54 protein-coding genes and 1 pseudogene (2 of these 55 cut by a window edge) are annotated in these 55,551 nt (G+C 60.2%); 35 read left to right on the forward strand and 20 right to left on the reverse strand.

The features are described from left to right. From AOA62_RS27875 to AOA62_RS27885, 3 genes are all read right to left on the reverse strand, one after another. On the reverse strand, positions 1–270 hold the 5' portion of the coding sequence (locus AOA62_RS27875) for an SPFH domain-containing protein (RefSeq protein ID WP_017135280.1). 651 nt of this gene lie to the left of the window's left edge; the window shows 270 of its 921 coding nt (coding positions 1–270); the start codon lies at positions 268–270; its stop codon lies beyond the left edge, outside the window. A 77-nt stretch (positions 271–347) separates the two neighbouring features. Beyond that, the gene (locus AOA62_RS27880; protein WP_099550299.1) at positions 348–2,042 is read right to left on the reverse strand and encodes a GspE/PulE family protein; all 1,695 of its coding nucleotides are present in this window, start codon (positions 2,040–2,042) and stop codon (positions 348–350) included. A gap of 82 nt (positions 2,043–2,124) precedes the next feature. After that, on the reverse strand, positions 2,125–2,463 hold the full coding sequence (locus AOA62_RS27885) for a hypothetical protein (protein WP_017135282.1): 339 nt from the start codon (positions 2,461–2,463) through the stop codon (positions 2,125–2,127). Positions 2,464–2,590: 127 nt separating this feature from the next. On the opposite strand from AOA62_RS27885, the gene AOA62_RS27890 reads away from it, so the two are divergent. Then, positions 2,591–3,061, forward strand: a complete 471-nt coding sequence (locus AOA62_RS27890) for an Lrp/AsnC family transcriptional regulator (protein WP_003195279.1) — start codon at positions 2,591–2,593, stop codon at positions 3,059–3,061. Between the two features lie 310 nt (positions 3,062–3,371). Here the strand turns inward: AOA62_RS27890 and AOA62_RS27895 are convergent, their stop codons facing one another. Continuing rightward, positions 3,372–4,739, reverse strand: a complete 1,368-nt coding sequence (locus AOA62_RS27895) for an inorganic triphosphatase (protein WP_099550300.1) — start codon at positions 4,737–4,739, stop codon at positions 3,372–3,374. A 158-nt stretch (positions 4,740–4,897) separates the two neighbouring features. Between AOA62_RS27895 and argE the strand changes: the two genes are divergently transcribed. Together argE and argA are read left to right on the forward strand one after the other, a co-directional pair. Further along, positions 4,898–6,046: an acetylornithine deacetylase gene (argE, locus tag AOA62_RS27900; protein ID WP_065931829.1), complete on the forward strand. Its 1,149-nt coding sequence runs from the start codon at positions 4,898–4,900 to the stop codon at positions 6,044–6,046. A 135-nt stretch (positions 6,047–6,181) separates the two neighbouring features. Further along, positions 6,182–7,480: an amino-acid N-acetyltransferase gene (gene argA, locus AOA62_RS27905; protein ID WP_017139545.1), complete on the forward strand. Its 1,299-nt coding sequence runs from the start codon at positions 6,182–6,184 to the stop codon at positions 7,478–7,480. 119 nt (positions 7,481–7,599) lie between these two features. On the opposite strand, the gene tauA is transcribed toward argA, so the two are convergent. Next, positions 7,600–8,586 (reverse strand): taurine ABC transporter substrate-binding protein, encoded by a 987-nt coding sequence (gene tauA / locus AOA62_RS27910; RefSeq protein ID WP_099550301.1) that lies wholly within the window; start codon positions 8,584–8,586, stop codon positions 7,600–7,602. 370 nt (positions 8,587–8,956) lie between these two features. Between tauA and AOA62_RS27915 the strand changes: the two genes are divergently transcribed. The 8 genes from AOA62_RS27915 to AOA62_RS27950 all read left to right on the forward strand — a co-directional run bounded on the left by AOA62_RS27915 (position 8,957) and on the right by AOA62_RS27950 (position 16,226). Continuing rightward, complete coding sequence (locus AOA62_RS27915) at positions 8,957–10,312, forward strand: OprD family porin (protein ID WP_017139543.1); 1,356 nt, start codon at positions 8,957–8,959, stop codon at positions 10,310–10,312. A 292-nt stretch (positions 10,313–10,604) separates the two neighbouring features. After that, positions 10,605–11,243 carry a peroxiredoxin gene (locus tag AOA62_RS27920; RefSeq protein WP_099550302.1) on the forward strand — a complete coding sequence of 213 codons (639 nt, stop codon included), beginning with the start codon at positions 10,605–10,607 and terminating at the stop codon, positions 11,241–11,243. A gap of 316 nt (positions 11,244–11,559) precedes the next feature. Next, entirely contained in the window at positions 11,560–12,153 is a 594-nt protein-coding gene (gene ssuE / locus AOA62_RS27925) for an NADPH-dependent FMN reductase (RefSeq protein WP_056860738.1), read from the forward strand. 94 nt (positions 12,154–12,247) lie between these two features. Then, a complete protein-coding gene (locus AOA62_RS27930; protein WP_017139540.1) occupies positions 12,248–13,216 on the forward strand; it encodes a sulfonate ABC transporter substrate-binding protein in 969 nt (322 codons plus the stop codon). A 25-nt stretch (positions 13,217–13,241) separates the two neighbouring features. After that, positions 13,242–14,390: an FMNH2-dependent alkanesulfonate monooxygenase gene (ssuD, locus tag AOA62_RS27935; RefSeq protein ID WP_099550303.1), complete on the forward strand. Its 1,149-nt coding sequence runs from the start codon at positions 13,242–13,244 to the stop codon at positions 14,388–14,390. Positions 14,391–14,399: 9 nt separating this feature from the next. Continuing rightward, positions 14,400–15,188, forward strand: coding sequence for an aliphatic sulfonate ABC transporter permease SsuC (ssuC, locus tag AOA62_RS27940; RefSeq protein ID WP_017139538.1), 789 nt, complete (start codon positions 14,400–14,402; stop codon positions 15,186–15,188). Next, positions 15,185–15,991, forward strand: coding sequence for an aliphatic sulfonates ABC transporter ATP-binding protein (gene ssuB / locus AOA62_RS27945; RefSeq protein ID WP_017139537.1), 807 nt, complete (start codon positions 15,185–15,187; stop codon positions 15,989–15,991). Before ssuC ends, ssuB begins: the two co-directional genes overlap by 4 nt. Before the next feature lie 19 nt (positions 15,992–16,010). Next, positions 16,011–16,226 (forward strand): molybdopterin-binding protein, encoded by a 216-nt coding sequence (locus AOA62_RS27950; protein ID WP_003213899.1) that lies wholly within the window; start codon positions 16,011–16,013, stop codon positions 16,224–16,226. A 122-nt stretch (positions 16,227–16,348) separates the two neighbouring features. Here the strand turns inward: AOA62_RS27950 and AOA62_RS27955 are convergent, their stop codons facing one another. Continuing rightward, complete coding sequence (locus AOA62_RS27955) at positions 16,349–16,978, reverse strand: TetR/AcrR family transcriptional regulator (protein WP_017139536.1); 630 nt, start codon at positions 16,976–16,978, stop codon at positions 16,349–16,351. Positions 16,979–17,198: 220 nt separating this feature from the next. Beyond that, positions 17,199–18,575 (reverse strand): glutamine synthetase family protein, encoded by a 1,377-nt coding sequence (locus AOA62_RS27960; protein WP_003213894.1) that lies wholly within the window; start codon positions 18,573–18,575, stop codon positions 17,199–17,201. A gap of 278 nt (positions 18,576–18,853) precedes the next feature. Here AOA62_RS27960 and AOA62_RS27965 point away from each other — a divergent pair, with 278 nt between their 5' ends. From AOA62_RS27965 to AOA62_RS28000, 8 genes are all read left to right on the forward strand, one after another. Next, positions 18,854–19,633, forward strand: coding sequence for a gamma-glutamyl-gamma-aminobutyrate hydrolase family protein (locus AOA62_RS27965; protein ID WP_017139535.1), 780 nt, complete (start codon positions 18,854–18,856; stop codon positions 19,631–19,633). Positions 19,634–19,672: 39 nt separating this feature from the next. Next, positions 19,673–21,031, forward strand: a complete 1,359-nt coding sequence (locus tag AOA62_RS27970; protein WP_017139534.1) for a glutamine synthetase family protein — start codon at positions 19,673–19,675, stop codon at positions 21,029–21,031. Between the two features lie 59 nt (positions 21,032–21,090). Next, on the forward strand, positions 21,091–22,455 hold the full coding sequence (locus tag AOA62_RS27975; protein WP_099550304.1) for an aspartate aminotransferase family protein: 1,365 nt from the start codon (positions 21,091–21,093) through the stop codon (positions 22,453–22,455). Positions 22,456–22,650: 195 nt separating this feature from the next. After that, entirely contained in the window at positions 22,651–23,745 is a 1,095-nt protein-coding gene (locus AOA62_RS27980; RefSeq protein ID WP_026013874.1) for a polyamine ABC transporter substrate-binding protein, read from the forward strand. Between the two features lie 164 nt (positions 23,746–23,909). After that, a complete protein-coding gene (locus tag AOA62_RS27985; protein ID WP_099550305.1) occupies positions 23,910–25,004 on the forward strand; it encodes a polyamine ABC transporter substrate-binding protein in 1,095 nt (364 codons plus the stop codon). A 65-nt stretch (positions 25,005–25,069) separates the two neighbouring features. Then, positions 25,070–26,212 carry an ABC transporter ATP-binding protein gene (locus AOA62_RS27990; protein WP_003195240.1) on the forward strand — a complete coding sequence of 381 codons (1,143 nt, stop codon included), beginning with the start codon at positions 25,070–25,072 and terminating at the stop codon, positions 26,210–26,212. Continuing rightward, positions 26,209–27,129, forward strand: a complete 921-nt coding sequence (locus AOA62_RS27995; RefSeq protein WP_017139530.1) for an ABC transporter permease subunit — start codon at positions 26,209–26,211, stop codon at positions 27,127–27,129. The genes AOA62_RS27990 and AOA62_RS27995 overlap by 4 nt, the downstream gene beginning before the upstream one ends. Beyond that, a complete protein-coding gene (locus AOA62_RS28000) occupies positions 27,126–28,010 on the forward strand; it encodes an ABC transporter permease subunit (RefSeq protein WP_056860728.1) in 885 nt (294 codons plus the stop codon). The genes AOA62_RS27995 and AOA62_RS28000 overlap by 4 nt, the downstream gene beginning before the upstream one ends. Positions 28,011–28,141: 131 nt before the next feature. Here the strand turns inward: AOA62_RS28000 and AOA62_RS28005 are convergent, their stop codons facing one another. Further along, entirely contained in the window at positions 28,142–28,783 is a 642-nt protein-coding gene (locus AOA62_RS28005) for an HD domain-containing protein (protein ID WP_099550306.1), read from the reverse strand. A 256-nt stretch (positions 28,784–29,039) separates the two neighbouring features. Between AOA62_RS28005 and AOA62_RS28015 the strand changes: the two genes are divergently transcribed. Beyond that, positions 29,040–30,005 carry a GlxA family transcriptional regulator gene (locus tag AOA62_RS28015; protein ID WP_017139527.1) on the forward strand — a complete coding sequence of 322 codons (966 nt, stop codon included), beginning with the start codon at positions 29,040–29,042 and terminating at the stop codon, positions 30,003–30,005. On the opposite strand, the gene AOA62_RS28020 is transcribed toward AOA62_RS28015, so the two are convergent. Next, positions 29,983–30,336, reverse strand: coding sequence for a carboxymuconolactone decarboxylase family protein (locus AOA62_RS28020; RefSeq protein ID WP_017139526.1), 354 nt, complete (start codon positions 30,334–30,336; stop codon positions 29,983–29,985). The genes AOA62_RS28015 and AOA62_RS28020 overlap by 23 nt on opposite strands. Before the next feature lie 99 nt (positions 30,337–30,435). Here AOA62_RS28020 and AOA62_RS28025 point away from each other — a divergent pair, with 99 nt between their 5' ends. Then, positions 30,436–31,344, forward strand: a complete 909-nt coding sequence (locus AOA62_RS28025) for an AraC family transcriptional regulator (protein WP_017139525.1) — start codon at positions 30,436–30,438, stop codon at positions 31,342–31,344. 106 nt (positions 31,345–31,450) lie between these two features. Here the strand turns inward: AOA62_RS28025 and AOA62_RS28030 are convergent, their stop codons facing one another. Beyond that, positions 31,451–33,805, reverse strand: coding sequence for a penicillin acylase family protein (locus AOA62_RS28030; RefSeq protein WP_099550307.1), 2,355 nt, complete (start codon positions 33,803–33,805; stop codon positions 31,451–31,453). Positions 33,806–33,963: 158 nt separating this feature from the next. Here AOA62_RS28030 and AOA62_RS28035 point away from each other — a divergent pair, with 158 nt between their 5' ends. Next, positions 33,964–35,070, forward strand: coding sequence for a GNAT family N-acetyltransferase (locus AOA62_RS28035; RefSeq protein ID WP_099550308.1), 1,107 nt, complete (start codon positions 33,964–33,966; stop codon positions 35,068–35,070). A 4-nt stretch (positions 35,071–35,074) separates the two neighbouring features. Here AOA62_RS28035 and AOA62_RS32700 read toward each other — a convergent pair. Further along, a pseudogene (locus tag AOA62_RS32700) lies at positions 35,075–35,146 on the reverse strand (hypothetical protein); the annotation flags it as partial. Here AOA62_RS32700 and AOA62_RS28040 point away from each other — a divergent pair. Further along, positions 35,112–35,945 (forward strand): hypothetical protein, encoded by an 834-nt coding sequence (locus AOA62_RS28040; protein WP_368665716.1) that lies wholly within the window; start codon positions 35,112–35,114, stop codon positions 35,943–35,945. The pseudogene AOA62_RS32700 and the gene AOA62_RS28040 overlap by 35 nt on opposite strands. On the opposite strand, the gene AOA62_RS28045 is transcribed toward AOA62_RS28040, so the two are convergent. The 4 genes from AOA62_RS28045 to AOA62_RS28060 all read right to left on the reverse strand — a co-directional run bounded on the left by AOA62_RS28045 (position 35,923) and on the right by AOA62_RS28060 (position 38,579). Beyond that, a complete protein-coding gene (locus AOA62_RS28045) occupies positions 35,923–37,140 on the reverse strand; it encodes a DegT/DnrJ/EryC1/StrS family aminotransferase (RefSeq protein WP_099550309.1) in 1,218 nt (405 codons plus the stop codon). The genes AOA62_RS28040 and AOA62_RS28045 overlap by 23 nt on opposite strands. Further along, the gene (locus AOA62_RS28050) at positions 37,137–37,550 is read right to left on the reverse strand and encodes a multidrug efflux SMR transporter (protein WP_017139520.1); all 414 of its coding nucleotides are present in this window, start codon (positions 37,548–37,550) and stop codon (positions 37,137–37,139) included. Before AOA62_RS28050 ends, AOA62_RS28045 begins: the two co-directional genes overlap by 4 nt. After that, positions 37,550–37,906, reverse strand: a complete 357-nt coding sequence (locus tag AOA62_RS28055; RefSeq protein ID WP_026013873.1) for an EamA family transporter — start codon at positions 37,904–37,906, stop codon at positions 37,550–37,552. The genes AOA62_RS28050 and AOA62_RS28055 overlap by 1 nt, the downstream gene beginning before the upstream one ends. A gap of 94 nt (positions 37,907–38,000) precedes the next feature. Continuing rightward, positions 38,001–38,579: a DUF6436 domain-containing protein gene (locus tag AOA62_RS28060; protein ID WP_017139518.1), complete on the reverse strand. Its 579-nt coding sequence runs from the start codon at positions 38,577–38,579 to the stop codon at positions 38,001–38,003. Positions 38,580–38,678: 99 nt separating this feature from the next. Between AOA62_RS28060 and AOA62_RS28065 the strand changes: the two genes are divergently transcribed. After that, the gene (locus tag AOA62_RS28065) at positions 38,679–39,620 is read left to right on the forward strand and encodes an alpha/beta hydrolase (protein WP_099550437.1); all 942 of its coding nucleotides are present in this window, start codon (positions 38,679–38,681) and stop codon (positions 39,618–39,620) included. Between the two features lie 133 nt (positions 39,621–39,753). On the opposite strand, the gene AOA62_RS28070 is transcribed toward AOA62_RS28065, so the two are convergent. After that, positions 39,754–40,506 (reverse strand): DUF2059 domain-containing protein, encoded by a 753-nt coding sequence (locus AOA62_RS28070; RefSeq protein WP_099550310.1) that lies wholly within the window; start codon positions 40,504–40,506, stop codon positions 39,754–39,756. 131 nt (positions 40,507–40,637) lie between these two features. Here AOA62_RS28070 and AOA62_RS28075 point away from each other — a divergent pair, with 131 nt between their 5' ends. After that, on the forward strand, positions 40,638–41,270 hold the full coding sequence (locus tag AOA62_RS28075) for a 2OG-Fe(II) oxygenase (protein ID WP_099550311.1): 633 nt from the start codon (positions 40,638–40,640) through the stop codon (positions 41,268–41,270). Between the two features lie 2 nt (positions 41,271–41,272). Next, a complete protein-coding gene (locus AOA62_RS28080) occupies positions 41,273–41,755 on the forward strand; it encodes a DUF523 domain-containing protein (RefSeq protein WP_017139514.1) in 483 nt (160 codons plus the stop codon). 117 nt (positions 41,756–41,872) lie between these two features. Here the strand turns inward: AOA62_RS28080 and AOA62_RS28085 are convergent, their stop codons facing one another. After that, positions 41,873–42,346: a transporter substrate-binding domain-containing protein gene (locus AOA62_RS28085; RefSeq protein WP_017139513.1), complete on the reverse strand. Its 474-nt coding sequence runs from the start codon at positions 42,344–42,346 to the stop codon at positions 41,873–41,875. A 133-nt stretch (positions 42,347–42,479) separates the two neighbouring features. On the opposite strand from AOA62_RS28085, the gene AOA62_RS28090 reads away from it, so the two are divergent. Continuing rightward, positions 42,480–42,920, forward strand: a complete 441-nt coding sequence (locus tag AOA62_RS28090; RefSeq protein WP_017139512.1) for a DUF4399 domain-containing protein — start codon at positions 42,480–42,482, stop codon at positions 42,918–42,920. 63 nt (positions 42,921–42,983) lie between these two features. On the opposite strand, the gene serA is transcribed toward AOA62_RS28090, so the two are convergent. Continuing rightward, positions 42,984–44,213, reverse strand: a complete 1,230-nt coding sequence (gene serA, locus AOA62_RS28095) for a phosphoglycerate dehydrogenase (RefSeq protein ID WP_017139511.1) — start codon at positions 44,211–44,213, stop codon at positions 42,984–42,986. A 365-nt stretch (positions 44,214–44,578) separates the two neighbouring features. Here serA and AOA62_RS28110 point away from each other — a divergent pair, with 365 nt between their 5' ends. From AOA62_RS28110 to AOA62_RS28125, 4 genes are all read left to right on the forward strand, one after another. Further along, positions 44,579–45,973 (forward strand): FAD-binding oxidoreductase, encoded by a 1,395-nt coding sequence (locus tag AOA62_RS28110; protein WP_065912281.1) that lies wholly within the window; start codon positions 44,579–44,581, stop codon positions 45,971–45,973. 21 nt (positions 45,974–45,994) lie between these two features. Continuing rightward, positions 45,995–46,660 (forward strand): fumarylacetoacetate hydrolase family protein, encoded by a 666-nt coding sequence (locus AOA62_RS28115; protein WP_017139509.1) that lies wholly within the window; start codon positions 45,995–45,997, stop codon positions 46,658–46,660. 266 nt (positions 46,661–46,926) lie between these two features. After that, positions 46,927–47,850 carry an SdiA-regulated domain-containing protein gene (locus AOA62_RS28120; protein ID WP_017139508.1) on the forward strand — a complete coding sequence of 308 codons (924 nt, stop codon included), beginning with the start codon at positions 46,927–46,929 and terminating at the stop codon, positions 47,848–47,850. Positions 47,851–47,970: 120 nt separating this feature from the next. Further along, entirely contained in the window at positions 47,971–48,879 is a 909-nt protein-coding gene (locus AOA62_RS28125) for an SdiA-regulated domain-containing protein (RefSeq protein ID WP_017139507.1), read from the forward strand. Here AOA62_RS28125 and AOA62_RS28130 read toward each other — a convergent pair whose 3' ends face one another. Further along, on the reverse strand, positions 48,880–50,826 hold the full coding sequence (locus AOA62_RS28130) for an autotransporter domain-containing protein (protein WP_099550438.1): 1,947 nt from the start codon (positions 50,824–50,826) through the stop codon (positions 48,880–48,882). A 364-nt stretch (positions 50,827–51,190) separates the two neighbouring features. Beyond that, a complete protein-coding gene (rpiA, locus tag AOA62_RS28135; RefSeq protein WP_005792336.1) occupies positions 51,191–51,862 on the reverse strand; it encodes a ribose-5-phosphate isomerase RpiA in 672 nt (223 codons plus the stop codon). 137 nt (positions 51,863–51,999) lie between these two features. Between rpiA and ilvA the strand changes: the two genes are divergently transcribed. The 4 genes in view from ilvA to AOA62_RS28155 are tightly spaced (at most 41 nt apart) and all read left to right on the forward strand, a layout consistent with a single transcriptional unit that may run on beyond the window. Then, positions 52,000–53,514: a threonine ammonia-lyase, biosynthetic gene (gene ilvA / locus AOA62_RS28140; RefSeq protein WP_017139505.1), complete on the forward strand. Its 1,515-nt coding sequence runs from the start codon at positions 52,000–52,002 to the stop codon at positions 53,512–53,514. 41 nt (positions 53,515–53,555) lie between these two features. Continuing rightward, positions 53,556–53,969: a DUF2269 family protein gene (locus AOA62_RS28145; protein WP_017139504.1), complete on the forward strand. Its 414-nt coding sequence runs from the start codon at positions 53,556–53,558 to the stop codon at positions 53,967–53,969. A gap of 4 nt (positions 53,970–53,973) precedes the next feature. Continuing rightward, positions 53,974–55,227, forward strand: a complete 1,254-nt coding sequence (locus tag AOA62_RS28150; protein WP_099550312.1) for an SDR family oxidoreductase — start codon at positions 53,974–53,976, stop codon at positions 55,225–55,227. A gap of 24 nt (positions 55,228–55,251) precedes the next feature. Beyond that, positions 55,252–55,551: the 5' portion of a DUF2269 domain-containing protein gene (locus tag AOA62_RS28155; protein ID WP_099550313.1), read on the forward strand. Its footprint extends 168 nt past the window's final position; only the first 300 of its 468 coding nucleotides appear in the window; the start codon lies at positions 55,252–55,254; its stop codon lies off the right edge, out of view.

A 55,551-nucleotide genomic window follows, 5' to 3' on the forward strand; every position in this document is an offset into this window, starting at 1 on the left:
GAAGCACACGGCGTCGATCTGCACGGTGGCGTTGTCGGCGGTGATCACTTCCTGCGGTGGAATATCCAGCACGCTTTCCATCACGTTTATCTTGCGACCGATGCGGTCCATGATCGGAATAATGATGTTGAGGCCGGGCTTGAGTGTGTTGGTGTAGCGGCCGAAACGCTCGACAGTCCACTGGTAGCCCTGGGGCACCACTTTAAAGCCCATGAACAGGATGGCAACGGCCAAACCCACGAAAAGAAGCAGTACGGTTCCGATCTGCATAGCGATTCCCTATCTGATGGTGTCAGTGATGCGACGTGTGGCCGATTGTAACGGCCCAGTCACGGATAAGGACGGTTTCACGGGCCAACAATCAAATCATTTGTTTCTGAATCCCCAGGCGTTACCCGTAATACCTCTGCCAGGGTGGTCAGCCCGGCGTTCACTTTGTCGATACCAGCCATGCGCAGTCTGCGCATGCCTTGCTCCACTGAGGCCCGGCGTAGAGCCTGCACGTCGGCACCTGGGGTGATCAGCGCCTTGAGCGCCTCGCTCATCGGCATGATTTCGTAGAGCCCGGCGCGGCCTCGATAACCACTTTCGCGGCATTCTGCACAGCCGACAGCTTCATGCGCGGTGCCCGGCGCGCCCACCGCGCGTTTGCAGTGAGGGCATAAAAGCCGCACCAAACGCTGCGCCATCACCCCTATAAGGGTAGCCTTGATCAAATAATGAGCAATGCCAAGCTCCTGCAACCGGCTGATGGCGCTGGGCGCATCATTGGTGTGCAGCGTCGACAGCACCAGATGCCCGGTCAATGCGGCCTGAATCGCCATTTCTGCGGTTTCCCGGTCACGGATCTCACCGATCATGATGATGTCCGGGTCCTGGCGCAGCAGGGCGCGGACGCCGCTGGCGAAGGTCAGGTCGATGTTGTGTTGCACCTGCATCTGGTTGAAGGCCGGTTCAATCATTTCAATCGGGTCCTCTACCGTGCACAGGTTGACCTCGCGGGTTGCCAGTTGCTTGAGCGTGGCGTAGAGGGTGCTGGTCTTGCCGGAGCCGGTTGGCCCGGTGACGAGGATGATGCCGTTGGCCTGGCCGGTCATGGCGTGCCAGCGTTGTTGGTCGTCATCTGACAAACCAAGCTGGTCAAAATTTTTCAGCAGCACCTGTGGGTCGAAAATCCGCATCACCAGTTTTTCACCAAACGCTGTTGGCAAAGTCGAAAGGCGCAGTTCCACCTCTATGCCCGCCGGGCTTTTGGTCTTGACCCGGCCGTCCTGGGGTTTGCGTTTTTCCGCGACGTTCATCCGACCCAGGCTCTTGAGGCGGCTGACCACCGCCATCGTGACCTGAGGCGGAAACTGATACACATCGTGCAGCAGCCCGTCGATGCGAAAACGCACGCGGCCTTGGTCGCGACAGGGTTCGACATGGATATCACTGGCCCGCTGCCCAAAGGCGTACTGCAACAGCCAGTCGACGATAGTGACGATATGCGCGTCATTGGCATCCGGCTCCTGATCGCTGGCGCCGAGGCTGAGCAGTTCGACATTGCCGGCCACCGTCGCCTTTTGATCGGCGCCGCTGACGGATTTGGCCAAGCGGTAGAACTCGCCGATGCAGCGCTCAATAGCCTTGGGGTTGGCGACCACGCGCTTGATCGAGCGCTTGAGCACCTGTGCCAACCCGGCTTCCCAGTCGCGGACATGGGGCTGGGCGCTGGCGACGGTGACGGTCTGCGCATCCACGGCCACCGCCAGGATCCCGTGGCGCTGCGCAAAGGCGTGGGACATCAATGGCACTACCGTTGCCACGTCTATCTTGAGCGGGTCGATACGCAGATAAGGCTGCCCGACCTGCGTGGCCAGCCATTGCGTCAAGGTTTCCAGGCACAGCCCGTGGGCTGCGATGGATGCCAGAGGGTGTTGCTGGGTAGCGGGCGCCGCCGCCAGTGAATGTGCCACCTCTGCGGTTATCAGCCCTTGCTCGACCAGCGTCGGCAGCAACTGATGCAGTTCCAGGCGGTGAGTGTGCAAGGCGGTAGGCATGGGCATTTCCTGGCAGGCGTCGGGTGTAAACCCAGGCTAGCCTGCCCCCGAACATCCACCTTCCCATGAGTATTGCCGGCTTTTACAGGCTGGCCGCCGTCATCGCTGCAGGCCGCAGAGAGTCAGCTCGCCACACTTCCAGCGAGCAGACGCTGATCAGGTTTCTAATCTTTTCACCGATCACCTGGGCGCGGTGCCAGCTCAAACCGTCCATGACGATATCAATGTTCAACAGGTCGTCTTCACGGCTCACATTGACCTGTTGCGGGGTCAGGAACTGCAAAGCGAAATAGTTGAGCACCCGGCACAGCACGTCCGGCTCGGCCTCGGCGACGATCTGATAATGCGCCTGGCAATGGGCGCTGTTGACAGCCCAGGCGTCGACGCGTGCGGGAGTGTGGGTGGTTTCGACGGCGTGCATGCTGACTCTCCAAATTCGACTGGAGAAATTTTTACATTCGCGGGCGGAGATTTCTTATCTAAGATGGGTTCTATCTGCGATTTATTGAATAGATCAATTCAGGATAAGCACATTCAAAGGTATTTTTATGCACAGTGAGTTGGACGCCTACGACCGCCGTATCCTGGCGCTGCTGCAAGAGGATGCTTCGCTGTCCAGTGCTCAGATCGCCGAACAGGTGGGCCTGTCCCAGTCGCCGTGCTGGCGGCGTATCCAGCGGCTCAAGGAGGAAGGGGTGATTCGCGGCCAGGTCACATTGCTGGACCGCAAGAAGATCGGCCTTAACACGCAGATTTTTGCCGAGGTCAAACTCAACGCCCACGGCCGTTCCAACTTCACCGAGTTCACCGAAGCGATTCGCGGGTTTCCGGAAGTGCTGGAGTGTTATGTGCTGATGGGTGCGGTGGATTTTCTGCTGCGCATCGTCACCTCGGACATCGAGGCGTATGAGCGGTTTTTCTTCGAGAAGCTGTCGATGGTGCCGGGGATTCAGGAGGTGAACTCGATCGTGGCTTTATCGGAGATCAAGTCCACCACCAGCCTGCCAGTCTTGCGTTGATAAGGCCTGCCTCATCGCGGCATAGGTATCTACACAACCGGTTAGTGGCCAGTGGGCTGTTGTGGCGAGCAGGCTTGTCCTGCGTTGGGCCGCGAAGCAGCCCCAAACCCAGACACTGAGTTCTTTCAGGAAAATTGCAGTGCCTTTACAGGGGCCGCTTCGCGGCCCAACGCAGGACAAGTCTGCTCGCCACAGGAGAAATCGGCTGCCTTCAGAAGTTGTGTAGATACCTATGCTCATCGCGGGCAAGCCCGGCTCCCACATTGGAATGCATTCCCCTGTGGGAGCGGGCTTGCCCGCGATAGCGATCTTACAGGCGCAGCAGGGTCTTCCAGGCCCGGTTCTGATACACCGCAATCGCCTGATGCATGCGCGCATCCAGCGATTCATCGGTGATCGGCTGGTTGGCCAGCAACGCCAGCTTGTTCAGCTCGCCGTACAAGCGGTCCAGCTCCGGGATGTCCACCACCTGGCGTGCGTGGTGCAGCCAGGCCTGGATGCGCTCGATGCGCGGCAGTTGCTCGGCCAGGTCTTCCGGTTGCTGCTGGTAGCGCGGCAGTTGCAGGGCGACGGCGTCGTCAGCCAGCAGGCGTGGCAGCCAGTTGGTGATTTGCGCGGCGCCCTGGCGGTTGCCACGCACATTGCGGTCGGTGGTCCAGGCGCGGGCCAGCAGCCAGCGCGAGGTGTTCAGCGAGAACAGGCCCCAGCGCACGTCTTCGAGTTCTTCGGCGAACTGTTCCGGCGCGGCTTTGCGGATGTCTTCATCGTCATCGCCAGCCTGTACCAGTGGGCGCCAGTCTTCCAGCAGTGCGTCCAGTGCACTGCGCAGTTCGCTGGTGGATTGACGCGGCGCGGCCTGGCCGAGGCTGCCGACCAGGGCGCGCAGTTCGCCGAGGTTGTCGACCCAGTCCTGCAGCAGACGCCAATGACCGTTGAAACGGTATTGCTCAGCCAGACGCTGGCTGCTGCCCAACAGGTGCCACATGATTGCGGCGAAGGCGTCGTCCAACGGCATTTCGGCGTGGATCTGCGGGGCTGGCAGGCTCAGCGAGTAGCTGCTGGCGTCGTACAGGCGGTAGCCGCGCTCGGCCTTGCTGATATCGCACGGCATCAGCGCCAGGGTCGCGGCCAGTTCGGCGGCCAGTTCCAGCAGGGCAGCCGGTTCGCCTTCGCGCAGTTCCAGTTCCAGCTCGCAGATTTCTTCTTTCTGCTTGCCGACCACCACATGGCCCAGGTCCAGGGCGGCTTCGATCACCACCTTGGCCTTGCCACGGCCCCAAGCGATTTCGGCGCGCTCACGCACGAAATCGGTGGTGAAGATTGGCTTGAGGGTCTTTTTGTCCAGCTCGGCCAATTGCTCGGGCCAGCACTCGCCGTCGAGTTTCTTCACATCGAGCTTGGCTTTGGGCAGGTCCCAGTTGTATTCATTGCGTTCCGACAAGCCGGCGACGCTTTGGCCGCGGGTCTTGAGGGTCTGGATGATGTCGTCACCGTCCTTGCGCAGGCGCAGGGCGACTTTGGCCTGGGCCAGGTCGCGTTCAGGGGTGTCGAAGTACTGGTTCATCAACTCACGGCGTTCCCAGCCACTTTTGTTGCGTTTTTTCAGTAGCGGGTGCTCACGTAGCGCGGCGAGGGTTTCGCGGCTGACGCGGAGCTTGATTTCGGTTTCTTTCTGCATGGCCGGAAAATCCAGGATCGGGAGCGCAGCCGGGGAAATGTGTGGCTGCCAAGGTCGTGCAGTGTACAGGACTGAGCCCGGCAACGTGCCGCAACGGTTTATTGTGTCGTGCAGATGGTTCTATAGTGGGGCTCATCCGGGAAGTTGAGAGGCCGCGCATGCCGTTACCGTCCATGAAAGAGCAATTCGCCGCGCTGATTGCCGCGCCGTCGGTCAGTTGCACCCAAGCGTCTCTCGACCAGACCAACCGCCCGGTCATCGACCTGCTCGCCAGTTGGCTGGGCGACCTGGGTTTTGCCATCGATATCCAGCAAGTCAGCCCCGGCAAGTTCAACTTGCTCGCCAGTTTCGGCAGTGGCCCCGGCGGGCTGGTGCTGGCCGGGCATAGCGATACCGTGCCGTATGACGCCGCGCTGTGGAAGACCGATCCGCTTAAGCTGACGGAAGTCGACGGCCGCTGGGTAGGCTTGGGCAGCTGCGACATGAAGGGTTTTTTTGCCCTGGCCATCGAAGCCGTGCTGCCCTTGCTGGATCAGCCGTTCAAGCAACCTTTGCTGATCCTCGCCACCTGCGATGAAGAAAGCTCGATGTCCGGTGCTCGTGCACTGGCCGAGGCCGGGCGCCCGTTGGGCCGTGCGGCGGTGATTGGTGAGCCGACGGGGCTCAAGCCGATCCGCCTGCACAAAGGCGTGATGATGGAGCGCATCGATATTCTGGGCCAAAGCGGCCATTCGTCGGACCCAAGCCTGGGTCATAGCGCCCTTGAAGCCATGCACGACGCTATTGGCGAACTGCGTGGCCTGCGCCTGGCCTGGCAGCGTGAGTACCGCAACCCGCAATTCAGCGTGCCGCAACCGACCATGAACTTTGGTTGCATCCACGGCGGCGACAACCCCAACCGCATCTGCGGCCAATGCTCGCTGGAATTTGACCTGCGGCCGTTGCCGGGCATGGACCCGCAGGTACTGCGCGCCGCCATTCGTCAGAAGCTCGAACCCTTGGCGGAGCGTCATAAAGTCAAGATCGACTACGCACCGTTGTTCCCCGAAGTGCCGCCGTTCGAGCAGGCCGAAGATGCCGAGCTGGTGCGGGTGGCGGAACGATTGACCGGTCATCGTGCGCAAGCAGTAGCGTTCGGCACCGAAGCGCCTTATCTTCAGCGCCTTGGTTGTGAAACCCTGGTGCTCGGCCCTGGCGATATCGCCTGTGCTCATCAACCGGGCGAGTACCTCGAAATGTCACGCTTGACGCCTACAGTGCGTCTATTGCGGGAACTGATCGAGCATTACTGCCTGAAACCTGCATAAATTAACCCCTGCCTATTCGTACATAGAAGGAGAGCGAGCGTGTCGCCAAGCCTGTTCCGACGATAACCATCAGCCCGCTGTGCGCTTTCACGATTCATCCTTTTTTGGCTGCTTTTTATTACAGGCCCAGGTTTTATGCCCGAATACGTCAATTGGCTTCGTCACGCTTCGCCTTACATCAACGCCCACCGCGACTGCACCTTTGTGGTCATGCTGCCCGGCGATGGCGTGGATCACCCTAACTTCGGCAATATCGTCCACGACCTTGTGCTGCTCCACAGCCTGGGTGTGCGGCTGGTGCTGGTGCACGGTTCGCGCCCGCAGATTGAAACCCGCCTTGAAGCACGCGGCCTCACCCCGGCTTACCACGAAGGTTTGCGCATCACTGATGCGGCGACCCTGGAATGTGTGATCGACGCGGTCGGGCATCTGCGCATTGCTATCGAGGCGCGGCTGTCCATGGACATGGCCTCGTCGCCGATGCAGGGCTCGCGCTTGCGCGTGGCCAGCGGCAATCTGGTAACAGCACGCCCGATCGGTGTACTCGAAGGCGTGGACTACCACCACACCGGCGAAGTGCGCCGGGTCGACCGCAAAGGCATCAATCGCCTGCTGGACGAGCGGTCCATCGTGCTGCTGTCGCCATTGGGTTATTCGCCCACCGGCGAGATCTTCAACCTGGCCTGCGAAGACGTCGCCACCCGCGCCGCCATCGACCTGGGCGCCGACAAGCTGCTGCTGTTTGGTGCCGACCTCGGTTTGCTCGATGAGCATGGTCGCCTGGTGCGTGAGTTGCGCCCGCAACAAGTGCCGGCGCACCTGCAGCGGCTGGGTAACAACTATCAGGCTGAGTTGCTGGATGCCGCCGCCGAGGCTTGCCGTGGCGGAGTAGGGCGCAGCCATATCGTCAGTTATGCCGAAGACGGCGCGTTGCTCACCGAGCTGTTCACCCGCGACGGTGGCGGCACGTTGGTGGCCCAGGAGCAATTCGAACTGGTGCGTGAAGCGGCGATTGAAGACGTCGGTGGCTTGCTCGACCTGATCAGCCCGCTGGAAGAGCAGGGCATTCTGGTGCGGCGTTCGCGTGAGGTGTTGGAGCGTGAGATCGAGCAGTTCAGCGTGGTCGAGCGCGAAGGCATGATCATCGCTTGTGCGGCGTTGTATCAGATCGCCGATTCGGATGCCGGTGAGCTGGCGTGCCTGGCGGTCAACCCGGAGTACCGTCACGGCGCACGCGGTGATGTATTGCTGGAGCGCATCGAGACCCGCGCGCGGGCGCAGGGTTTGAAGACTTTGTTTGTCCTCACCACGCGCACCGCCCACTGGTTCCGCGAGCGCGGGTTTGTGCCGAGCAGCGTGGACCGCCTGCCGTCGGCACGGGCGTCGCTTTACAACTACCAGCGTAACTCGAAGATTTTCGAAAAGGCCCTCTAGCTAAGAGCAAGGGCTGGCTTATGTGGGAGCTGGCTTGCCTGCGATTGCATCACTTCGGTTCAACTGAAAGACCGAGGTGCCTGCATCGCAGGCAAGCCAGCTCCCACAGGGGACTGCATTTATTCTTTGATGAATTTATCGGTCACAAAGGCCGAGTAATCCGGCAGCACCGTTTCGACCTTCCCCTGTTCCTTCAAAAACTTCGCCGTCTCCCCAATCGCCTTCGCGGTGCCGCCTTTAAGCAGTGCCTCGGTCTGCTGTGCCTGGGCATCCGGGAAGGTGGTGCCGGCCAACAGTTCAGGAATATCGGCGGCATTCGCACCTGTCAATTTGGCGATTTTTTGCACCGGTTCGGAATCGACGGTCCAGCGGTCTTTATGGGCCGCATAGTCAGCGAAAGCATCCAGCGTGACCTTGGCAAACTTGGCCACTACGTCAGGATGTTTTTGCGCGAAATCCTTGCGCGCCACCCACACTTCGAACGTCGGCGCGCCCCACTGACCTACCTGGGCCGCGTCGGTCAGGGTTTTTCCGGTCTTGCGGATCTCCCCCAGCGCCGGTGACCACACGAACGCGCCGTCAATATCGCCACGTTTCCACGCGGCGGCGATTTCTGCCGGTTGCAGGTTCACCACTTTGACTTTTTGAGTGTCCAGGCCCCAGTGCTTCAGCGCACCGAGCAGGCTGTAATGGGAGGTCGAAACGAACGGGGTGGCGATGGTTTTACCCACCAGGTCTGCGGGTTTGTCGATGCCACTGCCGTTGCGTACCACCAGGGCTTCAGAAGTGTTGATCTGCGCCGATACGATAAACGCCACGATCGGTAGATTACGTGACGCCGCTGCTGCAAGGGGGCTGGAACCGAGATTGCCGATCTGCACATCGCCGGAGGCGATAGCGGTGATCACTTCAGGGCCGCTGTTGAAACGGCGCCAGGCGATGTTCTCGCCGATGGCCTTTTCATAGAGGCCGTCAGCCTGGGGGACTTTGCTGGGGTCGATGCCGGTTTGATAGCCGATGGTCAAATCGGCGGCTTTGACACCAAAAGAAAGTATTAGTGACACAAAAACTGTAACAAATTGACGGGAGGATGTGCGTTTGGCCATGATGGCGTCGCCTTTTTGATCGTGGGTGACGTATGCAACAGTACGATCACACTAATCGATCTAAAAAAAGGCTGGTAAATACCCTTTAGGAATTAGCTTATGGAGCGGTTGATCTATGCTGATCGACTCACTGCCTGCTGAGGCTTATTCCTGAATCGTATGAAAAAGAATGAAACAATTCTTTTTGGGTGTATGAAAAACTCATTACCCTGCAGGGACCAAATCAACTGCGGTTAGACGAAGGTAGTAGACACACAAGGTTACGATTGACTTGGTAGTCACTATCTGGCGCTAATCGCGCATCTGTGGATCGAGGGCGTCAGACCCGAGACCAAAGAAATACAAAAATTAGAAATGAGAGGAGCGGTACATGAAGAAGTCCACCTTGGCGTTGGCTGTGACCCTGGGCGCAATCGCTCAGCAAGCAGGCGCTGCCGGTTTCATCGAAGACAGTAAGGCCACACTGGGCCTGCGTAACTTCTACATCAACACGGATAACCGTGATGGTGCTGCAGACCCGTCCAGGAACGAAGAATGGGGCCAAGGCTTCGATCTGCGGTTCATTTCGGGCTATACCCAAGGCACGGTTCAGTTCGGCGTTGACGCAATCGGCCTGTACGGCGTGCGCCTCGATTCTGGCCGCGGCACCAGCGGTAACATCACCGGTACTTCGTCCGGCGGTACTGTGTTCCCAAGCGACGGCAATCGCGCGGTCAACGATTTCGCCAGCCTCGGTGTGACCGGTAAGGTGAAGATCTCCCAAACCGAACTGAAACTGGGTACGTTGCAGCCTAAGCTGCCAGTTATCGTGACCAACGATGGTCGTATGCTGCCGCAAACCTTCCAGGGTGGCCAGATCACTACCAACGACATCAAGGATTTGACCCTGGTTGCCGGTCAAATTGAGCATGCCAAGGGCCGTAACTCCAGCAACAACGAAGGTTTGTCGCTGGGTGGTGCCAACGGTGGCTCGAACTACACCGCAGGCAAGTTCGTCAACAAGTTCTACTATGCCGGTGGTGACTACAAGCTCACCAAAGATCTGACCGCACAGTACTACTACGGCAACCTGGAAGACTTCTACAAGCAGCACTTCCTGGGTCTGACCCATAACTGGTCGATCGGCCCGGGCGTATTGAAGTCTGACCTGCGTTATTTCAACAGTTCTGACGACGGCCTGAACGGTAATACGGCTGCCTACTACACCAGCGGTAACTACAACGGTTTCCGTGCCGGTAAGGGTAAAGTCGACAACAACCTGTACAGCGGCCTTTTCCTGTACTCCGTGGCCGGCCACACCTTTGGTGGCGGTTACCAAGTCAGCAATGGCAGCAGCGACTTCCCTTGGCTGAACCAAGGTGACGGCTCGTCGGCTTACATCACTACCGACATGCAGATCCAGAAGTTCGCCCGTGCTGGCGAGCGTACCTGGCAAGCTCGTTACGCTTATGACTTCGCCAAGGTTGGCGTACCTGGCCTGACGGCTGGCGTTGTGTACCTCAAAGGTAGCAACATCGACACCATCGCGAACACTAACGCACGTACTGAAACCACTGGCCAGTCCGAGTGGGAACGCGACATCACCGTTGCCTACGTGATTCCAGAAGGCCCGCTGAAAAACCTCGGCGTTGCCTGGAAAAACGCGATGTGGCGTACCGACCTGGCGAACACCCGTTCCCAGGACGAAAACCGTCTGATCGTCAGCTACTCGCTGCCACTGTTCTAGTAGTGTGAAGCTGTTGTAAGACTGTAAACCTTGCCCGGCGCAATGCCGGGCAAGGTGTTTTGCGTTTCAAGTCGGGCTCAACCCCCGCAAGCCCTTCCTGAATCCCCTCTTTGTACAGCGTCTCAAGGCCTTCTCGAACCTTGTGATGGATGTTGATCCTCGCCCGTTCCCAAGTCCAATGAACAGATTTTTAATATTCATTTATCGTCTAAATAAATCGATATTTATTCTTTTTAAATAATTCCTAACCCATGCACAGTGGGCTCCATAAGCACTCATCAGGAGCCACACCATGAGCCTACGATTGGGCGACATCGCCCCCGACTTTGAACAGGATTCCAGCGCCGGCAAGATTCGTTTCCACGAATGGCTGGGCGATAGCTGGGGCGTGTTGTTTTCCCATCCGGCCGACTTCACTCCGGTGTGCACCACGGAGCTGGGCTTTACCGCCAAGCTCAAAGACGAATTTGCCAAGCGTGGCGTCAAGGCCATTGCCCTGTCGGTCGACCCGGTGGACTCGCACCACAAGTGGATCGAAGACATCAACGAAACCCAGAACACCGTCGTCAACTTCCCGATCCTGGCCGATGCCGATCGCAAGGTGTCGGACCTCTACGACCTGATCCACCCGAATGCCAGTGACACGCTCACCGTGCGTTCCTTGTTCGTGATCGACCCGAACAAGAAGATCCGCCTGACCATCACTTACCCGGCCAGCACCGGTCGTAACTTCCACGAAATCCTGCGGGTCATCGACTCGTTGCAACTGACCGACAACCACAAGGTCGCCACGCCCGCCAACTGGCAGGACGGCGATGAAGTGGTGATTGTGCCGTCGCTCAAGGACGAGGAAGAGATCAAGCAGCGCTTTCCGAAGGGCTACCGTGCGGTGAAACCGTACTTGCGGCTAACCCCACAGCCTAACCGTTAACGCAGAACTAAATGTGGGAGCGGGCTTGCTCGCGAAAGCGGTGTGTCATTCAAAGATGCATCAACTGAAAGTCAGCATTCGCGAGCAAGCCCGCTCCCACATTTGTCGGTATTTCCAGTCTCACATAGCAGGGGTTTTCAGGCCGTTTCGACGGCCTTTTTTTTCGTCTTGAGATTTATATTCTCTATATGCATTTATAGAATAAACAAATGAAAAAATAAGATTTTAAGATATATAAATATGCTGATAGGGTCTGTTCCATCTTGGCGACATCGCTACCCAGCGAACCGCCGACACTTGCCCAAGGAATACCTGCATGCTGGTCGTAACACTTGGAGGCAGCCCCAGCCAGCGTTCGCGCTCCGGGGTCTTGCTGGAAAAAACCCGTCAGTGGCTGCAAGACAAAGGCGTGGAAGTGGTGAGTTATCAGATACGGGACTTCCCCGCCGAAGACTTGCTGCACGCCCGCTTCGACAGCCCCAAAGTCATCGACCTGTTGCAGCAAATCGCCAATGCCGACGGCCTGGTCATCGCTACGCCGGTGTACAAGGCCTCGTTTTCCGGCGCGCTGAAAACCGTGCTCGACCTGCTGCCCGAACGCGCCCTGGCTCACAAGATCGTGTTGCCAATGGCCACCGGCGGCAGCATCGCCCACATGCTGGCGGTGGACTACGCCTTGAAGCCGGTGCTGTCGGCCCTCAAGGCCCAGGAATTGCTCCACGGTATTTTCGCCGAAGACAGCCAGATCGCTTACGCCGAAGGCAGTGCCCAGGCGCAACTGGTGCCGGTGCTTGAACAGCGTCTGCACGAAGCCCTGGAGACGCTGTATGGCGCCATGGCCCGTCGCCCCAAACCGCTGGACCCGAATGTGTTGAATGAACGTTTGTTGAGTGCTCGCTGGAGCATTTAAGCCGTACCGGATTTTGTAGTACTCACCTTACTCAGCCGCCAACGGCCAAGCAGGTGCAGCCAACCCCCTCATCGCATTATTTGGAGAGAGCGCCATGCGCACTGTCATCTTGCGTCGTGGTCTGGTCGCACTGTTTGCTGCGGCTGTGTCCTTCGGCGCCATTGTTCAAGCCCAGGCCGCCGAGACCCTGCGGATCGGTTATCAGAAGTACGGCACGCTGGTGCTGCTCAAAGCCAAGGGCTCGCTGGAAAAGCGCTTGGCCGCCCAAGGCGTGCAGGTGCAATGGACCGAGTTCCCCGGTGGCCCACAGTTACTCGAAGGCCTGAACGTCGGCGCCATCGACTTTGGTGTCACCGGCGAAACTCCTCCCGTGTTTGCCCAGGCAGCGGGTGCAGATTTGCTCTACGTCGCCTATGAGCCACCCGCGCCGACCAGTGAAGCGATCCTGGTGCCCAAGGATTCGACGATCAAATCGGTGGCCGAGCTCAAGGGCAAGAAAATCGTGCTCAACAAAGGCTCCAACGTGCATTACCTGTTGGTACGTGCCCTGGAAGATGCCGGCCTCAAATACACCGACGTGCACACCATCTTCCTGCCCCCCGCCGATGCCCGCGCCGCGTTCGAGCGTGGCAGCGTCGACGCCTGGGTGATCTGGGACCCGTACCAGGCCGCCGCCGAGAAACAACTGCAAGCCCGCACCCTGCGTGACGGCACCGGCATTGCCGACAACCACCAGTTCTACCTGGCCACCAAGCCCTACGCCACGCAGCACCCGGACGTGATCAAGGCGCTGGTGGAAGAAGTGCGCGCAGTGGGCGAATGGTCCAAGGCCAACCCTCAGGAAGTAACCGAGCAAGTCGCGCCACTGCTCGGCTTGCCGGCGGACATCACCCTGACCTCGGTCAAGCGCCAAGGCTACGGCGCGCTGTTCCTGACCCCGGAAGTGGTCGCCGCCCAGCAGAAAATCGCCGACACCTTCTACCAGCTCAAATTGATCCCCAAACCCTTGAGCATCAAGGACGTGATCTGGACTCCATCCGCCGCCGTCGCCAAAGCGCCGTAATCCGACTTCTTCAGGAGACAACTCCATGAGCCTCAATATTTTCTGGTTCCTGCCTACCCACGGCGACGGCCATTACCTTGGCACCGCCGAAGGCGCCCGCGCCGTCGATCACGGTTATCTGCAGCAAGTGGCCCAGGCGGCTGACCGCCTGGGGTTCGGTGGGGTGCTGATTCCTACCGGCCGCTCCTGTGAAGACTCGTGGCTGGTCGCCGCCTCGCTGATCCCGGTAACCCAGCGACTGAAATTCCTTGTCGCGCTGCGCCCCGGCATCATCTCCCCGACGGTGGCGGCGCGTCAGGCCGCGACCCTGGACCGGTTGTCCGGCGGGCGCGCTTTGTTCAACCTGGTCACCGGCGGTGATCCGGAAGAGCTGGCTGGCGATGGCTTGTTCCTCAGCCATGAAGAGCGTTACCAGGCTTCGGTGGAGTTCACCCGCATCTGGCGCCGCGTGCTCGAAGGCGAAACCGTGGATTACGACGGCGAACACATCAGTGTCAAAGGCGCCAAATTGCTTTACCCGCCGATCCAGCAGCCACGTCCGCCGCTGTACTTCGGTGGCTCGTCTGAAGCCGCCCAGGACCTGGCAGCCGAACAGGTGGAAATGGTGTTGACCTGGGGCGAACCACCGGCCGCCGTCGCGGAAAAGATCGAGCAGGTGCGGGCCAAGGCAGCAAAACTTGGGCGCACCGTGCGCTTCGGTATTCGCCTGCATGTCATCGTGCGCGAAACCAACGATGACGCGTGGAAAGCCGCCGACAAACTGATTTCCCATCTGGATGACGAAACCATCGCCCGCGCCCAGGCGTCCCTGGCGCGTTTCGATTCCGTTGGTCAGCAGCGCATGGCCGCCTTGCACGGCGGTAACCGCGACAACCTCGAAGTCAGCCCCAACCTGTGGGCCGGTGTCGGCCTGGTGCGTGGCGGTGCGGGCACTGCACTGGTGGGTGATGGCCCAACCGTTGCGGCGCGGGTCAAGGAATACGCGGCGCTGGGCATCGACACTTTTATCTTCTCCGGTTACCCACACCTGGAAGAGTCGTATCGGGTTGCCGAGCTGTTGTTCCCGCACCTGGATATCGAGCGTCCCGAGCTGCCAAAAAGCGCCGGTTACGTCAGCCCGTTCGGCGAAATGGTCGCCAACGACATCCTTCCCAAAGCTGCGTCGCAGAGCTGAGGCGCCATTATGGATTTTGAAAAATTAAGTCATCGTGTTGCGCCCTGGGTGCTGCCGATTTTACTGCTGGCGGTGTGGCAGTTGTCGGTGTCGGCGGGCTGGTTGTCGACGCGCATTCTGCCGGCGCCCAGCGCCGTGATCGAAGCGGGCGTCAACCTGGTACGCAGCGGCGAAATCTGGACGCACCTGGCCATCAGCGGCTGGCGTGCCGGGCTGGGCTTTGTGATCGGTGGCAGCATCGGTTTGGCCCTGGGCTTTATCACCGGCCTGTCGAAGTGGGGCGAGCGCCTGCTGGACAGCTCGGTGCAGATGATCCGCAACGTGCCGCACCTGGCGTTGATTCCGCTGGTGATTTTGTGGTTCGGCATTGACGAGACCGCGAAGATTTTCCTGGTCGCCCTCGGCACGCTGTTCCCGATTTACCTGAATACCTACCACGGCATCCGCAACGTCGACCCGGCGCTGGTGGAGATGTCGCGCAGCTACGGTTTGTCCGGTTTCAGCCTGTTCTGGCAAGTGATCCTGCCGGGCGCGTTGCCTTCGATTCTGGTGGGCGTGCGCTTCGCCCTGGGCTTTATGTGGCTGACGCTGATCGTGGCGGAAACCATCTCGGCCAGTTCCGGCATCGGTTACCTGGCGATGAACGCCCGCGAATTCCTGCAAACCGACGTGGTGGTACTGGCGATTGTGCTCTACGCCATCCTCGGCAAGCTCGCCGACCTCGCGGCGCGTGGCCTGGAACGTGTGTGGCTGCGCTGGCATCCGGCTTACCAAGTGAATAAAGGAGGTGCGGCATGACCGCTCAACAACCTCCGCGCCTGCTCAAGGGCATCCCGCTGGCGGTGCGCAAATTGCGCAAGGCCTTTGGTGCGCGGGAAGTACTCAAAGAGATTGATCTGCACATTCCGGCCGGTCAGTTCGTGGCCGTGGTCGGCCGCAGCGGCTGCGGCAAAAGTACCTTGCTGCGTCTGCTCGCAGGCCTGGATAAAGCCAGTGGCGGCGAGCTGCTGGCCGGCTCCGCGCCGTTGAGCGAGGCGATTGAAGACACGCGGTTGATGTTCCAGGAAGCGCGTTTGCTGCCGTGGAAAAAAATCATCGACAACGTGGGCCTGGGCCTTAAAGGCAACTGGCGTCCCAAGGCATTGGAAGCGTTGGAGGCAGTGGGTTTGGCCGAGCGCGCCAATGAGTGGCCGGCGGCCTTGTCCGGTGGCCAGAAGCAACGCGTGGCTTTGGCTCGCGCGTTGATTCACCAGCCGCGCCTGTTGCTGCTCGATGAGCCGTTGGGGGCGCTGGACGCCCTGACCCGCATCGAGATGCAGCAACTGATCGAAAATCTTTGGCAGAAGCACGGCTTCACCGTGTTGCTGGTCACCCATGATGTCAGCGAAGCCGTGGCGATTGCTGACCGCGTGATTCTGATTGAAGACGGCGAAATCGGCCTCGACCTGATAGTCGACCTGCCACGCCCGCGTGCCCGTGGCTCACATCGCCTGGCCGCGCTGGAAGCTGAAGTGCTTAACCGGGTGCTGTCGCTGCCAGGCTCACCGCCGGAACCTGAACCTGTTTCACCGCTGCCTACGCAATTGCGTTGGGCTCAATAACTCATAGAGGAAAACCATCATGACTATCAAAGCCATCAACGTACGTAACCAGTTCAAAGGCACAATCAAGGAAATCGTCGAAGGCGACGTGCTGTCGGAAATCGACGTGCAGACCGCGTCCGGCATCGTGACTTCGGTGATCACTACCCGCTCGGTCAAAGAGCTGGAACTGGTGATTGGCAGCGAAGTGATTGCCTTTGTGAAGTCCACCGAGGTGTCGATCGCCAAGTTGTGATCACTCCACTGATCGTTCCCACGCTCCGCGTGGTAATGCATCTCGTGACGCTCTGCGTCACCGCAATGCAGGCGGGACGCGGAGCGTCCCAGGCGGCATTCCCACGCAGAGCGTGGGAACGATCAGCGCTTGGGCAAATACGCCGGCAAATAAAGCCCCACATACGCATCAAACACCCGCATCCCTTCTTCGGCCATGCGCGGCGTAATCTGCCCATGCTGATGCACCGAGCGCGCGTACACGCGGTCGCTCAACTCCAGCGCCAACGCGAACACGTCCACGTCGGTGGGCAAGGTCGGCACTTCGAAGTGGCGGTTGAATACTTCAAGCATTAAATCCCCCAGCTCCAAATCATGCTGACGGTCCGCCTGGGTCACTTCGGCAAGCCCGTGTTGCGCCAGGATCAACTGGCGTGCAGCCGCGTCGTTGCTGTAGATGCTGAGCATGCGTTGCTCGACGATAGAGGACAGGTCGCGCCACACCTTGAGTGAATCATGCTCGATGGGGGCCTGGATCGCCGCGCGGAAAGCGGCATGGACATCGGCGGTCAATGCCTCCAGCAGCGCCGGCACGCTGGCGAAAAAGTGATACACCGACGACGGTGGGATCTGCGCCCGTTCGGCCACGCTGTAGATCGACAAGCTCGCCACGCCTTCGCTCGCCAGCAAGGTGCGGGCGGCGTCGAGGATCGCATCGATCCGGGCCTGGCTGCGGGCGCGGGGTTTGCGAGTGGCGGCGGGGCGGGTGGGCATGGAAGTCTCCTACAAGGCAGAGCGCATTGTATGAGCAGGAGGGCGTGTTGTCTGCCAGGGCCTCATCGCAGGCAAGCCAGCTCCCACACTTTGATCTGTGAACGCATTCAAGTGTGGGAGCTGGCTTGCCTGCGATGAATACAACGCGGTCTACCGGAATAAACTCAAAAAAAATGCCGCAGGCCATAAAGCCTGCGGCATTTTTTAAAGCAGCAACGGCTTACACCGTATGCAGATACCAGTTGTACTCAAGGTCGGAGATGGAGTGTTCAAACTCTTCCAGCTCACTTTCCTTACAGGCGACGAAGATATCGATGTATTTAGGATCGATGTACTTGGCCATCACCTCGCTGTCGTCCAACTCACGCAATGCATCGCGCAGGTTGTTCGGCAGGCTCTGTTCGTTCTGCTCGTAGCTGTTGCCTTCCACTGGAGCGCCAGGCTCGATCTTGTTGGTAAGACCGTGGTGCACGCCCGCCAGGACCGAAGCCATCAGCAGGTACGGGTTGGCGTCGGCACCGGCCACGCGGTGTTCGATACGCACGGCATCGGACGAGCCGGTGGGTACGCGAATGGCCACAGTGCGGTTATCCAGGCCCCAGCACGGCGAGTTCGGCACGTAGAACTGTGCGCCGAAACGACGGTAGGAGTTGACGTTGGGGCACAGGAACGCCATTTGGGCGGGCAGGGTCTCGAGCACACCGCCGATCGCGTGACGCAATGCGGCGTTCTGCTCGGGATCCTCGCTGGCAAAAATATTCTTGCCGTCCTTGTCCAAAATGGAGATGTGTACGTGCAAACCGTTGCCTGCCTGGCCTGGGTAAGGCTTGGCCATGAAGGTGGTGTCCATCTCATGGTCGTAGGCGATGTTCTTGATCAGGCGCTTGAGCAGTACCGCGTAGTCGCAGGCCTTGATCGGGTCGGCGACGTGGTGCAGGTTCACTTCGAACTGCGCCGGGGCACTTTCCTTGACGATGGCGTCAGCCGGGATGCCTTGCTCTTTGGCACCTTCCAGAATGTCCTGGAGGCAGTCGACGTATTCGTCGAGGTCGTCGATCAGGTACACCTGTGTCGAGTGCGGGCGTTTGCCGGAGATCGGCGAGCGGGGCGGTTGTGGGCGGCCGTTCACGTTCTCCTGGTCGATCAGGTAGAACTCAAGCTCGAAGGCGGCGCAGATGGTCAGACCGAGGTCGTCAAATTTGCTTACAACTTGGCGGAGCACTTCGCGAGGATCGGCGAAGAAAGGTTCACCTTCAAGTTCGTGCATGGTCATCAGCAGTTGCGCGGTTGGGCGCTTTTGCCAGGGTTCATTGCACAGGGTGTCGGGGATTGGATAACAGATTCGGTCAGCATCACCGATGTCCAGACCCAGGCCGGTGCTTTCCACCGTCGAGCCGTTGATATCCAGGGCAAATAAAGAGGCAGGCAGGTTAATGCCCTTCTCGTAAACCTTGTGGAGGCTGGTGCGTTCGATGCGCTTACCGCGCACCACACCATTCATATCCGCAATTAGAAGGTCTACGTACAGAACCTCAGGATGATCCTTAAGGAACGCGTTCGCTTCGTTAAGCTGAACGGCACGCGGGGGTACCGACATGATGCAACACCTTTGTTGTTAAAAATATCAATCATTGATCTTTTCTGGTTTCAGTCAACCCGAACGGCATGCCGAAGTCAAGCGAGGCCTTTTTTGCCCTAAAAAAGCGCCTTGAGGCCTTTTTTGGGGCTTTTTGGGGCGGTTTTTTGGGTTTGAAGGGCTTGGGACTAGCAGGCTAAAGCGGGCCGTGTTGTATTTTTTACGGGGGTGTTGTGTAAAAAAATGAACAAGGCTAAGCTCGATTCAAACCCATAACAGCAATAATACCGGGGTGCTTCATGTCTCGCCTGCCGTTAATCGGCGTCACCGCCTGCTCCAAACAGGTCGGTTTGCATGCTTATCACATCAGTGGCGACAAATACGTCCGTGCAGTCGCAGTCGCTGCCAAGGGCTTGCCATTGATCATTCCATCCTTGGGTGATCTGCTCGACCCGGCCAATATTCTTGACGGCCTGGATGGCATTCTCTTTACCGGCTCCCCGTCCAATATCGAACCCTTTCACTACGATGGTCCGGCTAGCGCGCCCGGGACTGCTCATGATTCTGCACGCGACCAGACCACCCTGCCGTTGCTGCGCGCCGCGATTGCGGCCGGCGTGCCGGTGCTGGGCATCTGCCGTGGCTTTCAGGAAATGAACGTGGCGTTCGGCGGCAGCCTGCACCAGAAGGTTCATGAAGTACCGGGCATGATGGATCACCGCGAAGACGAGACCCAGCCGCTGGAAGTCCAGTACGGCCCGGCGCACGCCGTGGCGATTACCCCCAATGGGGTATTGGCAGGCCTGGGTTTGCCGCCGACGATCCAGGTCAACTCGATTCATAGCCAGGGCGTTGATCGCCTGGCGCCGGGTATGCAGGTCGAAGCGACCGCACCCGATGGGTTGATCGAAGCTTTTTCTTACACGTCGGGCAAGGCTTTTGCTTTAGGAGTGCAATGGCACCCCGAATGGCAGGTAAGCTCTAACCCGCACTACCTCGCGATCTTCCAGGCCTTTGGCTCGGCTTGTCGAAAGCGGGCGATGCAACGCGACGCGGATGCTGCGTCAACCAACGCCTGACCTTTAATGGATGTCAGGAAACACAGCCCAGAGGCATTTATGAGTAACAACCTCGACCAGCTCACCGATTGGTTGAAAGACCACAAGATCACAGAAGTCGAATGCATGATTGGCGACCTCACGGGCATCACCCGGGGCAAGATCTCGCCGACCAACAAGTTCATCGCCGAAAAAGGCATGCGCCTGCCCGAGAGCGTTCTGTTGCAGACCGTGACCGGCGACTATGTCGAAGACGACATCTATTACGAATTGCTCGACCCGGCCGACATCGACATGATCTGCCGCCCCGACCAGAACGCGGTATTCCTGGTGCCTTGGGCCATCGAGCCCACCGCCCAGGTGATCCACGACACCTACGACAAACAAGGCAACCCCATCGAGCTGTCGCCGCGCAACGTGCTCAAGAAGGTACTCAAGCTCTATTCCGACCGGGGTTGGCAGCCGATCGTGGCGCCGGAGATGGAGTTCTACCTGACCAAGCGCTGCGAAGACCCGGACTTCCCGTTGCAACCGCCGATTGGCCGTTCCGGTCGCCCGGAGACGGGCCGTCAGTCCTTCTCTATAGAAGCCGCCAACGAATTCGACCCGTTGTTCGAAGACGTCTACGACTGGTGCGAACTGCAGGAGCTGGACCTCGACACGCTGATTCACGAGGACGGCACGGCGCAGATGGAAATCAACTTCCGTCACGGCGATGCTTTGTCCCTGGCCGACCAGATTCTGGTGTTCAAGCGCACCATGCGTGAAGCCGCGCTCAAGCACAACGTGGCCGCCACCTTTATGGCCAAGCCGATGACCGGCGAGCCGGGCAGCGCGATGCACTTGCACCAGAGCATCATCGACATCGCTACCGGCAAAAACGTCTTCTCTAATGAAGACGGGACCATGAGCCAGCTGTTCCTGAACCACATTGGCGGCCTGCAGAAATTCATCCCTGAATTGCTGCCGCTGTTTGCCCCCAACGTGAACTCGTTCCGCCGCTTCCTGCCCGACACCTCGGCGCCGGTTAACGTGGAGTGGGGTGAAGAGAACCGCACTGTGGGCCTGCGTGTACCGGATGCCGGCCCGCAGAACCGCCGTGTCGAAAACCGCCTGCCAGGCGCCGATGCCAACCCGTACCTGGCGATTGCCGCCAGCTTGCTGTGTGGCTACATCGGCATGGTCGAAGGCCATAACCCCAGCGCACCTGTAGTGGGTCGTGGTTACGAGCGCCGCAACCTGCGCCTGCCGTTGACCATCGAAGACGCCCTGGAGCGCATGGAAAACAGCAAGACCATCGAGAAGTACCTGGGGCAGAAATTCATCACAGGCTACGTCGCGGTCAAGCGGGCCGAGCATGAAAACTTCAAGCGCGTGATCAGTTCGTGGGAGCGGGAATTCCTGCTCTTCGCCGTCTGATGCGCCGGGCGCGCGGGGCAACCCGCGCGCCCTTCACCGAAAAAGTCTAGGAGACCGGTATGTCCAGCAACAACCCGCAAACCCGTGAATGGCAAGCCTTGAGCAATGATCACCACCTGGCGCCGTTCAGCGACTTCAAGCAATTGAAAGAGAAAGGCCCACGGATCATCACCAAAGCCCACGGCGTTTACCTGTGGGACAGCGAAGGCAACAAGATCCTCGACGGCATGGCCGGCCTGTGGTGCGTGGCGATCGGTTACGGTCGCGATGAACTGGCTGACGCCGCCGCCAAGCAGATGAAAGAACTGCCGTACTACAACCTGTTCTTCCAGACCGCGCACCCGCCGGTGCTGGAGTTGGCCAAAGTCATTGCCGATGTCGCGCCTGCCGGCATGAACCACGTGTTCTTTACCGGTTCCGGCTCCGAAGGCAACGACACCATGCTGCGCATGGTCCGCCACTACTGGGCGGTCAAGGGCCAGCCGAACAAGAAAACCATCATCAGCCGCAAGAATGGCTACCACGGTTCCACCGTGGCCGGCGCGAGCCTGGGCGGCATGACCTATATGCATGAACAGGGCGACCTGCCGATTCCGGGCATCACCCACATCGCCCAGCCGTACTGGTATGGCGAAGGCGGCGACATGAGCCCGGAAGAGTTCGGGATCTGGGCTGCCAACCAGTTGGAAGAAAAGATTCTGGAGCTGGGCGTGGACAACGTCGGGGCCTTTATTGCCGAGCCGATCCAGGGTGCCGGTGGCGTGATCGTGCCGCCTGAGACCTACTGGCCGCGCATCAAGGAAATCCTCGCCAAGTACGACATCCTGTTCGTCGCCGACGAAGTGATCTGCGGTTTTGGCCGCACCGGTGAGTGGTTTGGCAGTGATTTCTACGACCTCAAGCCCCACATGATGACCATCGCCAAAGGCCTGACCTCGGGTTACATCCCCATGGGCGGCTTGATCGTGCATGACGACGTGGTTGCCGTGCTCAATGAAGGCGGCGATTTCAACCACGGCTTCACCTATTCCGGTCACCCGGTGGCCGCCGCCGTGGCCCTGGAAAACATCCGCATCATGCGTGATGAAAAAATCATTAAGCGGGTGCACGAAGAAGCGGCACCGTATTTGCAGAAACGTCTGAGGGAACTGGCTGATCACCCGCTGGTGGGTGAAGTGCGCGGTGTGGGCATGCTCGGGGCGATTGAGCTGGTGCAGGACAAGGCCACGCGCAAACGTTACGAAGGCCGTGGTGTGGGCATGATCTGCCGCACGTTCTGCTTCGAGAATGGCCTGATCATGCGCGCCGTGGGCGACACCATGATCATTTCGCCGCCGCTGGTAATCAGCAACGCGGAAATCGACGAGCTGGTGACCAAGGCTCGCCACTGCCTGGACCTGACTTTGGCGGCATTGCAGGGCTAAGTGCTAGGCTCAGAACGCAGCGGCTTTCGGGCGCTGCATTCTGAGCAGCTATAAATGAGGCTTTGGTTGAAAGCCGGCCTCGGAACTTGCCAGACTGTCGCCCTGTTTTGTTGCCCTTTAGACGGGCCGCTTAACACTGTAAGAACGTGGCCTAAAAAAGAAAAATTGGAGCATCACCAAATGAAGGCATTAGGTTTGAAGAACGCTGGCAAGACCCTCCTCGCCTTGTCCCTGTTGGGCGCAATGGCGGGCGCGGCCCAGGCAGACGATAAAGTCCTGCATGTGTACAACTGGTCCGACTACATTGCACCGGACACCATCGCCAACTTTGAAAAAGAGTCGGGCATCAAGGTGGTGTACGACGTTTTTGACAGCAACGAGACCCTCGAAGCCAAGTTGCTGGCAGGCAAGTCCGGTTACGACATCGTCGTGCCGTCGAACAACTTCCTCGCCAAGCAGATCAAGGCCGGTGTCTATCAGGAGCTGGACAAGTCCAAGCTGCCTAACTACGACAACCTGAACAAATCCCTGCTTAAAGCCGTGTCGATCAGCGACCCGGACAACAAGCACGCCTTCCCGTACATGTGGGGCTCGATCGGCATCGGCTACAACCCGGAGAAGGTCAAGGCTGCACTGGGTATCGACAAGATCGACTCGTGGGATGTGCTGCTCAAGCCTGAAAACATCGCCAAGCTGAAAAGCTGTGGTGTGAGCTTCCTTGATTCGCCAACCGAAATGCTCCCGGTGGCACTGCACTACCTGGGCCTGCCGACCGACACCCAGAAGAAAGCTGACCTCAAGCAAGCTGAAGACCTGTTCCTCAAGCTGCGTCCATCGATCGGCTACTTCCACTCGTCCAAGTACATCTCGGACCTGGCCAACGGCAACATCTGCGTAGCCGTGGGTTACTCGGGTGACATCCAGCAGGCCAAGTCCCGCGCGGCTGAAGCCGGTGGCAAGGTCAAAGTGGCCTACGACATTCCGAAAGAAGGTGCCGGCAGCTTCTTCGACATGGTCGCCATCCCTAAAGATGCCGAAAACGTCGACGCCGCCTACAAGTTCATGAACTACCTGCTCAAGCCGGAAGTCATGGCCTCGATCACCAACAGCGTGCGTTTCCCGAACGGTAACGAGAAGGCTACCGCACTGGTCGACAAAGACATCACCAGCGACCCGGGCATCTACCCGCCAGCCGATGTGCAGGCCAAGCTCTACGCCATTGCTGACTTGCCGGCTGCAACCCAGCGTGAAATGACACGCAGCTGGACCAAGATCAAATCGGGTAAATAAACGTTGAAACCTGTGGGAGCGGGCTTGCCCGCTCCTGCACAAACCCGTTCACAAAAATTAAATGACAGAAAGTTTTGCCGGATCGGTTTATCGAGGGTAAGTTGCGCGCCGGTTTTGTTGCCGGGCAACAACTTTAAGGCCCAACTATTTAAGAGGACCTCCACTTGCCAATTTCTTTATTTCGCAAAGCCATGCTGGTGGGTGCAGGTATCACGCTGGCTGTGAGCGTGCAGGCCGCACCGACGGTGCATATTTATAACTGGTCGGACTACATTGGCCCGGACACCCTGGCCAACTTTGAAAAGGCGACAGGCATCAAGCCCGTGTATGACGTGTTTGATTCCAACGAAACCCTGGAAGGCAAGTTGCTCGCCGGTCGTACCGGTTACGACGTGGTGGTGCCGTCCAGCCATTTTCTCGGCAAGCAGATCAAGGCTGGCGCGTTCCAGAAGCTCGATAAGTCATTGCTGACAAACTATGCCAACCTCGACCCGGCGCTGCTAAAGCGCCTGGAAAAGAACGATCCAGGTAACCAGTATTCCGTGCCGTACCTGTGGGGTACCAACGGCATTGGCTACAACGTCGATAAAGTCAAAGAAGTGCTGGGCGTCGACCATATCGACTCCTGGGCCGTGCTGTTCGAGCCGGAGAACATGAAGAAGCTCGCCACCTGTGGCGTTTCGTTCATGGACTCGGCCGATGAAATGCTGCCGGCGGTGCTCAACTACATGGGCCTGAACCCCAACAGCACCAACCCTGAAGACTACAAGAAGGCCGAAGAGAAGCTGCTCAAAGTGCGGCCCTACGTGACCTATTTCCATTCTTCCAAATACATCTCGGACCTGGCCAACGGCAACATTTGCGTGGCAGCCGGTTTCTCCGGTGATGTGTTCCAGGCCAAGGCCCGTGCGGCCGAGGCTGGCAAAGGCGTGAACATCGCCTACACGATTCCCAAAGAAGGCGGCAATTTGTGGTTTGACGTGCTGGCGATTCCCAAGGACGCCACCAACGTCAAAGAGGCCCACGCCTTCATCAACTATTTACTGCAACCTGAGGTGATCGCTCAGGTCAGTGATCAAGTCGGTTACGCCAACCCTAACCCAGGCGCGGACAAACTGATGGAGCAATCGATACGCACTGACGCAGCGGTTTACCCACCGCAGGCGGTTCTCGACCGGACGTTCGTCAACTTCGAGCTACCCCCGAAAGTGCAACGTTTAATGACCCGTAGCTGGACCAAGGTCAAGACGGGCAAGTAAAGCTCAAACTATCCAAGGTTTTGCCCGTCTTGGGCGAACCTCAAATTTTGTTGGGAGTTTCGTAAATGGCAGTTGCCTCCGGCGCCTATAAGAAAGCCCTCGAGGGCGACCAGACACCGAAAAAGGTGTTGGTCAAAATCGACCGGGTCACGAAGAAGTTCGACGAGACGATTGCCGTGGACGATGTGTCCCTGGAAATCAAAAAAGGCGAGATCTTCGCCTTGCTCGGCGGCTCGGGTTCGGGCAAATCCACCCTGCTGCGCATGCTCGCAGGCTTCGAGCGCCCAACGGAAGGTCGCATCTACCTCGACGGTGTGGACATCACCGACATGCCGCCCTACGAGCGGCCGATCAACATGATGTTCCAGTCCTACGCCTTGTTCCCACACATGACCGTGGCGCAGAACATCGCCTTCGGCCTGCAACAGGACAAGATCCCCAAGGCTGAAGTCGACGCCCGCGTGGCCGAGATGCTCAAGCTGGTGCAGATGAGCCAGTACGCCAAGCGCAAGCCGCACCAGCTGTCCGGTGGCCAGCGCCAGCGTGTGGCGTTGGCACGTTCCCTGGCCAAGCGCCCGAAACTGCTGCTGCTCGATGAGCCGATGGGCGCATTGGACAAAAAGCTGCGTTCGCAGATGCAGCTGGAACTGGTGGAAATCATCGAGCGCGTCGGCGTGACTTGCGTGATGGTGACCCACGACCAGGAAGAGGCCATGACCATGGCCGAGCGCATCGCGATCATGCACCTGGGTTGGATCGCGCAGATCGGCAGCCCGATCGACATCTACGAAACCCCAACCAGCCGCCTGGTGTGCGAGTTCATCGGCAACGTGAACATTTTCGACACCCAAGTGGTGGACGACGCCGAAGGCCACGCGGTGCTCAAGTGCCCGGACCTGGACCGCGACATCTACGTGGGCTACGGCATCGCCACCTCGGTGGAAGACAAGTCGGTGACCTACGCGATCCGCCCGGAAAAGCTGCTGGTCACCACCGAAATGCCGACCTGCGAGCACAACTGGTCCAGCGGCAAGGTGCACGACATCGCCTACCTGGGCGGCCATTCGGTGTTCTACGTGGAACTGCCAAGCGGCAAGCTGGTGCAGTCCTTTGTGGCCAACGCCGAACGCCGTGGCCAGCGCCCAACCTGGGGTGACCAGGTGTACGTGTGGTGGGAAGACGACAGCGGCGTGGTACTTCGCTCATGAACATGAAGAAGTTCAAACGCCAACTGCAACGAATAACACCCGGTGGCCGGCATGTGGTCATCGGGATCCCTTTCCTCTGGCTGTTCCTGTTTTTTGCGCTGCCGTTCTTCATCGTCCTGAAGATCAGCTTTGCCGAAGCCGACGTGGCGATCCCGCCTTACACCGAGATCTACACCTTCGTTGAGCAAAAGCTGCAATTGGTGCTCAACCTGGGCAACTACGCGATGCTCGGCGACGATGAGCTGTACATCGCCGCCTACCTCGGCTCGCTGAAGATGGCGTTTTTCAGCACGATCTTGTGCCTGTTGATCGGCTACCCGATGGCCTACGCCATTGCCAGCGCGCGCAAAGAGATGCAGACCGTGCTGGTGCTGCTGATCATGATGCCGACCTGGACCGCGATCCTGATCCGCGTGTATGCGTGGATGGGCATCCTCAGCAACAACGGGTTGCTCAACGGCTTCCTGATGTCCATCGGGCTGATCAACGAGCCGCTGCAGATCCTCAACACCAACATTGCGGTGTATATCGGCGTGGTCTATTCGTACCTGCCGTTCATGATCCTGCCGCTGTACGCCAACCTGGTTAAACACGACCAGAGCCTGCTGGAAGCCGCATCGGACCTGGGTTCGAGCACCTTCAACAGCTTCTGGAAAATCACCGTGCCGCTGTCCAAGAACGGCATCATCGCCGGTTGCATGCTGGTGTTTATCCCGGTGGTGGGCGAGTTCGTGATTCCTGAACTGCTCGGCGGCCCGGAAACCCTGATGATCGGTAAAGTGCTGTGGCAAGAATTCTTCAACAATCGTGACTGGCCGGTGGCGTCTGCCCTGGCGGTGGTGATGCTGGCGATCCTGATCGTGCCGATCATCCTGTTTAACCGCAGCCAAGCCAAAGAGATGGAGGGCAAGATATGAAGCGCTTCAGTTTCTCGAGTTTCATGCTGGTAGCGGGGTTGCTGTTTATCTACCTGCCGATGCTGATCCTGGTGATCTACTCGTTCAACGAATCCAAACTGGTGACGGTGTGGGGCGGTTGGTCGATCAAGTGGTACGTGGGCTTGCTGGACAACACCCAGTTGATGGGCTCGGTGGCACGCTCTCTGGAAATCGCCTGCTACACCGCCGTTGCGGCGGTGGCATTGGGTACGCTGGCGGCGTTCGTGCTGACCCGTATCAGCCACTTCAAGGGCCGCACGCTGTTCGGCGGCCTGGTGACTGCGCCATTGGTGATGCCCGAAGTGATCACCGGTCTGTCGCTGTTGCTGCTGTTCGTGGCGATGGCGCAGATGATCGGCTGGCCCCAGGAACGTGGCATCGTCACCATCTGGATCGCCCACACCACGTTCTGTGCGGCGTATGTGGCGGTCGTGGTGTCGGCGCGCTTGCGTGAGCTGGACCTGTCGATCGAAGAAGCGGCGATGGACTTGGGTGCACGGCCATGGAAGGTGTTCTTCCTGATCACCATCCCGATGATCGCGCCGTCCCTGGCAGCGGGCGGCATGATGTCGTTCGCGCTGTCGCTGGACGACTTGGTACTGGCCAGCTTCGTGTCGGGGCCGGGCTCGACTACGTTGCCGATGGAAGTGTTCTCGGCAGTACGTCTGGGGGTTAAACCCGAGATCAACGCCGTGGCCAGTTTGATTCTGCTGGCGGTGTCGCTGGTGACCTTCCTGGTGTGGTTCTTCAGCCGTCGGGCCGAAGAGATGCGCAAGAAGGCGATCCAACAAGCCATCGAAGAAGCGGCGGCGGACGGTTGGCAGCAACCGGACAAGCGCCGGGCGCCTGCGCCGGTCTAACTGGCGCAACACGTAAACAATGTGGGAGCTGGCTTGCCTGCGATAGCGGTGTGTCAGTCGAAGGATGAGTCGACTGACATGGCCTTGTCGCAGGCAAGCCAGCTCCCACATTTGATTGCATTTCAAGTCAGCTATGCAGCCCATGGCGATTTGCGAATCACCTCGACAAAATTCATCGGCTTGAACCCCGGCTCCTGGTCCACCAACACATCGGTCTTCACGTTGCCAAACGTGGTCTGCGGGCGATGGCGCAAGCCGTCGGCAAACGCGCAGATGATGCATTCCTTGAACCCTTCGCCGCGTGGATGCGCATGCACCACGGCCTCGCGCTGCACGCTGGAAAAGGCGGCGTAGTCCATGCCCAGCACATCCATCTCGACACCAGCGGTCACCAGCGCCACGGTCGGGCGCAAGTGCTGCGGTACACCCGGCGTGGTGTGCAGGGCAATCGACAGCCAGACTTGTTCGATATCGTCATCGCTCAGCCCGTAAGGCTTGAGGAATGCGGCCGCCGCGTTGGCGCCGTCCACTTCGAAACGCTCGTTGTCACTGCGATGGCCTTCGACCAGGCCCAGGTCGTGGAACATCGCGCCGACGTAAAGCAGTTCCGGGTTGTAGGCCAGTTGCTTGCGCTCACCGCTCAACGCACCGAACAGAAACACCCGGCGCGAGTGGTGGTACAGCGGGTCGGACTCGACGTCGCGGATGTATTCGGTAGTGGCCTTGGCCAGGGCGCTGTCCGGGATCTGGATGCCGGCGATGGAGTTGCTCATGGTCGTTCTCCTCAACAAAGCGCCGGGGGCGGCGCCGATGAGTGAAGTCTGGTCGCGTGCCCGCGATGGGGCTATCGCGGCGAGGGTGCGATGTCGGCCAATGTGGCTCGATATCAAGCCACATGCGGTCAAATGTGGGAGCTGGCTTGCCTGCGATGCTGACGACTCGGTCTGTCAGTTAGACTGAGGGGAGGCCATCGCAGGCAAGCCAGCTCCCACAGGGTGTTATGTTCCTCCAGTAGAAGGTGTGTTGTTCATGGGCAAAACCGTCGCCATCCTGATCTTCCCCGGCGTCCAGTCACTGGACGTGACCGGCCCCATGGATGTGTTCTGCGAGGCCAACCGTTTCCTGCTGCCCGAAGACCATTATCAGCTTGAAGTGATCGGCCTGGGCCACGGTACGATGGCCGCCTCTAACGGCCTTTCATTGCAGGCCCATCGGCATTACCCCGAAGCCCTGCAAGCCTACGACTTGCTGCTGGTCGCTGGTGGCCCTCAGCTGCCCTTCGAGGATTTCGGCGCCCAGTTTGATGATTGGCTGCGCGGTGCCGCCGCCCGCGCACAGCGCTTTGGCTCGATCTGCAATGGCGCCTTCATGCTGGCGCGCGCCGGGTTGCTCGATGGCAAAACCGTCACCACGCACTGGAACGATGCCGCCGACCTGGCGCGCCTGTGCCCCTCGGCCCAGGTGGATGCCGACCGTCTCTACGTGCAGGACGGTAATCTCTACACCTCGGCGGGCGTCACGGCTGGCATCGACCTGTCGCTGTACCTGCTGGCCCAGGATCACGGCCCGGAAGTTGCGCTGAGCGTGGCCAAGCGACTGGTGGTGTTCACCCAGCGCTCGGGCGGGCAGTCGCAGTTCAGCCCGTTCCTCACGCCCCACGCCGAAAGCACTTCGGCGGTGGCGTTGGTGCAGTTGTACGTGCTGGCGAACTTGACCGGGGATTTGACCATTGCCGATCTGGCCAAGGCGGCCAACATGAGTGCGCGTAATTTCTCTCGGGTGTTTGCTCGTGAGGCGCGCATAACGCCTGCCGAGTTTGTCGAGCGGGCGCGAGTGGACGCGGCGCGGGTGATGCTCGAAAGCAGCCCCGCACCGCTCAAGACTGTGGCCTATCAATGCGGTTTCCGTGACGCCCAGCACATGCGCAGTGTGTTCAACCGCCGGCTGGGCGTGACGCCGCAACAGTTCCGGCTTAACTTTGCGGCGCCGGTGTGAGCGTGTCGTAGGCTTCCAGCGCGCGCAGCGAATAGATGTACGCAGCACCGGCATTCAGCGAGATGGCGGTGGCCAGGGTGGCGGCAACTTCTTCTCGGGTCGCGCCGGCCTTGATCGCCGCGTCGGCATGCGCGGCGATACAGCCGTCGCAGCGCGTGGTGATGGCCACGGCGATGGAAATCAGCTCACGGGTCTTGGCGTCGAGTACTTGGTTTTCCTCGGCAGCCTCGCCCAGCGCCATGTAGGCTTTGACCATCTTCGGGTTGCTCTTGCCCAGCGCGCCAAAGGTTTTGTTTACGTTAGCAAGCAAGTTGGACCAGTTATTGAACATTGCGGTAACTCCTGAACGGGTTGGGTGTGAAGCCAGTCTGCGCGGTTCAGGTTTGGCGCTTTTGTTCGATCCACTCACCTTTTTGACCGATGCTCGCAAATGAACTCTATCGACACCCTGATTGCGTTGGCCAACCTGCGCGGCAGTCTGGATCTGCGCTGCCAGTTCCAGGGTGCGTGGGCCATGGACCACGGGCCTGAGCCGCTGGGCGTGGCGCCGTATCACATTGTGCTGGCGGGCACCTGCCACGCCGAGTTGTCGGGCGGCCAGCAGGTGACGCTGGAGGAGGGCGACATCCTGTTGATGCCCGGTGGCGCGACGCACCTGGTACGCAGCCAGGGCGCGCGGGTCAAGCCGGTGGCGCAGACCGTCATCGAGGGCGGCCTGTTGCCGATCCACCGCCTGGGAGGAGAGCAGCCGGACGTGGATATGCTCTGCGGCAACTTTCACTACAACCGCCAGTCGTTGTTGTTCAGTGCGTTGCCGGACTACCTGGTGGTGTCCAGCCGTGAGTGGCAGGGCGATGGGCAGTTGGCCGCGTTGATTGCTTTACTGCGCAGCGAAGCGGACGGCCAGCAACTGGGCGCACGCTCGTTTATCGACGCGCTGTCGTCGGCCTTGTTCACTCTGATCCTGCGCACCTGGCTGACCCGCCAGGCGCCGGTGGCGGGCACCTTCGCTTTGCTCGCCGACAAGCGCCTGAGCAAAGCCTGGCAGGCGATGCTGGCCGAGCCCGGCCATGAGTGGACCATCGACAGCCTGGCGGCGGCCGCCACCATGTCGCGGGCCACCTTCATGCGGGCGTTTGTGAAAGTCGCGGGCGTGTCGCCGTGGGTGCTGCTGACGCAGCTGCGCATGGAGCTGGCATTCAACCTGCTGCGCCAGTCGCGCCTGAGCCTGCTGGATATCGCGGCGCAGGTGGGTTACCAGTCCCAGGCGGCGTTCAGCAAGAAGTTCAAGGAAACCTACGGCGAGGCGCCGGGGCGCATGCGGGCGAACACAGACTAACTGCGATAGCATCAACTCGGTCTGCCTGATGGACCGAGTTGATGCTATCGCAGGCAAGCCAGCTCCCACACAAGCCAGCTCCCACATTGATCGGGTTTACAGGCTGTTACCGGGCAGGCAACAGCTTCAGCGTGCCACGGGTATTCGCCGTCACCTCTTCCTCACTGAAATGCGCCTGCTCGTACCCACCCTCGATATAGGTTTCCGCCTGGTCGTCATAGTGCGAGTCAAACGGCACCCCGCTTTGCCCCACGGGGTTGATGGTCAATGCATGGGCCGGGTCGGCAAAGTCGATCAGGCGCCGGGTCGACGGGCCATAGGTCACGGGCCACGGCGCAGGGCCGATCATGGCCGATTGGTTATTCGGCACTTCGTGGGTGCCGGGCGCCGGGAATGGGCCGACGTTGAAAATCTTGTCCAGTGGCTTCTGCATGCCCAACGGATGCCCATGGGTCAGGGTATGGGCCTTGCCCCACTGCCATTGCGACGGGTCATCGCCAAAGGTGGCCTTGAGGTGCGCGAGGCTGTTGTCCCAGGCGAGTTTTACCGTGTCCGCGCGCTTGCCGTTCCACCATGGCGAGTCCGCCGAGGCGGCCAGGCGTGGCAGTGCGGCGTCGATCACCCGCGTGGTGATCAGGGTTTTGAACATCGCATCGCCCAGTTTCGGGTGGAAGGCCGCGTCGGTGAGGTTGAACAGAAACTGGTTGAACAGCGTGGCGCTGGTGGAGTCCAGCGGGTAGTCGCCTTTCCAGCTTGCAAGCTGCTCCACCAGTTTCAACTGCGCCGGGTCCTTGACCACTTCACGCAGCACCGGCAACAGCGGCGCCAGCAGGCGTGGGCCGTAGGCGGTGGTGGTGCCCAATTGCAAGGCCTGGCTGTTGTTCACGTCCCACTTCACGCTTTTATCGCTCAACTGCGTGTTCAACTGCTGGCCGCGGTCGGCGAGGTTGTAGTAACCAGGGATTTCCATGCCGGTGGGTGAGGCCGGTTGGGCGTTGGCCGACACCACATAACCACGGGCCGGGTTTTCTTCCTGTGGGTTGGCGCTGAACGGGTAGAAGCCCAATTTGTCCGCCTGGGCGGTGCTGCCGTCGAGAATGAATGCCGGGTTAACGCCGGCCGGGCGGATCGGCAACTGCGCCGCCGCCCACCAACCGATATCGCCCTTGGCATTGGCCCACACGATATTCAGGCCCGGCGCTGAAACCTTGGCAGCGGCGGCGCGCACTTTGGCCAGGGTGTCGGCGCGGTTGAGTTCGTAGAAACCTTCGAGGATCGGGTTTTCGGTGTCGAGGAACGCCCACCACATGGCAATCGGCGTGCTGCCGGCATTCTCGCCCAGCACGTCATTGATGATCGGGCCGTGGGGCGACTGACGCAGGGTGAGCGTCACCGGCGCCTGGCCCTTGACCGCAATCTGCTGTTCGCTGCTGGTCATGTTGACCCATTGGCCGTGGTACCAGACCTGGTTGGGGTTGTCCGGGTTGACCTTTTCGGCGATCAGGTCGAGGTCATCGTTCTGGAACATGGTCAGGCTCCAGCCGAAATCCAGGTTGTGCCCCAGGAACGCCACCGGCACCAGTGCGTTGTGATAGCCGTACAGCTCAAAACCCGGCGCCGACAATTGCGCCTCGTACCACACCGACGGCACCGAGAAACGGATATGCGGGTCACCGGCCAGCAACGGTTTGCCGCTTTTGGTGCGGCTGCCGCTGATGGCCCAGGCGTTGCTGCCTTCGAACTGCGGCAAGCCATTGTCAGCCAGGGCCTTGTCGCTCAAGGCGGCGAGGGCGCCGAGGGATTTCCAGTCACTGGCGACCAGGTTGAGGGCGCCCTTGGGTTGCCAGTCGAGGTCGAAGACTTTCAGGTAGTCGCTGCCGAGCTGGTCGCGCACGTAAGTCAGCAGCGGCTCGGTACGAAACGCGGCCGCAAAGCTGTAGGCCATATACCCGGCCACGCTGATGGTGTCCTCGGCGGTAAAGCGTCGTTTAGGAATGCCCAGCACGTCAAACTCTACGGGGCTGGCGTGGCTGTCCTGATATTGGTTGATGCCATCCAGGTAGGCTTGCAAGGCCTTCCAGGCTGCCGAGTCGTGGTCCATGTGCTCGACGTAACTCAAGGCGCGCTCGCGAATGCGCAGGCTGCGAAACAGCTTGTCGGTCTCCAGCACCTTCGCCCCCAGCACCTCGGCCAGCTCGCCACGGGCCAGGCGCCGCATGATTTCCATCTGGAACAGCCGGTCCTGGGCATGCACATAGCCCAGGGCGCGGTACAGGTCGGTCTCGTTCTCGGCGCGAATGTGCGGCACGCCACGGTCGTCATAACGCACCGTGACGGCGCCTTGCAGGTTGGCCAGTGTCTCGGTGCCCTGGCGGGTCGGTTGCTTGCTGTACACATACCAGCCAGCGCCGGCCAAGAGGGCGGCAATCAGGATAGCGAGCACGGTCAGGCTGCGTTTCATGGACGGTCCTTGAGTCAGTCACCTTGAAGGTCAACGGAGTCTAATCGGTTTGGTGAGAACTGCGGGAATTGCTGATACGCCGCAGCGACAGCCGAGGTTCAAGTGCCGAATGTGTCGAGTACGCTACTATTGCGCCGGTCATCTTTGAGCTTTTTTCCATGACTTGCGCCACGCAACCTACCCCAGACTCCAGCCGCCCCGAGGTTGCCTACGCGTGCTGCCTGGAAGCGCCCTCGTTGATCGGCCGGTTTTTGCAGCACCCGCCGGAGTGCTTTGACGCCCGGCTGTCCGCCGAGGGCCTGCCGTACTTCTTCACGCCATTTGACCTGCTGACGACGGCTGAAGACGAGTTCGTGAAGCGTGTGCGCGGCTGGCCCGGGTTTGGTCTTTGGAATGCGTGGCTGCGTATCGACAGCTGCTTTGTCGGCACCACGGTCAGCGAATATTCGCCATTGCCCCGCAACGTGTCACCCCAGGACCTCGCGCAGTGGCTGCAAGAAGAGTGCGCGCCGCAGCGCAAACTCACAGTCGTCAAAGATCTGCCCTGTGACTCGCCGCTGCTCAGCGACGCAGACAACCGCTACGCCCAAGCCTTGATCGAGGACTGCACCCGGCGCGGCTTTATCTGCCTCGAAGGCCAGGCGCTGGCCTATGTGCCGATCAACTTCAGCAGCATCGACGAGTACCTGGCGCGTTTGTCCCACAGCCGTCGACGCAATATCCGACGCAAACTGCGCAGCCGCGAGGCGTTGCGGGTGGAAGTCCTGGACACTGGCGATGCGCGCTTCAACGATGAGGCGTGGCTTGCGCAGTTGTACAGCCTGTACAAGGCGGTGTACGACCAGAGCGAGATTCACTTTGACCTGCTGACCCCGGCGTTTTTCCGCAGCTTGTTGCAGGACGCCGCCAGCAACGGGCGGGTGTTCTGCTACTGGCACTGCGACGAACTGATCGGCTACAACCTGTGCTACGTAGAGGGCGACAAGCTGCTCGACAAGTACATCGGACTCAACTACCCACAAGCGTTGGAATTCAACCTGTACTTCGTCAGCTGGTTTGTGAACCTGGAATACGCCGTGGCCAATGGGCTGAAATTTTATGTGGCGGGTTGGACCGACCCGCAGGTCAAGGCCAGCCTCGGCGCCGACTTTACCTTCACCCGTCATCTGGTCTGGATCCGCAACCCGCTGCTGCGCAAGCTCGGCAACCGTTTCCGTCATCACTTTGAAAGCGATGCGCAGTGGCAGCAGGAGAAATCCGAATGAGCCAGGACCGCGCGCCGCTGATCCTCGATTTTGACAGTGCCGTGAGTGACATTCCCGGCGCGATTACCTTGCCCATGCAGGCCTGGCAGGAAAAAATCCGCTTCGGTTGCCGCTGGGCGCAGTTCAAGGAGCTGGAAACCGCCCTGCACGCGCAGATGCCCAGCGATTACGGCTGTGTGTTCACCGGCAGCGGCGATTATCACCACCTCAGCCAGCTGCTGTTGAACCGCCTGCCGACGCAGCAGAAATTCCAACTGATCATTTGCGACAACCACCCTGACAACATGCGCTACCCGTTCGGCATCCATTGTGGCTCATGGGTTTACTGGGCCAGCCGTTTGCCGCAGGTCGAGCATGTGCATGTGTTGGGCATCGGTTCCCAGGATATCGGCCTGGGCCATGCCTGGGAGAATCACTGGTCGCCGCTGCTCAAGCGCAAGCTGACTTACTGGAACGTCAACGTCGACACGCGCTGGATGAATTGGATCGGCGCTGGGCGCAGCAACCGTGCGTTCGGCAACGCCGATGAGCTGATGCGTGCGTTCCTGGCGCAGTTCGACCGTTCACTGCCGGTTTACCTGTCCATCGACAAAGACGTGCTGAGCCCCGAAGTGGTCAACACCAATTGGGACCAGGGCGAGTTTCTGGAGCAGCATTTGAACGATCTGATCGACGCTTGCCAGGGCCGGATCATCGGGGCGGACATCACCGGCGATGTGTCGGCTTACCACTATGAGAGCAAGTTCAAACGCTGGTTAAGTGCCTCCGATGGCCAGGAAGAACTGCCGCCGGCGCAGGTGCAGATCTGGCAACAGCAGCAGAACGAGCTGAATGGCCGGCTGGTGGCGCGTATCAATCAGGGGTGGCGACAATAGCTTTTAGCTGGGCGAATACGCTTTCGAAGTGTTCGTCCGTCAGCCAATGGCTGTTGCTGATCGACAGGGTGCGGCTGGCAAATGCCTGGGCCTGGCTAATGTCGCCGCCCGGTTGCAACAGCGGGACGACGGCGGGGTAGTCCGGCAAGGTGTGGATAAACAGGCGGGTCACGCCGAGCCCGGATGTCCACAGTTGCGCCATGGCGGCATCACGCGCCTGCGCGGTCGGCATCAGCACCATCAAAAACGGCCAGGTGCCTTGCTGCCCCAGCCGGTCCATGATCACCGCGACGCCGGGTAAGTCATTCAAGCGCGCCGCCCGGCGTAAGGCGCGGGTACGGCCTTGTTGCAAGTAGTCAGGCAAGCGCGCCAGTGCGGCGGCGCCGACCTTCTGCCGATAACCGCCGAGGCGGTGCAGCGGGATATCGTTGACCGAAAAATCATCACCCACGGCGGCCACTTCATCACCCTGTGCCAGCGCCGTGCGCAACGCCTTGCCATACACGTAGTGCAAGCCGCGCGGTTGGTAAAGCAGCGCGTAACCCCAGAGTTCGGCACTGCGTTGCAGCTCCCAGCGCAGGCTCAAGGGCAGGTCTTGCGCGCACTGGCGGTGCAATGCCTGATGCAGCACCGGGTCGCGGCTGAACAGCACGCCGCCTTCGGCCGTGGTCAGGCCTTTGCCCAGCGCCAGGCTGAAAAACCCCACATCGCCTTTGAGCCCGACGCTGCGGCCATCGTCGAGGGCGCCCAGGGCTTGGGCGGCGTCTTCGATCACCACGGCGCCGACTGATTCGGCAATACGCTTGGCGGCGTCCACATCGGCCACGCGCCCGGCCAGGTGGGTGACCACCACGGCCAGGGTACTGTCGTCGCACAGTTGCTTGAGGTGTTGCTCGTCGAGGTCAATGCTGCCGGGCTGCAAATCACAGGGCACCACCCGTAACGGCGGGCAGTAATGCGCGGCCAATGCCACCAATGGGCAGGTGTACGCAGGCACAATCAGCCGAGTGCGGCCAGGCATGCGCTGCTGCAACACGCGCAAGGCGATGATCAGCGCGGCGGTGCCGGAGCAGGGCAGTGCAGGCAGTGGAATCGAAAACTGGCGGGCCAGCGACTGGGCGAGGTCGCCCGATAAACTGAGCAAATCCCGCCCGCGCAAGGGCAGGCCGGCGGTGGGCGGGATTTCTTTGTTCATGACACCAGTGGCTGCGAAGGTTCGGCCTCGACGGTTTTGCTCTCTTTGTCTTCACTGCGCGCCAGGCACAGGATGCCCGCGATGATCAGCGCGCCGCCGATGATTTTCGGCCAGGTCAGGGTGTCATCGAACAGCCAGACCGAGATCAGCGTCACGCTGATCAACTCCAGGTGCGAGGCCGCAAACGCCGGGCCTACCGGGGCGTATTTGAGCAAGGTCATCCAGGTAAAAAACGCGCCGATATAGCCGACAAAGGCGCCGTAGATCCACGGTGCGCCAAACACCCGGGCCAGCCACGCGACGTCCATGGTCAACGGTTCGGCATGCACCGAGGCAAATTTGAAACTGACCTGCGCCAAGGTGTCGAAAATGATCAGCGCGAGAAAACCCAGGATATAAAAACGTTTCATCATTCAAACCCTACGACGGTCACGCCACAGGCGATCAGCATGATGCCGATCAACCGCCATTTGCTCAGACTTTCCTTGAACAGGAAACGCCCGGCAATCATGATCACCACGATGTTGATCGAACCCAGCATCACGCCGACCGACAACGGCACCAGCGTCAGGAACGCCAGCCACAACACGAATTCGAAGACATAGCAGATCACCCCCAGCCAGATCCACGGGCGCTTGAGCATGTGTTTCCAGTGGGCGAGGCCGTCATGCTCGGCGCTGGCCGAGGCGGCGGCTTTGAACGCCAGTTGGCCGGACGTATCGACGATAACGTTGAGCATCCAGAGGATGATGGTTAACTGGCTCATGGAGTCTCGCGTCTGCTTGCAATGTCGCTGGACGCTTACAATACAGGAGCCTGCCGGCCAGGTTATCGGAGTTTGCCGGTCAAACAGCCAGCGTTCAGTTTGACGCCTTGCTCCACTGGCAATAGCAGCCCACCGCCAGGGTGTGGGTGGCATCGACTTCGCGCCCGGCCTCCAGGGCTTTGAGGATAGGCTCGATAAAGCTGTTGCTCGAATTGCACGTCAGCCCTTCGCTGTACGGCCCGAAGTACGCGAGTTTGCCGCTGCGATCCCAAATGCCTACGGCCGGAGTCGCCGGCACTTGGTCGGCGCCGAGCAGGGCATTGAGCGGTTTCATTTTGCGCAAATTGTCGGGCAGTTGGCCGTGGCTGCCGGCCTTTTGCAGGGCATAGAACTCGACGCCCTGGGGCGCGTATTGCTCGATCAGTTCGCCCAGGTGCTGCTGGTTGCCGACGTTGCAGGGGCAGGCCGGGTCCCAGAAGTGCACCAGGCGAATCGGGCCTGGGCCTGCCAGTTCGGCGGGCAGGCGCAGGGCATCACCGGAAAACACCGCGGTGTGTTCGCTGAATGCGCGCAAATAGCGGCCCTGGAACCAGTCATAAGCCGCCCACAGCACGCCGGCGCAGATGACCAACAGCAGGCCGGCAAACAAGGCGGAGCGGTAGGGTTGTCGCATTCGGAACTATCCTCGAAGGTCGCGTAGCTTGCCATGCTTGCCCTGACAGATGAATATCGCAGCTCGATATTCATCTTCACCGTCAGTCTGGAAGCCTTTATGCCTGTGAGTTTTGACCCCGATCATCTGCGCGAGAGCTTGCGGCCACTGGTGGATGCGCAACCGCTCAGCGCCGAGGCGCGGGTCTACCAGCGTTTCTATGGGCTGGACCTGGCGGCGCGCAAAGTACCCGTCGTGAGCCGTTTGGGCCGTTTTGAAGTGGATGGCTTCCAGGTGGTAGCGCAGGTGTGGTGGCCGTCTGCGCCGGTGGCGACAATGTTCATGTACCACGGCTTCTACGACCATATGGGCCTGTACCGGCATGTGGTGGACTGGGCGCTGGATCAAGGTTTTGTGGTGATTGCCTGCGACTTGCCGGGCCACGGTCTTTCCAGTGGCGAGCGCGCCAGTATTGACGATTTTTCGGTGTACCAGGACGTGGTGCAGGCGCTGTTTGCGCAGGCCCACAGCTTGCAACTGCCGCAACCGTGGCACCTGTTCGGGCAAAGCACTGGCGGTGCGGTGGTGGTGGACCATTTGCTCAACCACGGCGCCGACAGCCCGGCCCAGGGCAAGACCTTCCTGCTCTCGCCCCTGGTACGGCCGCGTGCATGGGGTTGGTCGCAGGTCAGCTATTACCTGCTGCGCCCGTTCGTCAAAGGCATTGCGCGGCGGTTCAGCGAGAACACCCACGATCCCAAGTTCAAACCCTTCCTGGAAGCTGACCCGCTACAGCCGCGCCAACTGCCGACCGCGTGGGTGGGCGCGCTGGCGCGTTGGATCAAACGCATCGAAGCTGCGCCGCAAAGCCCACGGCGGCCGGTGATCGTGCAGGGAGAGGAAGATATGACGGTGGACTGGCAGCACAACTTGCAGGTGCTGCGGGGCAAGTTCGATCAGCCGCAGGTGCTGATGCTGCCGCGTGGTCGGCATCACTTGGCCAATGAGATTCCCGAGATTCGCGAAGAGTACTTCAAATTCCTGACGGATCATCTGAAGTAACACCGTTCAAATGTGGGAGCTGGCTTGTCGGGTCGCCGCATCGCTGCGATGCAGACACCTAGCTGTATCAGGCACACCGGGTTGATGCCATCGCAGGCAAGCCAGCTCCCACACAAGCCTGTTTCCACATTACTTATTGCGTCAGGCTGGAAGTGCTTTGACCTACTGCAAGTCCGGCGCGAATCGCGGCCAGCGCCGCCTTGTAATACGCCCGACCGTCCGGCGACTCCGCAAACGTGGCGAATTCTTCCAGTTCCGGGTCGGACAAATCTCGATAGACGTACAACAGTGTGTTGTTCAAGTCATTGCCGATCTGCTGCATCAGCCGCTCACGTTGGCCGTTCAACATGCCTTGCGCCTGACCGCCGCCCAACAGGCCGGGAATCATCTGGCTCAAACTGTCGGCTGCTACGCCGGCAATCGCCAGGCTGACTTCTGCGCCGGCTTCACGGGCCGGCAGCGCCTGGGCCAGGTGGCCGATGATCAGGCTGCGGGTGGCGTCGGCTTCGATGTGCGGCAGGCCCTTGGCATTTTTTGCCAACTGGTCGCGGCGCGTGGCCAGCAATTCAGCTGCAACGATTTTGCGACCCAACGGCGACTGGAAAAACGCCAGGGCAGGTTTCGGGTCCGCCAGGTTTTTGCGCAATTGCGCCTCGGCCCGCTGGTCCACGGCCTGGGCGGCGAAGCGTTTATTGCTGTTATCCACCAGCGCCTGGTACACCGCCGGCGGCAGGCTATTGCGATAGCGTTGCTGTGCGGCACTCAGGGCGTCATTAAAATGCGCACGTTGTTCGGCCCAGCCGGCGACCTTGTACAACTGGTCATGGCCGTCTGCCCAGGCGGGCAAAACGCAGAACATCAGCAAGGAAAAAAACAAACGACGCATAGGGACTCCTGTCAGTCGGCCACTATTGTCCGTGTCGGGCGTAGGATTTGTCGAGAAATCCTATCAGTCACCTGACTAAAGTGTGTTCAGACGCTCGGCGGCTCTGTCGGATTCATAGGCGTATGGATACTATGCGCGCCATGCAAATATCCCTCGAACACCCGCTGCTGCAACGCATCGTCGACGACCTGGCCGAAAAAGGTTGGTCGCAGCAGAACGGCTTCCTGCCCCAGGCTCTGACCCTGGAGTTGGCGGCTGAGTGCCGTAAACGTGCGGCTGAGGGTGAATTGGCCCCGGCGGCTGTAGGACGCGGCCCCGCGCAGGAGATACGCGAGGGTATTCGCGGCGACCATATCCAGTGGCTGGAGGAGGGCGACGCCGCTGTCTGCGAGAGCTACATGAGCGTGATGGACAGCCTGCGCCTGGCCATGAACCGCAGCCTGTTCCTGGGCCTGGAAGATTTCGAAAGCCACTTCGCGATGTACCCGCCAGGGGCGTTTTACCTCAAGCACCTGGACCGTTTTCGCGACGATGACCGGCGCATGGTCTCGGCAGTGGTCTATTTGAATGACGCCTGGTTACCTGAGCATGGCGGCCAGTTGCGCATGTACCTCAAGGGCGGCGTGGAATACGATGTGGTACCCACCGGCGGTAGCCTGGTGGTGTTCCTGTCCGGGGAGGTGCCCCACGAAGTCCTGCCCGCCACGCGCGAACGCCTGTCCCTGACCGGCTGGTTTCGCCGACGCGGTAACGAGCCGTTTTAACCATGCAAAAGATTCTGATCAGCCGCTGCCTGCTCGGGCACAAGGTGCGCTACGACGGTGGCGCCAGCGGCCCCTTCGATCAATTGGCGGCCTGGCAGGCCGAAGGCCGGGTGGTTGCGATTTGCCCGGAAGTATCAGGCGGTTTGCCGACACCGCGTCCCTCCGCCGAGATCCCGGGCGGGCAGGGCATTGATGTGTGGGAAGGGCGTGCGCAAGTGCTGACGGCCGAGGGCGAAGACTTCAGCGCCGCCTTCCTCGACGGCGCCCGCCAGGCACTGGCGTTGGCGCAGCGGCATAACATCCGCATCGCGATTCTCAAGGCCAATAGCCCGTCCTGCGGCAATCTGCTGACCTATGACGGCACCTTCAGCGGCGTGAAGGTCAGCGGCGAAGGCGTGACGGCGGCGCTGCTCAAGCGCCATGGCGTGCGCGTGTTCAGTGAACTGGAGCTGCCTGAGGCGGCAATTGCCCTGGCACAACTTTGAGGTTCAACCCAGATCAAATGTGGGAGCTGGCTTGCCTGCGATAGCGGTGTCGACTGGCATGCCGCCATCGCAGGCAATCCAGCTCCCACACAAGCCAGCTCCCACATCGACTGTGTTTCACTCAGGTGCAAACCATTTCTGCGTCAGCGCCTTCAAGCGACCATCGGCCTTCACCCGCTGTAATGCATTGTCCAGGCTGCTTTTGAATGCCGGGTTGCCCTTCTGGAATGGAATGGCCAGCTCAGGTGTTTGCTTATAGGCCTCACTGAAATCGAACCGATCCTGCAGCGCGGCAGTCATAGCGATATGGTTGATGGCCACGTCGAACTTGCCGCTTTCCACACCCGGCAGCAGGTCGGCGTCATCGACAGTGATGAACGAGGGGCGAACCTCCATTTCCTTGGCTAATTGTTCACCCAGCTCCACTTCAAAACCGGTTAGCTTGTCACCGTCCTTGAAGTTGTACGGCGGGGTGTTGGCCTCCAGGGCGATGCGCAGTTCGCCGCGATCAAACACGTCATCGATCAGTTCGGCGTGAGCCAGTGGGCTCAACAGGGGCAGTAAAAGTACAAGGCCAGGCACAAAGCGCATGGTCGCTCCTAAAGAATTTGTGCGTGCGAGGCGCCATTGAGCATCGCTTGCTATGGTGTTGAGTGCCTTGGACAGCAATTTGTCGCGAAGTTGTCATAACCCTACAGATTTCACCGTAAAACTGGAGAAGCGAATGAAAGCCCTTTTGTCCCGTGCAACCCTGGCCAGCCTCTTGCTGGGTGCTTCGATGTTGGCCACAGCCGCTGACGGTATCCCGCGCAGCGCACCACCGGAAGGCGCCAAAGTCTTTATCGTGTCGCCAAAAGACGGCGCCACCGTCGATAAAACCTTCACTGTGAAGTTCGGTATGGAAGGCCTGAAACTGGCGCCAGCGACCAGCCAGGACCCAGGCACCGGCCACCACCACCTGCTGATCGACCAGAAAGAACTGCCGGACGCCAGCGTGCCGATCCCGGCCACCGACACCGTGATCCACTACGGCAAGGCCCAGACCGAGACCGAGTTGACCCTCACCCCAGGCAAGCACACCTTGCAACTGGTAGCTGGCGACAAACTGCACATGCAGTTCAACCCGACTGTAGCCTCGAAAGTCATCACGGTTAACGTCAAGTAAGATTTGTTCAGACAAAAAAAAGGGAGCCCCGAAGGCTCCCTTTTTTGTGCAGCGTTCAAAGCGTTAGAACAACACGCGGCTACGAATGGTGCCGTTGATGTGCTGCAGCTTCTCTTGCGCCAGGTCCGAGTACTCGGCGTCGACGTCGATAACCACGTAACCAACCTTCTCGTTGGTCTGCAGGAACTGACCGGAGATGTTGATGCCGTTTTCTGCGAAGACCTTGTTGATCTCCATCATCACGCCAGGGATGTTCTGGTGGATGTGCAGCAGGCGGTGCTTGCCAGGGTGAGCCGGCAGCGCCACTTCGGGGAAGTTGACCGAAGACACCGAGGTACCGTTGTCGCTGTACTTGACCAGCTTTTCCGACACTTCCAGGCCGATGTTGGCCTGAGCTTCAGCGGTGGAGCCGCCGATGTGCGGAGTCAGGATCACGTTGTCCAGGCCACGCAGCGGGCTTTCGAAGATGTCGTCGTTAGAGCGTGGCTCTACCGGGAACACGTCGATAGCGGCGCCGATCAGGTGCTTGTCCTTGATCGCGTCGGCCAGGGCGTCCAGCTTAACCACGGTGCCGCGTGCCGCGTTGATCAGGATGCCGCCCTTCTTGATGGCGCGGATTTCCTTCTCGCCGATCATCCACTGGGTTTCAGCGGTTTCCGGTACGTGCAGGGTGACGATGTCGGACATGCCCAGCAGCTCGGTCAGGCTCGCCACTTGGGTGGCGTTGCCCAATGGCAGCTTGGTCAGGGTGTCGTAGAAGAACACCTGCATCCCCAAGCCTTCGGCCAGCACCGACAGCTGCGTGCCGATCGAGCCGTAACCGACGATACCCAGCTTTTTGCCACGGATTTCGAAGGAGTTGGCCGCGCTTTTGATCCAGCCGCCACGGTGGCAGGAAGCGTTTTTCTCAGGAATGCCGCGCAGCAGCAGGATCGCCTCGGCCAGCACCAGCTCAGCAACGGAACGGGTGTTGGAGTACGGTGCGTTAAACACCGCGATACCGCGCTCGCGCGCAGCGTTAAGGTCGACCTGGTTGGTGCCGATGCAGAAACAGCCGACAGCCACGAGTTTCTTGGCGTGGTCGAAGATCTCTTCGGTCAGCTGAGTGCGGGAGCGAATGCCGATAAAGTGCGCGTCGGCGATCTTTTCCTTTAACTGGGCTTCCGGCAGAGAACTGGTGATGTACTCAATGCTGGAGTACCCAGCGGCTTTCAGTACGTCGACAGCCGATGGGTGGACGCCTTCCAGAAGAAGGAACTTGATCTTGCTCTTATCGAGAGAAGTCTTGCTCATCTGCGTAAACCTGTATCCCGGAGAAAAATGGCAGGGAATCGAGCAGCAGGATGTGCCCTGATTCACCAATACTGTTCCTGTTTGACGGCGTCTGTTGCCGCCATGCTGCGTTGCCGCTCCTCCCCATAGCAAGCTATGACTCGTCGCGGCGCCTTGCCTGACAACAACAGCCGCTCGTCAAACAGAAACGTATTGGCAAATCAGGGCACAGAGCTGACCCGGACGGCAGGAAAGCCGTCACCGCAGAACGCCCTTGGGCTCTGTCCTGCGGGGGCGGTATGCTAGCATACGTGCCCCGCTAAACACCCATTCCTGCGACGTGAAGCGTTCTCAGGATGACCATGAATTGTTCGAGAGTTCCGTCGATGACCCATCCTGCCCTGATTGATGAGCTGAAGACCCTGGTTGAGCCTGGCAAAGTGCTGACCGATGCAGACTCCCTGGAGGCTTACGGCAAGGATTGGACCAAGCACTTCGCCCCCGCGCCTACCGCTATCGTCTTTCCCAAGACCATCGAGCAGGTCCAAGCCATCGTCCGTTGGGCCAATGAACACAAGGTGGCGCTGGTGCCATCGGGTGGTCGTACCGGTTTGTCGGCCGCTGCGGTGGCGGCCAATGGCGAAGTGGTCGTCTCGTTTGACTATATGAACCAGATTCTCGATGTGAACCTCACCGACCGCACCGCCGTGTGCCAGCCGGGTGTGGTCACCAAGCAATTGCAGAACGTCGCCGAAGAAAAAGGCCTGTACTACCCGGTGGACTTCGCTTCGTCGGGTTCGAGCCAGATCGGCGGCAACATCGGCACCAATGCCGGCGGGATCAAGGTGATTCGCTACGGCATGACCCGCAACTGGGTGGCCGGCATGAAAGTCGTCACCGGCAAGGGTGACGTGCTGGAACTGAACCGCGACCTGATCAAGAACGCCACCGGCTACGACATGCGCCAGCTGTTTATCGGTGCCGAAGGGACGTTGGGCTTTGTGGTCGAAGCCACCATGCGCCTGGACCGTGCGCCGAAAAATCTCACCGCGATGGTGCTCGGTACCACCGATTTCGACTCGATCATGCCGGTATTGCACGCGTTCCAGAGCAAGCTGGACCTGACCGCCTTCGAATTTTTCTCCGACAAAGCCCTGGCCAAGGTCATGGGCCGTGGCGACGTGCCGGCTCCCTTCGAGACCGACTGCCCGTTCTACGCGCTGCTGGAATTCGAAGCCACCACCGAAGAAGTTGCCAACCACGCCCTGGAAACCTTCGAGCACTGCGTAGAGCAGGGCTGGGTGCTGGACGGCGTGATGAGCCAGAGCGAAACCCAACTGCACAACCTGTGGAAACTGCGCGAGTACATCTCCGAGACCATTTCCCACTGGACGCCGTACAAGAACGACATTTCGGTCACTGTCTCCAAAGTGCCAGCGTTCTTGAAGGAAATTGATGCGATCGTCGGCGAACACTACCCGGACTTCGAAATCGTCTGGTTCGGCCACATCGGCGACGGCAACCTGCACCTGAACATCCTCAAGCCAGAAAACCTGAGCAAGGATGAGTTCTTCGCCAAGTGCGCCACCGTGAACAAGTGGGTGTTCGAGACCGTCCAGAAGTACAACGGCTCAATCTCTGCCGAACACGGCGTGGGCATGACCAAGCGCGATTACCTGACCTACAGCCGTTCCCCGGTTGAAATCGAATACATGAAAGCAGTGAAAGCGGTGTTCGACCCGAACGGGATCATGAACCCTGGCAAGATCTTCGCTGTTTAACCGCCCTGAAGGAGTCGTTTCATGAGCTACCAGCACAAGTATGTCGACGGCACCAACATCCACTTTCCCTTGGGCAAAGTGGTGTGCATCGGGCGTAACTACGCCGAACACGCCAAGGAACTGGACAACCCGGTGCCGACCGAGCCGTTGCTGTTCATCAAGCCGGGCAGTTGCGTGGTCGCGCTGGAAGGCGGTTTCGCCATTCCGACCGAGCGCGGTTCGGTGCACTACGAAGCGGAAATCGCGGTGTTGATCGGCAAACCGTTGTCGACCAAGCCCAGCCGTGAAGAAGTGCTGGATGCCATCTCCGGCTTCGCTCCGGCCCTGGATTTGACCCTGCGCGATAAGCAAGCCGAGCTGAAAGCCAAGGGCTTGCCGTGGGAAATCGCCAAGTCTTTTGACGGCGCCGCCGTGATTGCCCCCTTTGTGGTCAGCAGCACCTTTGCCGACGTGACCGACATCGGCATTCGCCTGACCATCAACGGCGAAGTGCGCCAGGACGGCAATAGCTCGCAGATGCTCAACCCGATCGTCCCGATGATCCAGCACATGGCCGGCTGCTTCTCGCTGCAGGCGGGTGATGTGATCCTCACCGGCACTCCAGCCGGTGTAGGCCCGTTGAATGTGGGCGATGAGCTGGTGCTGGAATTGGGTGGCGGTAGCCGTTTCGAAAGCGTCGTTCGCTAAGAACCAGGCAAAACGGTCAAAAATGTGGGGGCGGGCTCGTGTGGGAGCTGGCTTGCCTGCGATAGCCTCGCCTCGGTCTAACTGAAAGACCGAGTCGTCTGCATCGCAGGCAAGCCAGCTCCCACACAAATCAGTTCCCACACTGGTTTACGCGCGCTTGGTTTTGCATTTTTTTCACACGCCATCCGGATAATCCCCAGCCTCCTGCGCGCGGGCCTGTTGATCCTGTGCTATCACCTAAAGCTGACTCTGCGGAAAAGCGCTCAATGGCCGTGTCCCTGCCTACCCTCACTTCCAAGCCCCGTTCACGTTTTGCCCTACGCTGGTATTCCTGGCTGTTTCTGGTCGGGGCCATTGTGTATGGCGTTGCCTGGGCGATGCATTGGGACGACCGTGGGGTGCTGTGGATCGCTGAGCGGTTCGAAACCCCGGCCGAACGCCAGGCCAGCGTCTGGCTGCCGGATTACCACGCGGTGATCGATGGCAAATTGCTGCCCGGCATGGAAAAGGACGAGGCTTCGGACCTGTCCTACAACCCGCAGACCAAAACCCTGTTTTCCGTGATGGGCAAAAACCCTTTCCTGGTTGAGCTGAACCTGCAAGGCGATGTGTTGCGCAAGATGCCGCTCAACGGCTGGAACAACCCGGAAGGCGTGACAGTGATGGAAAACGGCCTGATGGCCATTGTCGACGAGCGCATGCACACCTTGAGCGTGGTGAACGTCGACGCCAGCACCCAGCAACTGAACTATGCCGACTTCAAGCACTATGACCTTGGCCCGTCCAAGGACCAGAACAAGGCATTTGAAGGTGTGACCTGGGACAAGCGCAACCAGCAGATCGTGCTCGGGGAAGAGCGCCCACCGGCGTTGTTCACCTGGAAAAGCGATGGCGCCACGCTGACCGGCGATAAGCAGAAGATCGCCAGCACCGAGCTGGACATGCGTAACCTCTCAGCCCTGGCCGTCGACCCGCGCACCGGGCATTTGCTGGTGCTGTCGGCCGATTCCCATCTGCTGCTGGAGCTGGACGCGCAGGGCGAGCAAGTCAGCTTCATGACCCTGCTCGGCGGCTTCAATGGCCTCAAGCACACCATCCCGCGTGCCGAAGGCGTCACCATGGACGAAGCCGGCACCTTGTACATGGTCAGCGAACCCAACCTGTTCTATCGTTTCGAGAAGCAGAAATAGCCGACGATTACGTCGGATACTTCGCTATCAGCGGCATTCGCCAGACAGTCGACTGCGTTTAAGTTTAAATTCAGACGGGCGTGATACTTATTCGCCACTTTTTGACTTTGAGCTTGCCTGATGCGTCGACTCGCCCGCCCCAAACCCGCGTTTTTTATCCTGTTGCTGCTCGCTCTGGTGATTGCCGGGGCGGTCGCGCAGAACTTTCGCTTGTTCGAGCGGGCCTGGTTCAACCTTCAACACTGGCGCCATCCTGCCGATGAACGCTCCATTGGCCTGAATGATTACCGGGTCAGCCTGGAAGCCAAGGTCATCGAAGGGCTCGACGATGATGTCTCGGCCCTCACTTACGACCCGATACGCAAAAGCCTGTTTACGGTCACTAATAAAAACGCCGAGCTGATCGAGTTGTCCCTGGACGGCAGGATCCTGCGGCGTATCCCGTTGGTGGGCTTTGGCGATGCCGAGGCGGTGGAGTTCATCAGTGACAACATTTATGTGATCAGCGATGAAGCCCAGCAGCGGCTGATCAAGGTGCACGTGAATGACGACACCCAATTTCTCGACGCCGCCGACGCGGAGCAGATGACCCTGGGCGTACACCTTGGCGGCAATAAGGGTTTCGAAGGGCTGGCCTATGACTCGGTGGGCAAGCGCCTGTTCGTGGCCAAGGAGCGCGACCCGATGCTGATTTACGAGGTGCACGGGTTTCCCCATTTCAAACCGGAAAAAACCTACTCGGTGCATGTGATCAACAACCCCAAGCGCGATGCCGGGCTGTTTGTGCGCGACCTGTCGAGCCTGCAATACGACGAGCGCAGCGGGCATTTGCTGGCGCTGTCGGATGAGTCGTTCCTGGTGTTGGAACTGGACATCGATGGTCGCCCGTTGAGCAGTCTTTCCCTGCTCAACGGGCGCCATGGCCTGAAAAAACGCGTGCCTCAGGCCGAAGGGATCGCCATGGATGACGAGGGCTCGCTGTACCTGGTCAGCGAGCCGAACCTGTTTTACGTGTTCAAAAAGCCCTGATCAAAACATCCATTGCACGCCCAGGGAGTAGCCGGTCTGGCTGCCCTCGGCGTGCCCAAGGCGGCTGTTGACCTCGGCGTACACACCCAACTGCGGGGTGATCGCCAACTGGCTGCCGATTTGCGCGCGGCCAAAGCTTTTGTCCACTGAACCCAGCTTGGCGGTGCGCGCCTGGCCATCGGCGCGGGCGGTCAATTGCAGGTCATCGAGACGGCCATCGGCCAGCTCCTTGACCCAGGCGATGTCGCCGTAAGGCATCAGGCTCAGGCCATAGGGCAGGGCGACGGCACCGCGCACGCGCCAGCCGAGGCTGGCTTCCAGGGAGTCGAAAGACTGTTCTTCGTACTCCAGCGCGGTGCGCAGGTTCTGTTTCTCGTGGAACTTGTCGATACGCGAATGGCTGTAGTCCAGGCCGGCAAACGGCCCGCTTTTGATTGCGCCGAAGTCGAAGTCATAACCGCCGAGTACGCGTGCGCCCAGGGACAGTGCGTCGGTGTTGCCGCTCAGTTGTTGATTGAGCAGCACCGGGCCGCCATTGGCTTGGATCAGCAGGTTGCGCTTGGCCTCAAAACGCGTATGGCCAATGCTCAAATCGCCCGCCAGCCAGCTTGGGCCGCCATCGTTGAGCAAGGCATAGACCGCGGCCTGCCAGGTGTCGCTGTCGAGTTTTCCGCGCTGCTGCAGCTTGTCACGACCATTGAGGTAGCTGAGGCTGGCGCCGATATTCAGGCTGGAGGTGAGCTGATAGTCGCCCAAGGCGTGTACGCCCAGGCGTCGGGCATCGCGGTTGAGCGGGCTGTCGAAGCCGCTGTCCGGGGTGTATTCGCCGTCCATGCCGATTTCGCCATCGAAGCTTCCGACCTCGCGGCTGGCCGCTTGCAAGGTCAACCAACGGCGATCATGCAGGCGCACCATGGCCTGATGCTGGCGTTGCAGGTTGTCCTGCATGTTGCGCGCAACGGCGCCACCCGAGGCGGTCGAGGCCAGCAGGTCGGCGTTGGTCAGTTCCAACACCAGGCGGCTGAGCAGGCGCGAGTAATCGCGCAGGCGCTGGTCGATGCGTTCCTGGCCGAAGGCATTGGTCAGCACGGTTTTGTTGTCTTCTGCCGGGTCGTGCCAGGTGGAGCCGCCGGGGATTTTCGGGTTGTTGGTCTGGGTGTAACCGTCCAGATCGCCCAGCTCCCAGTTGGTGGCTTCGATATACAGAATCGGGATCTTCAGCGGTTCGAACGGCTCGCCATCACTGCAGCAGCCGGTGCCCTTGGGGTATTGCGGGTCCAGGCCGGGGTTGGTGAACAACGGGATGTTCAATTCCCTGGCGATCTGGAAGGTGTGTTCGCGCAGCGATGCCAGCGCGGGGTTGGCGGTGCTGTTCTGGCCTGCGTGGGCGTACATCATGTCGCCGGTGATCAGGCTGTCGAGGTTGATCATCGCCAGCATATTCGCGCGTTGGCTGGCGCTGAGTGAATCGACAAAAGCTTTGGAGCCGCGCAGGCCTTCCTCTTCGGCGCCGAAGGCGACCACTTGCAGGCCGTTTTCCAGCTGCAAGCCGCCGAGGTTCTTCGCCACTTCGGTCAGCACGCTGGCGCCGGAGCCGTTGTCGTCCAGGCCTTGTAAGGTCGGGCGGCCGAAGTAGGTGTCGAAGTGCGCGCCAATCACCACGTATTGCGGTTTAGTGCCCGCAGCATAGGCCACCACGTTTTGCGCAGCGCGAGTGCCGTTGTTCCAGGTGAAGTTCTGTCGACTGAGGCTGTAGGCCGAACCCATCTGGCTTTGCATCCAATCTGCCGCGCCGGCGAAATTGGCCGTGCCGCGATACCGGCCGGGGTAATCGTTGATCAGCTTTTCCAGGGTGGTATTGGCGTGCTGGCCGTAATCGTAGGCCTGGGTTTGCGCCGACAGCAGGCTGCCGACCACGCTGATCGCGAGGGCGAGGGGCTTTATCACAAGGTCTTCCTTGAGGTGATTGAAGTTTTTCAGCTCAGACCCTTTGCACAATGCGCGCCTCATTCCCTGGGCGAGCGCGAAGTGGCGCATTGTTAAACGCTTGGGTCGCCTGGCTGTCATTTGTAACGGATTTGATACCAATAAAGGCGTGGGATGCCGTGACGTGGCGCACGGTTTTGGGCGGGGGTGCTGCGAAAAGTAGCGGTTTTGTTACACGGATCTTCTAAACGATGAGGCCTCCTGTGGGAGCTGGCTTGTGTGGGAGCCGGGCTTGCCCGCGATGCAGACGCCTCGGTCTTTAAGTCAGACCGAGGTGATGCTATTGCAGGCAAGCCAGCTCCCACATAAAGCCAGGCCGTGAGTTTTAGGCCTTGAGGGTTTTCACGCCTTCGGAAGTACCCAGCAGCAACACATCCGCCGGGCGCGCCGCGAACAGGCCATTGGTCACCACGCCAACGATCGCATTGATCTGCGTCTCCAACTCCACCGGGTTGGTGATCTGCATGTTGAACACATCAATGATGATATTGCCGTTGTCGGTCAGCACGCCTTCGCGGTACACCGGGTCGCCGCCCAGTTTCACCAGCTCGCGGGCCACGTGGCTGCGGGCCATGGGGATGACTTCCACCGGCAGCGGGAAGGCGCCGAGCACCGGCACCAGCTTGCTGGCGTCGGCGATGCAGATAAAGGTCTTGGCCACGGCCGCAACGATCTTCTCGCGGGTCAGGGCTGCGCCGCCGCCTTTGATCAGGTTCAGGTGCTCGTCGCTTTCATCGGCGCCGTCGACGTAGAACTCCAGGTCGCTCACGGTGTTGAGCTCATACACTGGAATGCCATGGCCCTTGAGGCGCGCGGCGGTGGCTTCGGAGCTGGCTACGGCGCCGTCGAAGGCACCCTTGTGCTGGGCCAGTGCATCGATAAAGCAGTTGGCGGTGGAGCCGGTGCCGACACCGACGATGCTTTTGTCGTCGAGTTTAGGAAGGATTAAATCGACGGCGGCCTGGGCCACTGCCTGTTTGAGTTGATCCTGGGTCATGCGGGCTCCGGAACGGGCGGGGAATTATCGAGGGCGGCGAGTATAACCCAACAAAACCTCGGGATTCGTGTGGTCGCCCGGCTAAACGCTGGGTTAGACTCCTTGGCCCTGCCCAACCCGCCCAGTGATGCTTTCCGATGCTTGAACAGTACGTCAAAAAGATCCTCACCTCGCGCGTTTACGACGTTGCCGTAGAAACCCCCTTGCAGACCGCGCGCCAGCTCTCCGAGCGGCTGGGCAACAAGGTCTGGCTCAAGCGTGAAGACTTGCAGCCGGTGTTCTCGTTCAAGATTCGCGGTGCCTACAACAAGCTGACCCAACTGAGCGCCGAAGAACGCGCGCGCGGCGTGGTCACCGCTTCTGCGGGCAACCACGCCCAGGGCCTGGCCCTGGCGGCCAAGGTGCTGGGGGTGAAAGCCACCATCGTGATGCCCAAGACCACGCCGGAGATCAAGGTCGAAGGCGTGCGCTCGCGTGGCGGCAAAGTGGTGCTGCACGGTGATTCCTTTCCGGAAGCCCTGGCCTACTCGCTGAAACTGGTCGACGAAAAAGGCTACGTTTACATTCACCCTTACGATGATCCACACACCATTGCCGGGCAGGGCACCGTGGCGATGGAGATTCTGCGCCAGCACCCTGGGCCTTTGGACGCGATTTTTGTACCCGTGGGCGGCGGCGGGCTGATCGCCGGTATTGCGGCGTATGTGAAATACCTGCGCCCGGAAATCAAGATCATCGGCGTCGAGCCGGACGACTCCAACTGCCTGCAAGCCGCCATGGCCGCAGGCGAGCGCGTGGTGCTGCCAACGGTCGGCATCTTTGCTGATGGCGTGGCGGTGGCGCAGATCGGCCAGCACACCTTTGATATCTGCAAAGACTATGTAGACGAAGTGATCACCGTCAGCACCGACGAAATCTGCGCGGCCATCAAGGACATCTACGACGACACCCGCTCCATCACCGAGCCTGCGGGCGCGCTGGGCGTGGCGGGTATCAAGAAATACGTGGAGACCCGTGGCGTGACCGGGCAGACCCTGGTGGCCATCGACTCCGGCGCCAACGTCAACTTCGACCGCCTGCGCCATGTGGCCGAGCGCGCCGAGCTGGGTGAAGGCCGCGAAGCCATCATCGCCGTGACCATCCCCGAGCAACCGGGCAGCTTCAAGGCGTTCTGCGAGGCCGTGGGCAAGCGCCAGATCACCGAATTCAACTACCGCTACCACTCCGGCCGCGAGGCGCACATCTTCGTGGGGGTGCAGACTCACCCGGAAAACGACCCGCGCAGCGCGTTGATCGCCAGCCTCACAAGCCAGGGTTTCCCGGTGCTGGACCTGACCGAAAACGAGCTGGCCAAGTTGCACATTCGCCATATGGTGGGTGGCCATGCAGCCAAAGTCAGCGACGAGCTGGTGTTTCGCTTCGAATTCCCCGAGCGTCCGGGCGCGCTGTTCAACTTTCTTAACAAATTAGGCGGGCGCTGGAACATCTCGATGTTCCACTATCGCAACCACGGCGCAGCCGACGGCCGTGTGGTCGCAGGCCTGCAAGTGCCGACAGACGAGCGCCACCTGGTGCCGGCCGCATTGGCAGAAATCGGCTACCCGTATTGGGATGAAAGCGAAAACCCGGCTTACCAGCTGTTCCTCGGTTGAGCGACTACGCTGACTGGGCGGCCTTTTAAGGAATCAAGACCATGGAAACGCTGACCACCCTCAAGGTTATTCACATCACCGCCACCGTGTTGCTGTTGCTCAGCGGCCTCGGGCTGGCGGTACTGGCCTGGCGCAAACGCAGCGCCGGCCCGGCGGTTACCGTGCAACGCCCGTGGGCGTTCGTGTGGTTGCTGATGGGCGTTTGCGTGGTCAGCATGCCGTTCACCGGCTGGTGGCTGGTGCATCTGCTCGGCTGGCCGCTGGGGCAAACCTGGATTTTGGGTTCCAGCATTCTCTACACCGTGGCGGCACTGGCGTGGTTCTGGCTGGTGGCGCGGCTTAATCGCCTGCGTAAGGGCGAGGGCGGTAGCCTGAATTTCACCCTGGTGCTGGCGGTGGTCAGTCTGGTGGGGTTTGTGGCGATTGCCGGGTTGATGGGTGCCAAGCCGGTTTAACCGTATGAATATTTTGCTTGTCGGCGCCACCGGCTTTGTCGGTGGCCACTTGCTGCGCGCCCTGCAGCAGGCTGGGCACAGTGTGATCGCGACGTGTCGCAAGCCTCGAAGTCAGGGCTGGCCATGGGTGCAATGGCAGGCGCTGGATTTGGGCCGGTTGGCTGCCGACCCAGGTTGCTGGGTGTTTCCTGAGTCGGTCGATTTAGTCATCAATGCGGCGGGGTTGCTGAGCGTGGATGCGGCCGAGCTGAGCCGCGTCCAGGATCAGGGCGCCCGCGCGCTGTTTGATCTGGCCGCCCATCACGGTGTGCGAGTGTTGCAGATCTCTGCCCTCGGCGCCTCAGCGCAATCGGATGTGCCATTTCTTGCCAGCAAAGGCGCTGCTGACGACTATCTGCTGAGCCTTGGCGTACCCGCCGTGGTGCTGCGGCCTTCGCTGGTGGTGGGCGAGGGGGGCGCCAGCAGTGCCTGGTTGGCGGGGCTGTCGCCCTGGCCGCTGATTCCATTGCTGGACCTCAACGCTCAACTGCAGCCGGTGCATATCGACGACCTGGTCGGCGCGGTGCTGGCCGTGTTGCGCCAGTGGCCTGCCGAATCATTGGTACTGCCGTTGGTGGGGCCAGCACCGATGCGGCTCGCTCAAGTCATTGATCACCTGCGCGTCGCTCAAGGCTGGCGCGCAGGCCGATACCTGCAAGCGCCATTGCTGGGGTTGGGCGGCTGGCTGGGTGATCGCCTGGGCTGGCGCGCCTTGAACTCACAAAGCATTGCCCTGGCTCAGCGGGATAACGTCGCCGACCCCGAGGTGCTGGCGTCGGTCTGCGGCTACACCGCCGCGCCGTTAGCCTCACGCCTGCAAGGCTGGCCCACGGCGGCCCAAAGCAGCCAGCGCACCATTCGCCCGCTGATGCTGGCGGTATTGGTGCTGATCTGGCTGGGGACGGCGGCGGTTTGCGTTGGGCCGGGTTACGCCTGGGGCCTGCGCATCATGGCCGAGGCCGGTGTGCAGGGGGCTTGGGCGACAGTGGCCGTGATCGCCGGGGCGGTGTGTGATGGCCTGTTGGGCCTGGGGTTGCTGGTTGCGCGCTGGCGCAGGTCGGCGCTGATCCTGCAATTACTGTTGATGGGCGGCTATACCGTGATTATCAGCATAGTCCTGCCCCATTACTGGTTTGATCCTTACGCGGCGGTCGCCAAAAATCTGGTACTCATGGTGGCGACCCTTTGGCTCCTCTGGACTGAACCTTCTCTGGACTGAACCTTTTTCGACCGAGCCCCGCCGATGAACGCTTACCTGCTGTTGAAAACCCTGCATATCCTGTCCTCGACCATCCTGTTTGGCCTGGGTGCGGGCTCGGCGTATTACGCCTTGCGCGCCTGGCGCAGCGGCAAGGTGGAAGTGATCGCGGTCACCTTCAAACACCTGGTGTTCGCGGATTGGGCATTTACCACGACCACGGCGGTTTTTCAGCCGTTGAGTGGCATCGGCTTGATGTACTTGGCGGGCTGGTCGATGCAGCAGAGCTGGTTGCAGTGGACGTTCGCGTTGTATGTGCTGGCGGGTGTCTGCTGGCTGCCGGTG

Origin of the sequence: Pseudomonas sp. 2995-3 (assembly GCF_002742565.1) — a bacterium.
GTDB classification, from domain to species: domain Bacteria; phylum Pseudomonadota; class Gammaproteobacteria; order Pseudomonadales; family Pseudomonadaceae; genus Aquipseudomonas; species Aquipseudomonas edaphica.

What these genes read in the sequence shown, in the direction of transcription:
- ssuB (WP_017139537.1), top strand. Translation starts at nt 15,185, where the DNA reads ATGACCGCTCAACAACCTCCGCGCCTGCTCAAGGGCATCCCGCTGGCG.
- ilvA (WP_017139505.1), top strand. Translation starts at nt 52,000, where the DNA reads ATGCTTGAACAGTACGTCAAAAAGATCCTCACCTCGCGCGTTTACGAC.
- AOA62_RS28070 (WP_099550310.1), bottom strand. Translation starts at nt 40,506, where the DNA reads ATGCGTCGTTTGTTTTTTTCCTTGCTGATGTTCTGCGTTTTGCCCGCC.
- AOA62_RS28115 (WP_017139509.1), top strand. Translation starts at nt 45,995, where the DNA reads ATGAGCTACCAGCACAAGTATGTCGACGGCACCAACATCCACTTTCCC.
- AOA62_RS27895 (WP_099550300.1), bottom strand. Translation starts at nt 4,739, where the DNA reads ATGCAGAAAGAAACCGAAATCAAGCTCCGCGTCAGCCGCGAAACCCTC.
- AOA62_RS27990 (WP_003195240.1), top strand. Translation starts at nt 25,070, where the DNA reads ATGGCAGTTGCCTCCGGCGCCTATAAGAAAGCCCTCGAGGGCGACCAG.
- AOA62_RS28120 (WP_017139508.1), top strand. Translation starts at nt 46,927, where the DNA reads ATGGCCGTGTCCCTGCCTACCCTCACTTCCAAGCCCCGTTCACGTTTT.
- argA (WP_017139545.1), top strand. Translation starts at nt 6,182, where the DNA reads ATGCCCGAATACGTCAATTGGCTTCGTCACGCTTCGCCTTACATCAAC.
- tauA (WP_099550301.1), bottom strand. Translation starts at nt 8,586, where the DNA reads ATGGCCAAACGCACATCCTCCCGTCAATTTGTTACAGTTTTTGTGTCA.
- AOA62_RS27960 (WP_003213894.1), bottom strand. Translation starts at nt 18,575, where the DNA reads ATGTCGGTACCCCCGCGTGCCGTTCAGCTTAACGAAGCGAACGCGTTC.
- AOA62_RS27890 (WP_003195279.1), top strand. Translation starts at nt 2,591, where the DNA reads ATGCACAGTGAGTTGGACGCCTACGACCGCCGTATCCTGGCGCTGCTG.
- serA (WP_017139511.1), bottom strand. Translation starts at nt 44,213, where the DNA reads ATGAGCAAGACTTCTCTCGATAAGAGCAAGATCAAGTTCCTTCTTCTG.
- AOA62_RS27965 (WP_017139535.1), top strand. Translation starts at nt 18,854, where the DNA reads ATGTCTCGCCTGCCGTTAATCGGCGTCACCGCCTGCTCCAAACAGGTC.
- AOA62_RS28020 (WP_017139526.1), bottom strand. Translation starts at nt 30,336, where the DNA reads ATGTTCAATAACTGGTCCAACTTGCTTGCTAACGTAAACAAAACCTTT.
- AOA62_RS28050 (WP_017139520.1), bottom strand. Translation starts at nt 37,550, where the DNA reads ATGAAACGTTTTTATATCCTGGGTTTTCTCGCGCTGATCATTTTCGAC.
- AOA62_RS27885 (WP_017135282.1), bottom strand. Translation starts at nt 2,463, where the DNA reads ATGCACGCCGTCGAAACCACCCACACTCCCGCACGCGTCGACGCCTGG.
- ssuD (WP_099550303.1), top strand. Translation starts at nt 13,242, where the DNA reads ATGAGCCTCAATATTTTCTGGTTCCTGCCTACCCACGGCGACGGCCAT.
- AOA62_RS28025 (WP_017139525.1), top strand. Translation starts at nt 30,436, where the DNA reads ATGAACTCTATCGACACCCTGATTGCGTTGGCCAACCTGCGCGGCAGT.
- AOA62_RS27970 (WP_017139534.1), top strand. Translation starts at nt 19,673, where the DNA reads ATGAGTAACAACCTCGACCAGCTCACCGATTGGTTGAAAGACCACAAG.
- AOA62_RS28110 (WP_065912281.1), top strand. Translation starts at nt 44,579, where the DNA reads ATGACCCATCCTGCCCTGATTGATGAGCTGAAGACCCTGGTTGAGCCT.
- AOA62_RS27880 (WP_099550299.1), bottom strand. Translation starts at nt 2,042, where the DNA reads ATGCCTACCGCCTTGCACACTCACCGCCTGGAACTGCATCAGTTGCTG.
- AOA62_RS28035 (WP_099550308.1), top strand. Translation starts at nt 33,964, where the DNA reads ATGACTTGCGCCACGCAACCTACCCCAGACTCCAGCCGCCCCGAGGTT.
- AOA62_RS28000 (WP_056860728.1), top strand. Translation starts at nt 27,126, where the DNA reads ATGAAGCGCTTCAGTTTCTCGAGTTTCATGCTGGTAGCGGGGTTGCTG.
- AOA62_RS27930 (WP_017139540.1), top strand. Translation starts at nt 12,248, where the DNA reads ATGCGCACTGTCATCTTGCGTCGTGGTCTGGTCGCACTGTTTGCTGCG.
- AOA62_RS28055 (WP_026013873.1), bottom strand. Translation starts at nt 37,906, where the DNA reads ATGAGCCAGTTAACCATCATCCTCTGGATGCTCAACGTTATCGTCGAT.
- AOA62_RS28005 (WP_099550306.1), bottom strand. Translation starts at nt 28,783, where the DNA reads ATGAGCAACTCCATCGCCGGCATCCAGATCCCGGACAGCGCCCTGGCC.
- AOA62_RS28150 (WP_099550312.1), top strand. Translation starts at nt 53,974, where the DNA reads ATGAATATTTTGCTTGTCGGCGCCACCGGCTTTGTCGGTGGCCACTTG.
- rpiA (WP_005792336.1), bottom strand. Translation starts at nt 51,862, where the DNA reads ATGACCCAGGATCAACTCAAACAGGCAGTGGCCCAGGCCGCCGTCGAT.
- AOA62_RS27955 (WP_017139536.1), bottom strand. Translation starts at nt 16,978, where the DNA reads ATGCCCACCCGCCCCGCCGCCACTCGCAAACCCCGCGCCCGCAGCCAG.
- argE (WP_065931829.1), top strand. Translation starts at nt 4,898, where the DNA reads ATGCCGTTACCGTCCATGAAAGAGCAATTCGCCGCGCTGATTGCCGCG.
- AOA62_RS28060 (WP_017139518.1), bottom strand. Translation starts at nt 38,579, where the DNA reads ATGCGACAACCCTACCGCTCCGCCTTGTTTGCCGGCCTGCTGTTGGTC.
- AOA62_RS28065 (WP_099550437.1), top strand. Translation starts at nt 38,679, where the DNA reads ATGCCTGTGAGTTTTGACCCCGATCATCTGCGCGAGAGCTTGCGGCCA.
- AOA62_RS28085 (WP_017139513.1), bottom strand. Translation starts at nt 42,346, where the DNA reads ATGCGCTTTGTGCCTGGCCTTGTACTTTTACTGCCCCTGTTGAGCCCA.
- AOA62_RS27950 (WP_003213899.1), top strand. Translation starts at nt 16,011, where the DNA reads ATGACTATCAAAGCCATCAACGTACGTAACCAGTTCAAAGGCACAATC.
- AOA62_RS27915 (WP_017139543.1), top strand. Translation starts at nt 8,957, where the DNA reads ATGAAGAAGTCCACCTTGGCGTTGGCTGTGACCCTGGGCGCAATCGCT.
- AOA62_RS28080 (WP_017139514.1), top strand. Translation starts at nt 41,273, where the DNA reads ATGCAAAAGATTCTGATCAGCCGCTGCCTGCTCGGGCACAAGGTGCGC.
- AOA62_RS28045 (WP_099550309.1), bottom strand. Translation starts at nt 37,140, where the DNA reads ATGAACAAAGAAATCCCGCCCACCGCCGGCCTGCCCTTGCGCGGGCGG.
- AOA62_RS28015 (WP_017139527.1), top strand. Translation starts at nt 29,040, where the DNA reads ATGGGCAAAACCGTCGCCATCCTGATCTTCCCCGGCGTCCAGTCACTG.
- AOA62_RS28145 (WP_017139504.1), top strand. Translation starts at nt 53,556, where the DNA reads ATGGAAACGCTGACCACCCTCAAGGTTATTCACATCACCGCCACCGTG.
- AOA62_RS28075 (WP_099550311.1), top strand. Translation starts at nt 40,638, where the DNA reads ATGCGCGCCATGCAAATATCCCTCGAACACCCGCTGCTGCAACGCATC.
- ssuC (WP_017139538.1), top strand. Translation starts at nt 14,400, where the DNA reads ATGGATTTTGAAAAATTAAGTCATCGTGTTGCGCCCTGGGTGCTGCCG.
- AOA62_RS28030 (WP_099550307.1), bottom strand. Translation starts at nt 33,805, where the DNA reads ATGAAACGCAGCCTGACCGTGCTCGCTATCCTGATTGCCGCCCTCTTG.
- AOA62_RS27995 (WP_017139530.1), top strand. Translation starts at nt 26,209, where the DNA reads ATGAACATGAAGAAGTTCAAACGCCAACTGCAACGAATAACACCCGGT.
- AOA62_RS28125 (WP_017139507.1), top strand. Translation starts at nt 47,971, where the DNA reads ATGCGTCGACTCGCCCGCCCCAAACCCGCGTTTTTTATCCTGTTGCTG.
- AOA62_RS27975 (WP_099550304.1), top strand. Translation starts at nt 21,091, where the DNA reads ATGTCCAGCAACAACCCGCAAACCCGTGAATGGCAAGCCTTGAGCAAT.
- AOA62_RS27920 (WP_099550302.1), top strand. Translation starts at nt 10,605, where the DNA reads ATGAGCCTACGATTGGGCGACATCGCCCCCGACTTTGAACAGGATTCC.
- ssuE (WP_056860738.1), top strand. Translation starts at nt 11,560, where the DNA reads ATGCTGGTCGTAACACTTGGAGGCAGCCCCAGCCAGCGTTCGCGCTCC.
- AOA62_RS28090 (WP_017139512.1), top strand. Translation starts at nt 42,480, where the DNA reads ATGAAAGCCCTTTTGTCCCGTGCAACCCTGGCCAGCCTCTTGCTGGGT.